Genomic DNA, 56009 nt, shown 5'->3' with positions numbered 1-56009 from the left:
GGAAGATCGTGCCAACGAACCCGGCTCGGGGAACGTCCTGGAATTCCGCCTCCCTGATCTCGGGGAAGGTCTCGCCGACGCCGAATTGGTCTCCTGGTCGGTCGGCGTCGGCGACGATGTAGCGCTCAACCAGACGATCGCCGAGGTGGAGACGGCGAAGGCGGTGGTGGCGCTGCCTTCGCCGTTCGCCGGACGGGTGGTGGAGCTGCTTGCGGCACCGGGCGAGACCGTGTTGGTCGGGGCGCCGCTGATCCGGGTGCAGAGCGATCAAGCGCCGGCGCAACCGCCGCAGGACAGCGCGGCTGATGAGACGAACAACGGGAGGACCGCGGTGCTCGTGGGCTACGGCCCGGAGGGGGAAACCGTTTCCCGGCGGCGCAGGTCTGCCGCCGCGGCGAATCCCACTCCGCCGCAGGGCGGTGACACGCCCGAGTCGATCCCCGAACAGCCTGCGGCGCAGCTGGTTTCGTCGAGCGACACGGAACAGTCCGACGGTAGGCCGCGACTGTCCGGGCGAGCTGCCGCGACACCCGCCGCGCGCAGGCTGGCGCGCGAGCTCGGCATCGATCTGTGGTTCGTCGCGGGTTCCGGGCCCGGCGGTGCGGTCACCGTGGACGACGTGCGCGGCGCGGTTCCGGTCTCGCAACCGCGCCAGACGGCGCCCCGGCCGGAGCCTGAAGTGGGCACCGAGCCGCACGTGGGGGTAAGCCGTCCACCGGCCCGGGAAGAGCGGGCGCCGATCAGTGGCGTACGCAAGCGCACCGCCGCGGCCATGCTGGCCAGTGCCCGCACCATTCCCCAGGCCAGTACCTTCGTCACCCTGGATTGCACCGCGTCGGTGGAGTTGCTCGATCATCTGCGCAGCACGAAACCCTTTGCCGGACTTACCCTCACGCCGCTCGCGCTGGTGGCGAAGTCGGCGCTCACCGCGCTCACCGAATTTCCCGGTATCAATACATTTTGGGACGAGGCGAATCAGGAGATCGTCACCAAGCACTACGTGAATCTCGGGATCGCGGTGGCGACCGATCGCGGCCTGCTGGTACCGAACATCAAAGAAGCGCAGTCACTGAGCCTGCGCGACCTGACCCGCGAGATCGGCTGGCTGGCCGAGACCGCCCGCTCCGGCGGCGCGAGCCTCACCGACCTGCGCGGCGGCACCTTCACCATCACCAACGTCGGTGTTTTCGGGGTCGACACCGGCGTACCGCTGGTGAATCCCGGGGAGGCGGCGATCCTGTGCCTGGGGTCGATCCGCAAGCGCCCGTGGGTATTCCGGGACGAACTCGCGGTCCGCTGGGTCACCACCCTGGGCATCAGTTTCGATCACCGGATGATCGACGGCGAACTCGCCTCCCGCTTCCTCTCGACGACCGCCGCCCTGCTGGAGGACCCGCTGACGCTGCTGAGTCGCATCTGAAATCAGGTGGTCAGTTGCGCTGCGGCGGTGCGGATCACGGCGGGGATCTCGACGGGTTTGCGGGTTTCGGCGTCCACGTAGACGTGCACGAAGGTGCCGGTGGCGGCGAGTTCGAGGTCGTCGTCGGCTTCGCGGAAGATGGCGAGATCGTAGGTGATGCTGGACCGGCCCAGCCGCGAGATGCGCAGGCCGACCTGGAGCCGGTCGGGGAAGCTGAGCGAGCCGACGTACTGGCAGGAGGTCTGCGCGACGACGCCGAGCGCGGGCAGCTCACGGATATCGGTACCGGTGGCGTGCATCAGCCACGCGTTCACCGCGGTGTCGAAGTACGAGTAGTAGGTCACGTTGTTCACGTGCCCGTAGTGGTCGTTGTCCGCCCACCGGGTCGGCATCGGCCAGAGCACCGGATACTGCTGCTGCGTCACCCGGCCGACACTAGCTCAGCCGGGTTCGCGCCCTGCCGGTGGTCGCGCGGGCTGACGCCGAAGTGGCGTTTGAACGCGGCGCTGAGGGCGAACGCGCTGCCGTAACCGACCTGACGAGCGATGGACTCGATGGTGGCGTCGGATTCGGCGAGCAGGTCCGCGGCCAGCGCCAGCCGCCACTCGGTGAGAAAGGACATCGGCGGCTCGCCGACCAGATCGGTGAAGCGCCGGGCCAGCGCGGCCCTGGACACCCCGACCGCCTCGGCCAGGCCGGCCACCGTCCAGCCGTGCGCCGGATTGTGCTGCAGCAGCCGCAGCGCCTTGCCCACGAGCGGGTCACTGTAGGCGTGATACCAGGCGGGCGCGTCGTTGCGGGCGAACCAGGCGCGCAGGGCCGCGATCAGCACCATGTCGAGCAGCCGATCGAGTACCGCCCCTTGTGCGGGTTCGTCTTTGACCGCCTCGTCGACCAGGATGTCGAGCAGCCGGGTGTCGAAGTCGCCGCGCTGCAACACGATCACCGCCGGCAGCGCGCGCAGCAGCCGCTGGCTGGCCGCGCCCGCCGACTCGTAGGTGCCGGTGATCATCATGGTCGCGCCGTCGGCGTCGGTGCCCCACTGCCGCACGCCGAGACTCAATGTCTCGCACAGTATTTCACCGTCAGCGGTCTTGGTTACGTTGCCGGGATGGATGTAGATCTGCGGCTCGGTGGCCGGATCGTCGGCGACCGTGTAGTGGTCGGGCCCACGGAAGATCGCGATATCGCCCTCGCACAGCTGACGAGGCGCGTTCTGGCCCAGCATGATCCAGGCGCCACCGCGCACCATCGACACCACGGTGAGCGGCGCCTCGTCCTGGATGTGCAGGGACCAGGGCGGCGCGAGCATCGAGCACATCAAGAACGCGCCTCTGGCACGGGGACCTTCGAGCAGACTGGCGAGCGCATCCACGCGATCAACCCTAGACGATCACGCATGATCATGAGCTGTTGAACTATGTTCCGTCTCGCCGCACGCGGATGTACTGGATCCATGACACACAGCACCGATTCCCGGCCCCGCATCCTCGTCACCGGCGGCACCGGCAAGACCGGCAGCCGGGTCGCCGCGCGACTCACCGCGGCGGGCCACCAGGTCCGGGTCGGCTCTCGCACCGCAGGCATTCCGTTCAGCTGGGCCGACCGCGGCACCTGGCCCGCGGCGTTGACCGGTGTGCACGCCGCCTACGTCGCCTTCCAGCCGGACCTCGCGGTACCGGGCGCCCCCGAGACATTGCGGGCGTTCGCCGCCGCGGCGAAGCGGTGCGGCGTGCGCACACTGGTGTTGCTGTCCGGGCGCGGGGAGCCGGAGGCGCTGGAATGCGAGGAGATCGTGCAGCAGTCCGGCCTCGAGTGGACCGTGCTGCGCTGTAGTTTCTTCGCCCAGAATTTCAGCGAAGGCGCGTTCACCGACGACATCCTGGCGGGCGAGGTCGCGTTGCCCAACGGCGACGTGCCGGAGCCGTTCGTGCACGCCGACGATATCGCCGAGGTCGCCACCGCGGCGCTCACCGAGGACGGGCACACCGGTGCGGTCTACGAGCTGACCGGACCGCGCGCCCTGTCCTTCGCCGCGGCGGTCGCGGAGATCGCCGAGGTGACGGGGCGCGAGATCGCCTTCGTTCCGGTGACGCGCACGGAATTCGTTGCGGCGCTGACTGATCACCAGGTGCCCGCGGATGTGGTGAGCCTGCTGGACTACCTGTTCGGCACGGTGCTGGACGGCCGCAACTCGGCCACCACCGACGGTGTGCGGCAGGCGCTGGGCCGGGAACCGAAGGACTTCACCGACTACGCGAAGGAGGCAGCCGCGACGGGCGTCTGGGATATCCAGCCGAACTGAGGCGGGGCCGCTGCGGCGGTGGGCGCGGGAGTCCGCGCCCGGCCTCGGCGCGAGCAGGCAGCGAAGATCATCGGTACCGTCGAAGGGGTGTTCAGTCCGACGATGGATCGCACGCTCCGCCTCGCCCGCGTCGCCGTGTTCACGGTGTTCGCGCTGAACGGATTCCTGCTGGCCATGTGGGTGGTGCACATTCCGGCGATCACGGACCGGACCGGTGTCGCGAAATCCACGCTCGGCATGTTCATCCTGTTGATGGCGGGCTCGGGCATCGTCGGCATGCGGATCGCCGGTCCGCTGGCGGATCGATTCGGCAGCCGGACGCTGGTGGGTACCGCCGCGGTGATCGCCTCGGCGGCGGTGCTCGGGCCCGGATCAGCCACTGGCCCGGTGACGTTGGCGATCGCCCTGTGCTGCTTCGGTTTCGGCAACGGCGCGCTGGACGTCTCGATGAACACCCAAGCGGTGCATGTGGAACGGGCCTACGGGCGGCCGATCATGTCGGCCTTCCACGCGCTGTTCTCCGGCGGCGGCCTGCTGGGTTCGCTGCTCGGCGCGGCGACCTTGCGCGCGGGCTGGGATCCGCGAATGACGTTGACACTGGCCGCGATCGGCGGTGTCGTGTTGACCGCAGCACTCGTACCGCACCTGCTCCGCGACAGCGAGACCGAGCCACGGACCGCGACTGCGGCCGCAGCCGAAGGGGTAACCGCCGACCGGGCATCCGGGCCGGGACATCGACGAAAGGTGCTGGCACTGGCCGCGATCGCCTTCGCGGTGCTGCTCGCAGAGGGCGTGGCGGGCGACTGGAGCACGCTGCAGATGCGCGAGCACCTCGGCGTCGACCAGGCCACGGCCGCCCTGGCGTTCGGCGCGTTCTCGGTCACCATGACCGGCGGCCGACTGGCCGCCGACCGGGTGAGCGGCGCATTCGGCCGGGTGGCGGTGGTCCGCTACGGCACCTTGCTCGCCGCGCTCGGCCTCACCGTCATCATGGTCTCGCCGTGGGTGCCGTTGTCCTTGCTCGGCTGGGCCATGGCGGGTCTCGGCCTGTCCGGCACAGTACCGCAGATCTTCACCGCCGCAGGCAATCTCGGCTCCGCGACGGCGGCCACCGATATGGCGCGGGTCTTCAGCCTGGGCTACCTGGGCTTGCTCGCGGGCCCCGCGGTCATCGGCTGGCTCAGCGCGGTCATTCCGCTGACCGCCGCCTTCCTGGTCCCGCTGGCGGCCATGGTGGTGTGCTGCGTCTACGCGGGGGCCGTGGCCGAGCCGCAGTAATTACTTGGGCTCCACCAGGCAGAGCGTCATCGGATCCGGTTTCGGATACACGATGGTGCTGTCCTCGGTGTATTTCGGGCCGCACGCGGACTTGTCCGCGCTGCCCCGCACGATACGGCCGATCTTGTAGTCGGCGGCGGAGCTGCAGGCGACCTTGGTGCTCGCCGCCAGCGTGCCGCTCTTGATGCAGTCGCCTTCCTTCACATTCAGGCGCAGGCACAGCGTGTAACCGTTGCGACCGGTCTCGTAGTAGCTGGCGTAGTCCTGGTTCTCACAGTTCTTGTTCGATCCGTCGATCCGCTGTGCCACCACGTAATTGGCTTCGGGATCGGCGCATTCCTTGATCGCGAACTCGGCCTTGTAGGTGGTGCCGGACAGTTTCGCGCACTCGCCGACCGCGACCTTCTTGCCGTCCGGTCGCCCGACGGTGGCGATGAGCGCGACCACGGCGATCACGCCGAGGATGACGACGGTGATGATGATCGCCTTGGCCTTGCCGCCCGAACGCGGCGGCGGCCCCGGCGGCGGGAAGGCGCCGGGCGGGAACCCGGGCTGTCCGCCGTGGGGCGGAAAGCCTTGCGGTGGAACGCCTTGCGGCGGCGGGAAGCCCTGCTGTGGCATGCCCGGTTGCGGCGGATATCCGGTGCCGGGCGGCGGATAGCCCGCCCCGTAACCCGGCTGTGCCGGCTGACCCGGATACCCCTGCGCCTGCGGGTAGCTCGGCTGGGCATAGCCCTGGCCGCCGGGTTGCCCCGGATATGGATAGTTCGGCGGTGTGGTCATGTTCCCCTCCCCAGGGTTTACGCGATCTCGGCCGCACTCGGCGGCCGAACGAACTCACAGAATCTAGCCGATCGATCCGACGGCCGTGCGCTGGGTGATTGCCGCTACGTCCTCAGAGGTAGAGGCCCGGGTTGACCGGATCCGCGGGCACCGACTGGATCTTGGTGTCCCCGTCGCGCAACGCGACCAGTTCCGCCAGCGTCGCGCCGTCGGGGCAGGAAGCCTCTCCCAGGGTTTCCGGACGCCGTTCCCGGGCCAGCCAGGCCGCCGATTCGGCGGGCGAGAGCCGGCCGACCTCGAGCTGCGCCAGGCAGCGACCGGGACGGGTCACCGCCGGGTGCAGCCGAGTCAGATCCTCGTTGGTGGTGATCGCCACGAGCACGTCCCGCCCTTGCCCGAGCATGCCGTCGGTCAGGTTCAACAGTCGCGAAAGCCCCTGTCCCGCAGTTTCTCTGGCCTCGCCGCGGATCAGTTCGTCACAGTCCTCGAGCACCAGCATGCGCCAGCGCTTGGTGTCCTCGTCGCCGTCGATGCCCGCCGCGACATCCATCAGATAGCCGGGCTTGGCGAACATCACCTCGGGGTCGAGCACGCAGTCGAACTGGCACCACGATCCCCAGGCGCGCGCGAGCGCACGCAGCGCGGTGGTCTTTCCGGTGCCCGGCGGGCCGTGCAGCAGCACGAGCCGCCCGCGCACGTCCGCGGCGGTCAGCGCCATCAGCCGGTCCAGCACGCCCGCCACGTCGGCGGCGTAGTTGCCACGGATCTCCGGCCAGGTCGGCGCGGTGATGGTGCGGCCACGCCGCTGCGGACCGTGGCTGTGCATATGCCAGAAGCCCATCTCGATGGTCTCGCCGACCTCCGGCTGCGCGGCCGCGTCGCGGATGGCCTCGGCGAGCACGGTCGTCGCGAGTTCGTCGGTGACGGCGGTGACCTCGACCATCGCCGAGCCGCCCGACCACCGGACCGCGCGCAGCGACCAACCCGCCCCGACCACCAGCGCAGCACCGCTGTCGTCGTCCTGGGTCGAGCGCACCACCCGGCCGTGCTCCGGCCGCAGCAGGGCGTCGGGCTTGATCCGCTCGAGATGCGCGGTGCGCGCACACGGCTGGTCACCGCGCAGAAACGGACTCACCGCCAGCGCATCGATCGCGTCGCGCGTCGAATAGGCGGAGTCGACGGCGACAGTCCACGGCAGCCGCTCGGCGAGATCGGCCGAGGGCTCACTCGGGTCGATCAACCGAAGGGGCTCATTACGTGCGGACACTCGCAGCATGATCAGCCCTGCGGACCGGACCTGTCCACTGGTTTAACGCCGAACGGCCTCCCGCGGGGCGCAGGAGGCCGTTCGAATGCGAATCCCTACAGCGCCTTCAGTTCCTCGGTGACCGCACCGACGGACTTCTTGGCGTCGCCGAACAGCATCGAGGTGTGGTCGGCGTAGAACAGCGGGTTGTCGATACCCGCGAAACCGGAGTTCATCGAGCGCTTGAGCACGATGACGCTCTTGGCCTGGTCGACGTTGAGGACGGGCATGCCGTAGATCGGGCTGCTGGCATCCTCGCGCGCCGCGGGGTTGGTGACATCGTTGGCGCCGATCACCAGGGCGACATCGGTGCGGGCGAATTCGCCGTTGATGTCGTCCATTTCCTTGAGCGCGTCGTAGGAGACCTCGGCCTCGGCCAGCAGCACGTTCATGTGACCGGGCATGCGGCCCGCGACCGGGTGGATGGCGTATTTGACCTCCACGCCCTTGGCTTCGAGCAGCGCCGCCATCTCCTTGACCGCATGCTGGGCCTGGGCGACGGCCATGCCGTAGCCCGGGACCACGATCACCTGATTGGCGTAGGCCATCTGGATCGCGGCGTCCGCGGCGGAGGTCGCCTTGGCCTGCTTGTTCTCGCCGTCGCCGCCGGCGCCGGGAGCCGTTCCGCCACCGCCGAATCCGCCCGCGACGATCGCCGGAATGGACCGGTTCATCGCCTTGGCCATCAGATTGGTGAGGATGGTGCCGGACGCGCCGACGATCATGCCCGCGACGATCATCGCGGTGTTGTTCAGCGCCAGACCCGCTGCGGCGGCCGACAATCCGGTCAGCGCGTTGAGCAGCGAGATGACCACCGGCATATCCGCGCCGCCGATCGGCAGCACCACCGCGAGGCCGAGCACACCGGCAAGCACCAGGACCGCGATCATCCACAGTTGGGACACACCATCATTGGTGGCGCCGACGCCGATCACGACGGCGGCCGCGATCGCGCCCAGGAGCAGCAGCAGATTCAACGGCTGTTGCAGCTTGCCGAGACCGATCGGACGACCGGGCAAGATCTCCTGGAGTTTGCCGAATGCGATCAGCGAGCCCCAGAACGAGACCGAACCGATGATCGCCGCGAACAGCGAACCGATGACGATGTGCACCGTCGGCTCTTCGTCGAAATGCGAAAAGCCTTGGCTGTTGATGAATTCCGACCACGCGATGAGCGCGACCGTGCCACCGCCGACGCCGTTGAACGCGGCGACCAGCTGCGGCATGGCGGTCATCTTGGTGAACTGCGCGGGCGGCACGCCGAGCGCGATGCCGACCACCAGTCCGGCGATGATCAGGATCCAATTGCTGGTGTGGCGCACCGAGATCAGGGTGGCGACCACGGCGATGAACATACCGACGGCGGCGATCAGGTTGCCGCGCACCGCGGTCTTCGGACCGGTCAGGCCCATCAGACCGTAGATGAACATGCCGAACGCGATGATGTAGAGGCCGTTGACCAGGTAGGTCACGTTGTCGAAGGTATGCATCACTTCTCCGCCTTCGCCGGCGCTGCCGCCTTCTTGCCCTTGAACATGCCCAGCATGCGGTCGGTCACCACGAAACCACCGATGACATTGAGGGTTCCGAAGACGACGGCGACGAACAGGATGATCTGGGTCAGGATCGAGGGGTCCTGCACGTTGCCCAGGGTGACCAGCGCGCCGAGCACGACGATGCCGTGAATAGCGTTGGTACCGGACATGAGTGGGGTGTGCAGGGTGTTGGGGACCTTCGAGATGACGGCGAACCCGACGAACCCGGAGAGCACCAGGATCGCGATGTTCGCGAGCAATTCGGTGTACATCAGGCTTCCCTCTCCCGGGTGACGCAGGAATCGGCGAGCACCTGATCCTCGAAGTCGGGTGCCAGCGCACCGTCCTTCAGCATCAGTTCCAGCAGTGCCGCAATGTTTTTCGAGTACAGCTCCGAGGCATGCTCGGGCATCGTCGCGGGCAGGTTCAACGGCGAGGCGATGGTGACCTGGTGCTTGACCACGGTCTCGCCCGGCTCGGTGAGCTCGCAGTTGCCGCCGGTCTCCCCGGCCAGGTCGACGATCACGCTGCCGGGCTTCATACCCTCGACGGCCGCCGCGGTCACCAAACGCGGTGCGGGACGGCCGGGTACGAGCGCGGTGGTGATCACCACGTCGAATCCCTTGATGGCGTCTTCCAAAGCCTGCTGCTGCTTGGCCTTTTCCTCGTCGGTGAGTTCGCGGGCGTAGCCGCCCTCACCGGCCGCGTCGATGCCGAGATCGAGCCACTGCGCACCGACCGAGCGCACTTGATCGGCAACCTCGGGCCGCACGTCGTACCCGGTGGTGCGCCCACCGAGGCGCTTGGCGGTGGCCAGCGCCTGCAGGCCCGCGACACCCACGCCGAGCACCAGCACCGTCGCGGGCTTGACGGTGCCCGCGGCGGTGGTGAGCATCGGGAAGAAGCGCGTCGACTCCGACGCCGCGAGCAGCACGGCCTTGTATCCCGCGACATTGGCCTGTGAGGACAGCGCGTCCATCACCTGCGCACGTGAGATCCGCGGAATCGCCTCGACCGCGAACGCTTGCACGCCACCGGCTTTCAGCTTGCCGATCTGGTTGTCCGCGTTGCGCGGGGCCAGGAAGCCGATCAGGGTCTGGCCGTCGGACAGCTTCGCCACCTCGGCGTCGCTGGGCGGGGCGACCTTCACGACCACCTCGGCGGACCAGGGGTCGCCGATGGTCGCGCCGGCCTCTTCGTAGGCGCTGTCGGGAATGAGCGCGCCGAGACCGGCACCGGACTCGACCACCACCTGCACCCCCTGCTTCAGCAGGGTCGGAATGATCTTCGGCACCAATGCGACACGTCGTTCGCCCGCGTTGGACTCGCGAACGACTCCGACACGCGCGCCGCGTGGCGACTGATCGCCTACGCTCTGCGTTGTCTCCACTATGTCAGTTCCTTCTTGTGCTGAGCTTGCAGGCAACAGATGGACGGCCGGACGATGTTACTTCAGAGTAAGGTCGCCCAAATCCTCGCAACTGTACCCGGCGTGTTGTGCGGACCGCTGAGACGCCCGTCACACGATCGCGCCGGATTCCGCCGATATGCCGGGTTACCGAGGTCATCGGAGTCACCTCCTGCGCGGTGGTTGTTCGGACAAGCGCCGGTTCTGATGGTGGTCGCCGCGGCTGGCCGCGACAAGACCGAACGTGCAGGTCCATTACTTACTCGAAGGTTCGGCACCAGGTCAGGCGGGGGAGCCAGGCCTGGGAAGTGACGTGCATCATGATCGATTCGCACGCCGGGGTGTTCCGGGCCGCTCGTACGCCGTAAGGTCCAGCCTGTGACCGACTGCGTCTTCTGCCGCATCGTGGCCGGCGTTGCCCCAGCGACAAAGGTGTACGAGGACGACTCGCTCTGCGCCTTTCTCGACATCCGGCCCATCGCCCGCGGCCACACGCTGGTGATCCCCAAACAGCACGCCACCGAACTGGAGGATCTGGACGCCGAACTCGGCGCCTACGTCTTCCGGGCCGGGCATCGGCTCGCGCTCGCGGTACGGCGCAGCCCGCTCGCCGCCGACGGCGCGAACCTGGTGCTCAACGACGGCACCGCGGCCTTTCAGACCGTTCCGCACGTCCATCTGCACGTGATCCCGCGCAGCCACGGCGACAAGCTGCGCTTCGCCGCCGGCTTCCTGCTGCGCAGGCCGCACGATCCGCAATCGACCGCGGCCGCCATCCAGGCCGGCATCGCGGCGCTGGAAAAAGACGAAGCATCGAGTCGGGAGCGGCCGGGCGCGGACCGGCCGGAAGAAGGAGCACACGAATGATCGACCCGACCCTGGACCGGGCCGTGCTGACCGAGTTGCTGTCCGAACAATGGGACGCCATCGCCGCGTTGGTCACCGGCCTCGACGAAAACCAGTGGCGGACATCGACGGCGCTGCCCGGCTGGACCGTGTTCGACGTGGTCGCGCACGTCGTCGGCACCGAATCGTGGTTACTCGGCGAGCGTCCGCCCGCACACGATCCGCTGACGCCCAAAGCCGACGTGCGCACGCTGCCGCACGTCCGCAACGAGACGGCGGTGCTGAACGAGATCTGGGTGGACCGGTTGCGGCCGCTGTCCGGCGAGCGGTTGCTGCAGATGTTCCACGACGTCACGCGACGACGCCGGGCGGCGCTGCACGCCCTCGGCGACGTGGATTGGCAGGCCCAGACCCAGTCGCCGATCGGGCTGGTCAGCTACGGCCGGTTCATGCGGGTGCGGCTGTTCGACTGCTGGATGCACGAACTCGATATCGCCGACGCGCTGGGCGTCGAGGTGGACGAGGGCGGGCAGCGCGGCGAATTCGCCTTCACCGAATTCCTCGGCAGCATCCCGCGAATCGTGGTCAAAAAGGGTGAAGCGCCGCAAGGTGCACGGATAACCTTCTCCCTCACCGGGCCGCTGGCGCGCTCGCTGCACATCCAGGTGGCGGACCGGGCGAACTACGTGGACGCGTTCGACAGCTCCCCGACCGTCGACATCCATTTGCCCGCAGCGGATTTCGTCCGGCTCGGCGGCGGACGGACCACCGCGGACCAGCACATGGACCGGATCACCATCAGCGGCGATCAAGAACTGGGGCAACGGCTCGTGCGGAATCTCGCGTTCACCATCTGATGCGCCTGTTCCTGTCCAGCTACCGCTTCGGCGCGCACTACGACCGGCTCGCCGCCCTCGTCGGCGCACCAGGCCGAGTCGCGTTGATTCCCAACGCCTGTGACGCCTGGCCCGAGCTGTGGGAGTCGGCGATCATCAGCGATATCGTCCCACTGCGCAGGCTCGGGTACGAACCGGAGACGGTCGATCTGCGCGATTTCGTCGGCCGCCCGGCGGAATTGGAGCGCACGCTGGCCATGTTCCCGATGCTGTGGGTGCGCGGCGGCAACACCTTCGTACTGCGCGCCCAATTCGCACGCAGCGGCGCCGATGTCGTGCTCCCCCGGCTACTGGCGGCCGACGCGCTCGTGTACGCGGGCTACAGCGCCGGCGCCTGCCTGCTGACCCCCGATCTGCACGGACTGGAATCCTCCGACGATCCGGCCGAGGTCCAGCCGACGTGCGGGATCGAACCGCTCTGGGACGGACTGGGTTTGGTGCAGCAGCGGATCGTGCCGCACATCGCCTCGCCAACCGATCCGCTCGGCCAGTGCGATCGGCTCGCCGAGTCCTATCGTACGGCGGGCATCCCACACTGGGCGCTCACCGACGACGACGCGATCGTGGTCGACGGCGATCGCACCGAGGTGCTGATCAGTCCAACGGCGTCATGAACGACCACAGCCGCTGTTCCAGGTCACGCGCGCTGTAGTCGCGGTAGCCGTAGGACTGGTCGGTGGGCTCGTAGAGGATCTCGGCGCCGGCCGCCTTGGCGTGCCGGAAATGCGCGTCCACGTCCTCGACGACGATCGACATGCCCTCGGTGCACGCGCCCAGGGTCGCCGGTGACTGCAACTTGAACTGGTCGGAGACGGCGTGCAGCCAGATCACGCCATCGCCCGCGGTGACTTCCGCGTGGTGCGCGGTCCCGTCCGCGCCGCGGCTGATCCGGCCCGGCTCCATGCCGAACACGGTGGTCAGATACTCGTGGGCGGCGGCGATATCGCGATAGACGAGCGTCGGGATGCGTCGTTGAATCTTGCTGTCGAGCATGGCCATGTCCTCCAAAGTGTCCAGCAGTTCCCGTGTTTCGAGGCTGCGCTGGTCGGTGAGCGTGGCGACCATCGTGACGAGGCGTTGACGCAGGCGGTGGCCGACGGCCAGCTTGCGGTCGAGGTCGGCGAGGTGGCGGACCATCACGCCGGTCAGATCCCAGGCGGGATCGTCCAGGGCCGCCGCCACCTCGTCCAAGCGCAGGCCGAGGGTGCGCAACAGACCGATGCGATAGAGCCGTTGCACGTCGCCGGTGGAGTACAGCCGGTGCCCGGCACCGCTGCGACCGGACGGCGAGAGCAGGCCGATCTCGTCGTAGTAGTGCAAGGTGCGCACGGTCAACCCGGTGACCGTCGCCAGCTCACCGACCTTGACGTAACCGTTCGTCGCCACGGTGACGACGTTAGGACCTCACGTCGCGTGAGGTGCAAGTTCGGCTTTCGCGTCGCGGCGGAACACGACCCAGCGCATCGCGCTGTACATGTAGACCGCTTCGCAGCCGCCCGCGAGCAACCGCGCCAGGTGGTAGTCGACGCCGAGCGCGGTGAGTCCGCTGCCGACGCCGAGGATGAACGCGGCGTAATTGATCGCCACGACCACGACGTAGATCCCGGCCTGCTTGCCGACCGGCGCGTGCGAATGGAAGTTGAAGGTGCGATTGAGCACGAAACTCAGCCCGAACGCACACACGTACGCGACCGAGACCGACAACCAGACCGGCAGACCCAGCCCACCGTGGAAGAGGGTGAGCAGGGCCAGATCCACACCGAAGGTGAAGCTGTTGATCAGCGCGAAGCCGAGGAAGGTCGGCGCGACAAGACGATTCAGTCCCCACGGCAGCCGCGCGACGACCGCCTCGCACCATCGGGTGAAGCGGTCGGCAATGTTGTCGGTGGTCTGCGCCGGCTCGTGCACGCTGCCAGGGTGCCAGCGGCAGGTGACCACCAGATGATCATCCGGCAACGCCGCGTCGATCCGCCGGGGCGGGCCGTGGCGTGCCCCGGCGGACTAGCGTGGGGTTGTGGACGTTAGTGACCTGATCGACGGACTGCCCGAGGGTGCGGTCGTCACCGACCCTGATCTGCTGGCGAGCTACCGACAGGACTGGGCGCGCGATCCGGCGGCCGGCACGCCGGTCGCGGTGGTCCGCGCGACGAGCACCGAGGATGTCGCGACGGCGCTGCGCTGGGCACACGAACGGCGCGTGCCCGTCGTGCCGCGCGGTGCCGGGTCGGGGCTGTCCGGCGGCGCCACGGCGGTCGACGGCGGACTGGTGCTGAGCACCGAGCGGATGCGGGCGATCACCGTCGACCCGGTCACCCGGACCGCGGTCGTGCAGCCGGGGCTGCTGAACGCAGAGGTGAAGCGCGCCGTCGCCGCGCACGGCCTCTGGTATCCGCCCGACCCGTCCTCGTTCGAGATCTGCTCGATCGGCGGTAACGCCGCCACCAACGCGGGTGGGCTGTGCTGCGTGAAGTACGGCGTGACAACCGATTACGTGCTGGGCATGGAAGTGGTGCTCGCCGACGGAACGGTGCTGCGGCTCGGCGGGCCCAGGCTCAAGGATTCGGCCGGACTGTCGCTGACCAAACTGTTCGTCGGCAGCGAGGGCACGCTCGGCGTCATCACCGAGCTGACGCTGCGACTGCTGCCCGCCCAGCCGCCGCAGAGCACGGTCGTCGCCTCGTTCGCCACCCTGACCGCCGCCGTCGACGCGATTCTCGCCATCACCGGCGAATTACGGCCCGCCATGCTGGAATTCATGGATTCGGTCTCGATCAACGCGGTCGAGGACGAGCTGCGGATGGGCCTGGATCGCAAGGCCGCCGCACTGCTCGTCGCGCGCTCGGACGCGCCCGGCGAATTCGCCGGTCGGGAAGCCGAGATCATGCTGGCCGCGTGCGAAAAGGCCGGTGCGACCGAGGCTTTCCACACCGCCGACGCCGAGGAAGGGGAAGCCTTCACCGCGGCGAGGCGGTTCGCGATTCCCGCGGTGGAGAAGCTGGGCGCGCTGCTGCTGGAGGACGTCGGCGTCCCGCTGCCCCGGCTCGGCGACCTGGTGACCGGTGTCGCCGAGATCGCCGCGCGCAACGACGTGACCATCTCGGTGATCGCGCACGCCGGCGACGGCAATACCCACCCGCTGATCGTGCACGACCCCGCCGACGCCGCCATGACCGAGCGCGCGCACCGCGCCTTCGGCGAGATCATGGATCTGGCCATCGCGCTCGGCGGCACCATCACCGGCGAGCACGGCGTCGGCCGTTTGAAGAAGGCGTGGCTACCGGACCAACTCGGCGCCGACGTGATGGCGTTGACCCAGCGCATCAAGGACGCGCTCGACCCGCACGGCATCCTCAATCCGGGCGCGATTCTCTAACCCATGGAACATTCCCGGCCGCGAAGGAGTTTCACCGGATCATGACCACCAGGCTCGAGCACAACGTCGCCGACACCCGTTTCGAGATCTACCTCGACGACACCCTCGCCGGCTACGCCGACTACGCCGAGCGGGAAGAAACGAAGGTTCGCGACTTCCACCACACCATGACCTTCCCCGAGTTCCGCGGCCGCGGCGTCGCCGCCCAGGTGGTCGAATTCGCGCTGCGGGATTCGCGCACCAACGGTTACACCGTCGTCCCCACCTGCTGGTACGTCGAGAAGTACATCGCCGAACACCGCGAATACGCCGATCTCGTCGGCTGAGCGCAGCGGCAGGCAGCCGGCCGCCTGCGCTACTGGCCCTGCGAACACCGCGCGAGGCTGTGCGCCAAGAGTTCGAAGGCTGTTTCGGCGCGGGTGACCGCGATCGGGTAGATGTCCTCGGTGCGCTGGCCCGCGCGGACGGCTCGGGCGTTGTAGGACGTGAGAATGCGCTGGGCACTGAACACCTGCGCCGCGATCAGGTGCGCGGTGAACTCGTCGCCCGGCTCGCCGGACGCGAGCAGCGCTGCGGCGAGGTCGCGTTCCTGATCGATCATGTAGCCGGACAGGTGCGCCATCAGGGCGGGCGTCGAATACAGCAGATGGTGGAACGTGACGGCGGCCCGGGTGTCGTTGAGACCGGTGAGCGGGTCGCGGTCCGCGAGGCGGTCGAGGAAGTCCTGGCGCAGGGCCGCCAAGGGCGATGTGCCGTCCGGGCGCCCCCGGACGACCTGCGCGGACCCGCGGCCACCGTCCATGAATCGGTGCAGGACCAGGTCTTCCTTGGTCGGGAAGTAGGCGAACAGAGTGGGCTTGGAGACCTCGGCGGCAGCGGCGATCTCGGCGACCGACGCGCCGTCGAAGCCTGATGTCTCGAACAGCGCGAAAGCGGCGTCCAAGATCGCCTGACGCGTCCGGAGCTTCTTGCGTTCGCGCAGCCCTGGTGCCTCCATGCGGCCAGCGTAGAGAAAATTACCTTGGTCTACAAATTAACTCGGTTGTATTGTTTACCTGGTTAAATTTCTGAACCGAGGTGGGGAGCCGATGCATCACGATCCTGTCGAGCCCGAAATCCGTGCCGAACGCGACTACCTGACCTCGTGCCGCGCCGCGCTGACCCGCATGCGCGACGCCGCGGTCACGGCATTGGCGGACGGTCTGGGGCAAGGCGACGTGTTCGACAAATTCCAGAACTTCGCCGCGCGCGAGTTCCACAAGAAGCAGATCGAGGAGCTGTCCGGCTTCGACGACGTCCCACTGTTCTTCGGGCGCTTGGACTTTCCGCCGGGTGAACTCTACGACAAGGTCCGCGAGGTCGGCGCGCCCTCGTCCGCGCCGGACAGCGACCGCGTCTACATCGGACGCCGCGGTATCGCCGACGAACGCGGTGAGCTGAAGGTCATCGACTGGCGGGCACCGCTGTCCCGGGCCTTCTACGAGGCCGATCCGCAGGACGCGATGCGAGTGCGGGTGCGCCGCCGGTTCGGCTTCGATCACACCGGCACCCTCACCGCCTTCGAGGACGAGGCGCTCGACGGCCACGGCGACGATCGCGACGGCCGGCTGCTCGCCGCGGAAATCGAGCGGCCGCGCAAGGGCCCGATGCGCGATATCGTCGCCACCATCCAACCCGAACAGATGCGGCTCGTCCGGGCTCCGCTGGAACGCACGCTCTGCATCCAGGGCGCGCCCGGGACCGGCAAGACCGCCGTCGGCCTGCACCGGCTGGCGTATCTGCTGTTCACCGAGCGGGAACGGTTGCAGCGGGAGGGCGGCGTCGCCGTCATCGGCCCCAACCGCGCCTTCCTCGACTACGTCCGCAATGTGCTGCCCGCCCTGGGCGAGGTGGCCGTGCTGCAGACCACCGTCGAGGAACTCACCGGATCGAATGACACTGCGCACGTGGACGATCCGCAGACCGAGCGGATCAAGGGGGACGCCAGGATGGCCGAGGTCATTCGGCGTCTGCTGTGGTCGCGCGTGCGGCCACTAGAGGAGACGGTGCCGGTCAAGCACCTGCAACGGACCTGGCACCTGTATTCCGACGAGATCGCCGAAGAACTCGACGAGGTACGCGCGCGCGGAACCGACTACCGCACGGGGATCGAGTTACTCGGCCGGCGACTGGCCTTGCTCGTGCTGCGCCGAATGGAACAGGCGGGGCACAGCACCACCGACGCGACGCTGCGCCAGCTCTGCCGGAACAAGGCGATCGTGCGCGCCGTGCAGCGCATGTGGCCGGAAACCGATTCCGCCCGAATCGTTTTCGATCTCCTCACCGATCGGGATCAGTTGGCCCAGCTCGCGGACGGCCTGCTCTCGCCCACCGAGCAGAGTGCGGTCCGGTCCACCGTGCGGCCCCGCACCGTGCGCCAAATGCGATGGTCCAGAGCGGATTTCGTGCTGATCGATGAAGCTGCGAGCATGATCGAACGGCCCGCGAAACTCGGCCACATCGTGGTCGACGAGGCCCAGGACCTCAGTGCCATGCAACTGCGGGCGATCGCCCGCCGCGCGACCGGATCCTGCACGGTGCTCGGCGATCTCGCGCAAGCCACCAGTCCCTCGGCCGTCACGGACTGGGCCGAGGTCCTCGGCCATCTCGACCGAACCGACGGTGTGGTCGAGGAATTGACGCGCGGCTATCGCGTACCGGCCCAGGTCATCGACTACGCGGCCCGCCTACTGCCGTATATCGCCCCGGACCTGCGCGGACCGTCCTCGTTCCGGCAGTCCGCCGACGCTCTGCGCGTTCTGAGCACGTCCCCGGCGGAACTGCACGGCGCTGCCGTGACAGCCTGCGCCAGAGCACTTTCCGAGGAAGGATCGATCGCCCTCATCGCCGCCGACCGTGATATCCCGGAACTCCATCGCCGTCTGACCGACGCGGAACTCCCGCACACCCTGCTCGGCACCGACGAGGCGGGCATCGCCGCCCGCCTGAACCTCGTCCCCGTCACCTTGGCGAAAGGCCTCGAATTCGACACCGTAGTGGTCGTCGAGCCCGCCGCCATCGTCGACGCGGAACCCCGTGGCCTGCACCGCCTCTACGTCGCCCTCACCCGAGCCGTGAGCACCCTCACCGTCCTGCACGCCGCTCCCCTGCCGACCCCGCTACTCCGCGAACCCGCCATGAGCGCCTGACGAAAAACGGTGGCACCGAAAACCGGTGCCACCGTTGACTTCTCGCCCGTGGGGATCAGCGCAGCAGGGCGCGGCTCATGACGACGCGCTGGATCTGGTTGGTGCCCTCGTAGATCTGGGTGATCTTGGCGTCGCGCATCATGCGCTCGACCGGGAAGTCGGTGGTGTAGCCGGCGCCGCCGAAGAGCTGGACGGCGTTGGTGGTGACCTCCATGGCCACGTCGGAGGCGAAGCACTTGGCGGCGGCGGAGATGAAGCCGAGGTTCTTCTCGCCGCGCTCGGCGCGGGCGGCGGAGGTGTAGACCATGAGGCGGGCGGCCTCGATCTTCATCGCCATGTCGGCGAGCATGAACTCGGTGTTCTGGAAGCTGGCGATGGTCTTGCCGAACTGCTTGCGGTCCTTGGTGTAGGCGATCGCGGCGTCCAGCGCGCCCTGGGCGATGCCGACGGCCTGCGCGCCGATGGTCGGGCGGGTGTGGTCGAGGGTCTGCAGCGCGGTCTTGAAACCGGTGCCCGGCTCGCCGACGATCCGGTCACCCGGCACCCGGCAGTTCTCGAAATACAGTTCGGCCGTGGGCGATCCCTTGATGCCGAGCTTGTGCTCGAGCGGGCCGACGACGAAACCTTCGTCGTCCTTGTGCACCAGGAAGGCCGAAATACCGTTGGCGCCCTTGTCCGCATCGGTCACCGCCATGACGGTGTACCAGGAAGACTTGCCGCCGTTGGTGATCCAACACTTGGAGCCGTTGAGGATCCAGTCCTCGCCCTCCTGCTTGGCCCGGGTGCGCATGCTCGCGGCGTCCGAACCGGCCTCACGCTCGGACAGCGCGTAGGAGGCCATCTCACCGTTGACAATATCGGGCAGCACCTGCTGCTTGAGTTCCTCGGAGCCGTTGAGGATCAGGCCCATGGTGCCGAGCTTGTTGACCGCGGGAATGAGCGAGGAGGAACCGCAGACGCGCGCGACCTCTTCGATCACGATGCAGGTGGCGACGGAATCCGCGCCCTGGCCGCCGTAGGCCTCGGGCACGTGCACCGCGTTGAAGCCCGCCGCGTTCAGCGCGGACAGCGCCTCCTCGGGGAAGCGGGAGTTACCGTCGACGTCCTTGGCGTGCGGAGCGATCTCCTTCTCCGCCAGCCCGCGGATGGCCGCACGCAGTTCGTCGTGGAAGTCCTCGAGCTGGAACAGGTTGAAATCGGGGTTTCCCGCCATGGGGCTCACTCCTGGTCGTCGGTACACGCCGGCACTGCCCGAGCATTGCCGCACTTCGGCACTCGGTGCCACATCTTGGCCCAGTGTACGCCCACATGCCACTGCAACGTGCGACTATCTCCTGGCACTCAGTGTCAGGTTGGTCGCACTGGACCTGAATCAAAGACTACCGAGCTTGCGCGCCACCAGATCGGCGACCTGCCGGGGCGGGGTGTCGCGCGGAAACACCGCGACCACCAGTTCGTCGGCCGCCGCCCGCCTGCCGTCGCCGCGCGGAATCGCCGCGAGTTCCACCCGCAGGTCCGCGGCACCGGCGTCGGATTCGCCGCGCACCATCCGGCGCAGCAGGTAGTTGTGGGTCGCGGTGACCGCGGCCGTGTACTGCACCCGGGCCAGGTCGGGCACCTCCGGCAGGCGTTCCCGCAGATAGTCGGTGAACAGCCGCTCGTACCGGAAGACCGTCACGATCTCCCGTTCCCGCAGCGCGGGGACCCGGCGCACCACCTGATACCGCCGCGCCGCGATCTCGCGCCACTGGGTGAACCGCACGAAGACCTGGACCACGGCCTCGCACACGATCTCCCACGGATCTCCCGGCGTGGCCGCCAGGAATTCGGCCGCCCGCGCCAGCTGCGACTCGTGATCGGCGAAGATCACATCCTCTTTCGAGCGGAACTGCCGGAAGAACGTGCGCCGCGAGATCCCCGCCGCCTCCGCGATCTCGTCGACCGTCGTCGCCTCATACCCCTTCTCGGCGAACAACCGCAACGCCTGATCGACCACCGCCAGCCGAAACTCCGCGTTGTCCTCCCCCCGCACCCGCCCCTCACCAGTAGTCACCAACCAACCGTAGCGAGCCGCGGGCCCCGGCGAGCGCCGCGACCTTCGCGGATCGCTCAGCCGAGGAGTTTGGTGCGCAGCGCCTCGTCTTTGTCGAGGACCATTTGTTCCAGGGCGGCTTGGAACTGTTCCATGCGGGTGCGCAGGGCGGGGTCGTGGGCGGCGAGGATGCGGACGGCGAGCAGGCCCGCGTTGCGGGCGCCGCCGATGGAGACGGTGGCGACCGGGACGCCAGCGGGCATCTGGACGATGGAGAGCAGCGAGTCCATGCCGTCGAGGTGCTTCAGCGGGACGGGGACGCCGATGACGGGCAGCGCGGTCGCGGAGGCGACCATGCCGGGCAGATGGGCGGCGCCGCCCGCACCGGCGATGATGACCTGGAGGCCGCGGCCCGCGGCCTCGCGCGCGTAGTCGAGCATCCGCTGCGGGGTGCGGTGCGCCGAGACGACACCGACCTCGAACCGGATCCCGAACTCCGCCAGCGCTTCCGCGGCGGCCTCCATGGTCGGCCAGTCGGAGTCGCTGCCCATGATCAGGCCTACCTGCGGAGTGGTCATGCGTGCGCCTCGCTCACTGGTGGGGATCCCATCCATCCGTCCATACCGCGCGCGACATCCACTGCGCCGCGCGTTCGGCCTTCTCCCGCACCTCGGCGACGTCGTCACCGAGGATGTTGATGTGCCCGATCTTGCGATCCGGGCGTTCGCCCTTGCCGTACAGGTGCACCTTCGCGTCGGGCATCCGCGCGAACAGGTGGTGCAGCCGCTCGTCCATGGTCATCGCGGGCGCCTCGGCCGCGCCGAGAATATTGGCCATCACGGTGACCGGGGCCAGCGGGCTGGTGTCGCCGAGCGGATAGTCCAGCACCGCGCGCAGATGCTGCTCGAACTGACCGGTGCGCGCGCCGTCCATCCCCCAGTGCCCGGAGTTGTGCGGCCGCATCGCCAGCTCGTTGATCAGCAGCTCGCCGTCGTGGGTTTCGAAGAGCTCGACCGCCATCGCCCCGACCACACCGAGTTCCTTGGCCAGGTGCAGTGCCAGCATCTCCGCCTGCGCCGCCAGGTCGTCGTCGAGGTCCGGCGCGGGCGCGATCACCACGGCGCACTGGCCGTTGCGCTGCACGGTCTCGACTACCGGCCAGGTCGCGGCCTGTCCGAACGGCGAGCGCGCGACCATCGCCGACAGCTCCCGCTTCAGCTCGACTTTCGCCTCGGCGAGCAACTGCACGCCGTGCGCGAGCTGCTCGGTGACGATCGTGGTGGCCTCGGCCGCGGTCGCGGGCATCCAGACACCGCGGCCGTCATAACCACCACGCACCGCCTTGAGCACGACGGCCCATCCGTGCTCGTCCCCGAACCGCACCGCGTCCTCGACCGAACCGACCGGCGTGAACGCGGGCACGGGCAGGCCGAGCTCGGACAGCTTCAGCCGCATGGCGAGCTTGTCCTGCGCGAACACCAGTGCCTGCGGCGGCGGCTGCACGTTCACGCCCTCGGCGACCAGCGCCGCCAGGTGTTCGGTGGGCACATGCTCGTGATCGAAGGTCAGCGCGTGCGAGCCGACCGCGGCCTTGCGCAACGCGGCCAGGTCGGTGTGACTGCCGAGCACGACCTCGGGGCTGACCTGGGCGGCCGGGTCGTCGGGGCGTTCGGCGAGCACCCGTAGCCGCTGGCCGAGCGCGATGGCGGCCTGGTGCGTCATGCGCGCCAGCTGACCACCGCCGATCATGGTGACGGTGGGCATACCCGAGGATTCGAAGGAACGTACTGCGTCCACGTCGGACAATATTGTCATGTCCGGCGCGAATGACCCCGACCGGTACACTCGGCCCCGTGTCATTCGTCGACGACGTGGTCCGCGTCCTCCCCAGGCCTCTCGCGAGGATCGCGTTCCGGCATCGGGAACTGATCAAGTTCGCGATCGTCGGCGCGACCACGTTCGTGATCGACAGCGGCATCTTCTACGTCCTGAAGTGGACCGTACTGTCGGAGAAACCGGTCACCGCCAAGATCATCTCCGGCGTCATCGCCGTCATCGCGTCCTACATCCTCAACCGGGAATGGTCCTTCCGGAACCGGGGCGGGCGCGAACGACACCATGAGGCGCTGCTGTTCTTCGGCGTCAGCGGCGTCGGCGTGGTGCTGGCCTTCATCCCGCTGTGGATCTCCAGCTACGTCTTCGACCTGCGCCAGCCCGACGTGAGCTTCACCGTCGAGAACATCGCCGACTTCATCAGCGCCTTCATCATCGGCAACCTGCTGCAGATGGCGTTCCGCTTCTGGGCGATGCGCCGCTGGGTCTTCCCCGACGAGATGAACGAGATCGCCGCCGAATTCGACGAGATCGTCGAAGAGCAGTTCGGCCGTAACTGAGGCCCCTGACTCACCGCGGTTCCGGCACCACCGAGTTCTGCGTCCGGTACGCGGCCGAATTCAGGAACACCGCGAACAGCGCGGGCCTGCGCCGCTGCAATTCCAGCCGCCCGCCGTCGGCCTCGACCAAGGCCCGCGCCAGCGCCAGCCCCACACCGGTCGAGCCGCCCGCGGAGAAGCCGCGATCGAAGATGTGCGGCGCGAGTTCGTCCCGAATGCCGTCGCCCTCGTCGGCGACCTCCACACAGACCAGCGGATCGCGGTCGATACCGGGCCGCACCGTGCGCACCGACACCGTGCAGGTGCCGCCCCCGTGCATGAGCGCGTTGTCGACGAGCACCGCGACCGCCTCGCGCAGCCGGGAGCCCGTGATCGGCGCGCGCAGCGACTCGTCGCCGATGAGCGTCAGCGTGCGACCGGCCTCGGAGAACGGATGCGTCCATTCGGCGACCACGCCGCGCAGCTCCTCCATCACCGGCACCGGGTCGAGGTCGGCGGCGTCCTCGTCCCGAGACGCGCGGACCAGGTCGTCGATCGCGTCGGTCAGCCGATCGACCTGTGCCATGGCCTCCTCGGCCTCGTGCACCACCTCGGGATCGGCGTGCGCGGAGAGCTCGTCGAGCCGCAGCCGGACCGCGGTGAGCCGGCTGCGCAGCTGGTGGGAGACGTCGGCGACCAGCGCGTGCTCGCGCTGCAGACGCCCGGCGATCTCCACGGTCGCCGAGTCGAGCACATCGGAGACCCGGTCCAGTTCGGAGATGCCGTGCCGGCGCGGGTCCGGGCGGAAGTCGCCCATGGCCAGTCTGGCGGCCCTGGCGGCCACGTCACGCAACGGATCGGCCACCCGCCGTGCGGTGACCACCGCGACCGACACCGCGGCGCCCAGCGAGGCGAGCACGGCCAGCGCCACCACCGCGACGGCCTGCTGCTGCCTGGCGTGCATCGGCGCGGAGGGCACCTCCAGCCGCAGCGAGCCGCGCTGGCCCATGGACAGCGATTCGACCAGCGGGTCCTGTACTTCGTCCACGCCGATGTCCACCCGCGACGCGTTGTCCTGCGGGGCCGGATAGACGATGGTGAGCTTCGCGTCCGCGGGCAGCACCGGTTCCATCGCGCGCGTGTCCAGTTCCCCGAGCACCATGCCGTCGCCGTGCTCCTGCACGATGATGGCCGCGGCGATCCGTTCCAATTTGCTCTGCAGATCGTCGCGGGTGATGTCCTCGACCCAGAGCCAGGCCGTGTAGACGAGCGGCACGCCGAGCACCACCGTGGTGAGCATCAGCACGGTGAGCATGGACCGCAGGATTCTGCGCCGCACGTCAGTCGGTGTTCAGCCGGAAGCCGACACCGCGGACGGTGACGATGCGCCGCTCGGCCATCGGGCCCTCGTCGCCGATCTTGCGCCGCAGCCAGGACATGTGCATGTCCAGCGTCTTGGAGCCGCGCAGCTCGGCGTCGCCCCAGACCTCGCGCAGGATGGTCTCGCGCGGCACCACCTGTCCGGCCCGGTCGATCAGCACTTTCAGCAACTCGTATTCCTTGTTGGCCAAACCGATCTCGGCGCCGTTCACCAGCACCCGGCGCGCGGCGGGCTCCAGCCGGATGCCGCCGACCTCCACGGTGTCGTCGCCGATTCCGCTGCGGCGCAACAGGGCTCGCACCCGCGCCAGCAGTTCGGCGAGCCGGAACGGCTTGCCGACGTAGTCGTCGGCGCCCGCGTCGAGGCCGACCACGAAATCGACCTCGTCGGTGCGAGCGGTGAGCATCAGCACGGCGATGTCCGCGCCGCTGGCCCGGACCTGACGGCACACCTCCAGCCCGTCCATGCCCGGCAGGCCGAGGTCGAGGATCAGCAGATCGTGATGCCCTTCCAGGGCTCGTTCGAGCACGGCCGGACCGAAGCGCTCGACGGTCACCGAGTACCCCTCGCGCCCCAGGGCGCGCGACAACGGCGCGGCGATCGCCTCGTCGTCTTCAGCTAGCAGTACGGCCGTCATATGCCCAGGTTAACGCGAACGCTCATCGATAGTCGCCGCGCTCGCGCGAGTACGCGTCGCGACCGTTGTCACCCTGCTCGACCTCGAAGACCTGGTGGTACAGCAGCGCGTGCACCTTCTGCACCGCCGGGATGTCGTCGAACTCGAGCGGCTCCGAGGACGACGATTCGATGATGAGCGTGCCGGTGCCGAGCATCCGGTCGAAGATCCCGTGCCGGAACTGCACGCTGGAGATGCGGCTCATCGGAATGTCGATGCCGGTGTGCGTCAGCACGCCCTGGCGCACCAGCACGCGCCGGTCGGTGATGATGAAATGCGTCGACTTCCAGCCGAGAATTGGTGCGACACAACGCCATACGACGATGATCAGCCAGATCGCGAGCACCGCGATCAGCAGCGCGGTACGCGCGGTTCCCTCGGGCGCTTTGCGCGAGGCCAGGCCCCCCGCGAACCCGGCGAGTGCGGTGGCGACGATCAGCGTCACGATCGGCCAGAACAGCATCTTCCAGTGCGGATGACGATGCAGAATCAGCTGCTCTTCCGGCGCAAGCACATCCTCCGGATAACCCATGGTCGAACAGTACCGCGTGCAGATGCCGAAATGCCTGACACCGCACCGCGTCGTGCTGCACAATCGCCGGCCGGCGCGTACCGGCACCGCGATGTCCTACACCGAGATTCGAGTGCGGGGACAGGCGACTCAGTAGTCGGCGCGCAGATGCGTGACATCGCCCGCGGAGACCGGCCGATCACCGATCAGCAGGCGGCCCGCGTCATCGATATCGGTGGCGACGCCGGTCAGCGTCTGACCGCCGGGCAGTTCGGCGCGCACCTGCTTGCCCAGCGTCGCGCACCGTTCGCGGTAGGCGGCGGCCAGGTCGGCGGTCTTCCAGCCCGCGTCCCGCCACGCGGTGAAGCGGCGCGCGAACTCGGTCAGCATCGCCTGCACGAGCTGCGTCCGATCGGTATCGCCCGCACCGGCCAGCAACAGCGAAATGGCATGCGGCACCGGCAGTTCGGCCTCGGTGAGACTCACGTTGAGCCCCATGCCGATCACCACGGCCGGCACCTCGCCGCTCACCGCGACCTCGGCCAGGATGCCCGCCACTTTGCGGCCATCGATCAGCACATCGTTGGGCCATTTGAGGTTCGCGTGCACACCGGCGGTCGCGCGCAGTGCGTCCACCACGGCGATGCCGGTGAGCAACGGCAGCCAGCCGAGGACCGCGGGCTCGATCCCGGGTAGCCGCACCAGCAGCGACATCGAGATCTGTGCCCGCGCCGGGCTGATCCAGGTGCGTGCGTGTCTGCCGCGCCCTTGCTCCTGCTGCTCTGCGAGGAGTACCGCGCGATCGGCGTCTGGTTCGCCTGCGCGCGCGATCAGGTCCGCGTTGGTGGACCCGGTCGACTCCACCACCTCGATGTGGTGGAAGAACGACAGCTCGGGCGACTCGATGAGACTGCGCCGCAACTGCTCTGCATCCAAAGGGGGCCTGTCCACACGGGCAGGCTACTCGGGGCGCGAGGTCGTGCCCGACACCCGCCGGGCACTGGTGGGCCTATCCGACCAGGTCGTAACCGCAGCTCGGCGCCCGGACTGCTCGCTCAGCGGGCGCGTCCTCCCCCTGCTCGACCTCGATGCGGAAGTCCGGATCGACGATCGTCGGCTCCGGCTCGGTCACCGGCCACCTGGTGAAAGCCGCCGCGGCGGCGTGTTCGGCTACGGTCGTGCTCCATCCCCACATTCTGTGCTCCTCCCCTGAGCTGCCTGGGCGGTGTAACTGTCTGCCTGGGCGTGTGTTCTCCCATCCCGGCTCCCCGTCGGAGCGCGAAAACTTGACCACTCCAGGGTATCCGGGCGCCCGGTCGCGGCGATACTCATTTTCTGCCGAATGGAAACGCCACCGACGACCTGGAACTTTCCCCGCACAACGTTGATCTAGCTGCACGTTTTTACCGGTCGGTAGCCCCTACTCGGTTAGAGAGAAGGACTGCCACTCGTTACACTCCGGAGCCATGACGAGTGTCCAGCAGCAGTCCGCGCAAGACCCGGCGGGCGCCCCCGACATCCACACCACCGCCGGGAAGCTGGCTGATCTGCGGAATCGGCTGGAAGAGGCCAAGCACCCGATGGGTGAGGCCGCGGTCGACAAGGTGCACGCCAAGGGCAAGATGACCGCCCGCGAGCGCATCCTCGCGCTGCTCGACGAGGGTTCCTTCGTCGAGCTCGACGCGCTGGCCCGCCACCGCAGCGTCAACTTCGGACTGGAGCAGAACCGCCCGCTCGGCGACGGCGTCGTCACCGGTTACGGCACCATCGACGGCCGCGACGTGTGCATCTTCAGCCAGGACGTCACCGTGTTCGGCGGCAGCCTCGGCGAGGTCTACGGCGAGAAGATCGTCAAGGTGATGGACCTGGCGCTCAAGACCGGCCGCCCGTTGATCGGCATCAACGAGGGCGCCGGCGCGCGCATCCAGGAGGGCGTCGTCTCGCTGGGCCTCTACGGCGAGATCTTCCACCGCAACGTGCAGGCCTCCGGCGTGATCCCGCAGATCTCGCTGATCATGGGCCCGGCCGCGGGTGGCCACGTGTACTCCCCCGCGCTGACCGACTTCGTGGTGATGGTCGACGGCACCAGCCAGATGTTCGTCACCGGACCCGACGTCATCAAGACGGTCACCGGCGAGGACGTCAGCATGGAGGACCTGGGTGGCGCGCACACCCACATGACGAAATCCGGTGTCGCGCACTACGTCGCCTCCGGCGAGCAGGACGCCCTCGACTACGTCAAGGATCTGCTGTCCTACCTGCCGAGCAACAACCGCGCCGAGGCGCCGCGCTTCCCGGCGTCGGATCCGATCGACGGCGCGATCGAGGACTCGCTCACCGACGAGGACCTCGAGCTGGACTCGATCATCCCGGACTCGCCGAACCAGCCGTACGACATGCACGAGGTGATCCGTCGCCTGCTCGACGACGACGAGTTCCTCGAGGTGCAGGCCGAGCGCGCGATGAACATCATCGTCGGCTTCGGCCGGATCGACGGCCGCAGCGTCGGCATCGTCGCCAACCAGCCGACCCAGTTCGCCGGCTGCCTGGATATCGACGCCTCGGAGAAGGCCGCGCGCTTCGTGCGCACCTGCGACGCGTTCAACATCCCGATCCTCACGCTGGTCGACGTGCCCGGCTTCCTGCCGGGCACCGGCCAGGAGTACAACGGCATCATCCGGCGCGGCGCGAAGTTGTTGTACGCGTACGGCGAAGCCACTGTGGGAAAAATCACGGTCATCACCCGCAAGGCCTACGGCGGCGCCTACGACGTCATGGGTTCCAAGCACATGGGCGCCGACGTGAACCTGGCCTGGCCCACCGCGCAGATCGCGGTGATGGGCGCGTCCGGGGCGGTCGGTTTCGTCTACCGCAAGAAGCTGCAAGACGCCGCCAACAGCGGCGATGACGTCGACGCGCTGCGGCTCGAGCTGCAGAACGAGTACGAGGACACCTTGGTGAACCCCTACGTCGCCGCCGAACGCGGTTACGTGGACGCGGTCATCCCGCCCTCGCACACCCGCGGTCAGATCGTGTCGGCACTGCGGCTGCTCGAGCGCAAGATGGTCAGCCTGCCGCCGAAAAAACACGGCAACATCCCGTTGTGATCAAGCGATACCCTCGGTACGCCGCGCACACTGGTGAGAGCGACGCAATGAGTGGATCCGAAAATGATCGCGTCATCGACCGCTAGTTTCGAACAAGGAACACGCCTGATCAGGCAAAGAGAGGATCTGGCACTGTGACGACCGTGGCAGAAGAAGATGTGTTGACCGCCGCCGAACTCGACCTCTCCGTCGGCGCGCTGCCCGACCAGGCCGAGTCGGCCGAGGGCACGGCGGCCGCCGCCGACACCGCCGCGACCGGAGAGCCGTTCTTCCGCGTGCTGAAGGGCAACCCCAGCGACGAGGAGATCGCCGCGCTGGTCTGCGTGCTGTCCGCGGCCGCCGAGGACGCCGCCGTGGGTCCGAGCGGCCCGACCGACATGTGGGGCCGCCCCACCTTCATGCACCGGGGCACCTCGCCGTTCTCGCCCTACGCCTTCCCGCAGCTGTCGCACCTGCGCGGGTGACCGCCTTCGTTCTCGCTTCCGCGTCCCCGGCCCGCCGGGAAGTGCTCCGCTCGGCGGGCATCGACCCGGTCGTGCGGGTATCGGCGGTGGACGAGGACGCTGTCGCGGCCGCACTGCCCGCAGGCACCGCACCGCGGGTCGTGGTCGTCGAACTGGCCAGGGCGAAAGCCTTGGCGGTGGCCGCGACCATTCCCGAACTGAGCGCCGATTGTGTTGTCGTCGGCTGTGATTCGATGCTGCTGGTGGACGGCGAGCTGCAGGGCAAGCCGCACACCGCCGCGGTCGCCCGAGCCCGCTGGGGCGAAATGGCCGGGCGCAGCGCCGATCTGGTGACCGGACACTGCGTACTGCGGCTGCGGAACGGCGAGTGCACCGCCGAGGCCCTCGACTGCAGTTCCACCACAGTGCATTTCGGCAAGCCCGAACCCGACGAACTCGACGCCTACATCGCGACCGGCGAACCGCTGCAGGTCGCGGGCGCGTTCACCCTGGACGGCCTGGGCGGCTGGTTCATCGATCGGATCGAGGGCGATCCGTCCAGCGTGATCGGTATCGGCCTACCACTGCTGCGCCGACTGCTTGGCGATGTTGGGGTCGCCGTTACGCAGCTGTGGGGCGATCCGGCCCGCTGACGGCGGCGCGATCACCGGTTCCACCGACGCGGCCGCGTCGCCGACCGCGGCCACCGCGGCGACCTCACGATTGTCCGGCTCGCGGCGCGCGTCCTGTTCCCGCCGCGCCAGCAGTTCCAACCGGACCACGCAGAGTTCCGGCTCGACGAACGGGTGCAGGCGCACGTTCACCTCGCCGCGCGCGCCGTTGCGATCCAGGACCTCTTTGATCAGCCCGAGGTGCACGCCGCACACCACCTCCGAGTGCGTGCGCGCGAGCTCGCGCAGCGGGCACGCGGTGAGGCGGACCAGCACCTGCTCGGCGGTGTCGTTGTTCGGATCGCGTTCGGGAGCGAAGCCCAGCTCCGAAAGCAGCGTCATGGTGACGTCTTTCGCGTCCTCCAGCGATTCCACCCGATGATCGCCGACGTCCAGCTTCGCGCCCCAGGCCCGGCCGGCCGCGATGGCCGCCTCCGAGCGCCTGCGCGGATCGGGACCGAGCTGATCGGCGAGCACCTGTGCGAGATCCTGGTAACCAACCGATCGCTGTACCGCGCTGTAACCGATCCGCGGACGCCCGCGACCACGCGGCGGTTGCTGGAATTGGCGCACCAGGGATTCCCGGGTGAGCACGTCTAGATGAAACCGAACCGTGGTGACGTGTTGTCCGGTGATTCTGGCCAGTTCCTGGGCGTCGAGAGGCTCGCTGGCGCCACGTAGGATCGCGAGCAGTCGCCGCCGCGGCCAAGAATCGGACATAGCTCACCCCTCCTCCCGGGAGACTTTATCGGATGCAGGTGCGATTTATTCGCTCATTCAGCCGATTTGTGATCTGAAACGAAAGCAACTATCGCCTCACACTTACCATCGCTGTGAGACCTGAACCGCCGTAACCGCCGTCTACCTCGCGCTAAGGACCCACAACGTGCCCGCTGCTCCGGACCCTCATCCCTCATTCGGTGCTTACCCAGATCCTCACCGACTAGTAACCACAGAGTGGCTGTCGGCAAACATCGGCACGTCCGGACTCAAGATCGTCGAGTCCAACGAGGACATATTGCTGTACGACATCGGGCATGTACCCGGTGCCATCAAGATCGACTGGCGCGGCGATCTCAACGACCCGGTCACCCGCGACTACATCGACGGCGCCCGATTCACCGAGTTGATGCGCGCCAAGGGAATCGAGCGAGACGATACCGTGGTGATCTACGGCGACCGGGGCAACGCGCAGGCGGCGCACACATTGTGGGTCTTCACTTTGTTCGGGCACGAGGATGTGCGATTGCTGGACGGCGGCCGCGACGCCTGGATTTCCGAGGAACGCGACACCACCTTCGACACTCCCTATCTTTCCGTCAGCGACTATCCGGACGTGGTCCGCGACGACAGCAGCGCGCGGGCCTTCCGCGAGGACGTGCTCGCCCACTTCGGCCGACCACTGCTCGACGTGCGCTCACCGGAGGAATACTCCGGCGAACTTGTCCAGCCGCCGATCAATCCGGAGGATGCGGCACTGCGCGGCGGGCACATCCCGACCGCGACCAACATTCCATGGACCGAGGCATTCGGCAACGACGGCCGCTTCCGTTCCCGCGCCGAACTGGACGCGGTGTACGGCGAGCTGGCGGGCGCGGACGACGTGATCGTCTACAGCCGGGTCGGCGAACGTTCCAGCCACACCTGGTTCGTGCTGCGGTATCTGCTCGGCATCGAGGCGGTGCGCAACTACGACGGTTCGTGGACCGAGTGGGGCAACTCGGTGCGCATGCCGATCGCCAAGGGGGCTGAACCCGGTGCGGCTCCGGCAGCCGCGGGCCGGCGCGCTCGCGCCAGGTAGCGCATGCTCGGCGTTCTCGCCGGATAGGCGGTGTGTGATACCCGACCTACTGTCCAGTAGGACTGGCCGAGTTCGGCGTCTGTTGGCAGACTGCCTACACTCGCCCGAGACGTAGTTCTGTCGACCTCGGGGCGACCAAAAGAGATTGCACACAGGAGGCTCAGTGCCCAGCCACGCCAGCGCACGGATCACGAAGGTACTCGTAGCTAACCGAGGCGAGATCGCCGTGCGCGTGATCCGGGCAGCCAAGGACGCAGGCATCGGCAGCGTCGCGGTCTACGCGGAGCCCGACGCGGACGCTCCCTTCGTGCAGCTCGCCGACGAAGCCTTCGCCCTCGGCGGCCAGACCTCGGCCGAGTCGTACCTCGTGTTCGACAAGATCCTCGACGCGGCCGCCCGGTCCGGCGCCGACGCGATCCACCCCGGCTACGGATTCCTTTCCGAGAACGCCGACTTCGCCCAGGCCGTCCTCGACGCCGGGCTGATCTGGATCGGCCCGTCCCCGCAGTCCATCCGCGACCTCGGCGACAAGGTCACCGCCCGGCACATCGCCGAGCGCGCCAAGGCCCCGATGGCCGCGGGCACCAAGGACCCGGTGAAGAACGCCGACGAGGTCGTCGAGTTCGCCAAGCAGTACGGCGTGCCGGTCGCGATCAAGGCCGCCTTCGGTGGCGGCGGACGCGGCATGAAGGTCGCGCACACCATCGAGGAGATCCCCGAGCTCTTCGAGTCGGCCACTCGCGAGGCGATCGCGGCGTTCGGCCGCGGCGAATGCTTCGTCGAGCAGTACCTGGACAAGGCCCGCCACGTCGAGGCGCAGGTGATCGCCGACCAGCACGGCAACGTGGTGGTCGCGGGCACCCGCGACTGCTCGCTGCAGCGCCGGTTCCAGAAGCTGGTCGAAGAGGCCCCCGCGCCGTTCCTGTCCGACGACGTGCGCGCGAAGATCCACGCCTCGGCCAAGGCCATCTGCCGGGAAGCCGGCTACTACGGCGCGGGCACGGTCGAGTACCTGGTGCAGGGCGAGACGGTGTCCTTCCTCGAGGTCAACACCCGTCTGCAGGTCGAGCACCCGGTCACCGAGGAGACCGCCGGCATCGACCTGGTGCGCCAGCAGTTCCGCATCGCCAACGGCGAAGAGCTGACCATCAAGGAAGACCCGACCCCGCGCGGGCACTCCTTCGAGTTCCGGATCAACGGTGAGGACGCCGGCCGCGGCTTCCTGCCGGCCCCCGGCCCGGTCTCGGTGTACCGCGAGCCCACCGGCCCCGGCGTGCGCGTGGACTCCGGCGTGGTCGAGGGCAGCGTGATCGGCGGACAGTTCGACTCCATGCTGGCCAAGCTGATCGTCACCGGCGAGAACCGCACCCAGGCCCTCGAACGGGCCCGGCGCGCGCTGGCCGAGTACCAGGTCGAGGGACTGGCCACGGTCATCCCGTTCCACCGCGCGATCGTCGAGGATCCGGCCTTCATCGGTGACGGCGAGAAGTTCGACGTCTACACCAAGTGGATCGAAACCGAGTGGACCAACACCGTGGAGCCGTACACCGGCGCCGCCCCGGTCGAAGAGGACGAGGCCCTGCCCCGGCAGAAGGTGGTCGTCGAGGTCGGCGGGCGTCGCGTCGAGGTGTCGCTGCCCGGTCAGTTCAGCCTCGGTGGCGGTGCCGCCGCCGCGGGCAACGGCGCCGGCGTCGTGCGCAAGAAGCCCAAGCCGCGCAAGCGTGGCGGCGCGGGCGGCGGCGCGGCCTCCGGTGACGCGGTCACCGCGCCGATGCAGGGCACCGTGGTGAAGGTCGCCGTCGAAGAGGGCCAGACCGTCGAGGCGGGCGACCTGATCGTGGTGCTCGAGGCCATGAAGATGGAGAACCCGGTCAACGCGCACAAGGCGGGCGTGGTCACCGGGCTCGCGGTCGAGGCGGGCGCCGCGATCACCCAGGGCACCGTGCTGGCCGAGATCAAGTAAGACGTTCCGAACACTGAGCGAGATCGAGTAGTGCTCGCGTAAACGTAGGGCGAACACCGCTTCGAGCGGGCGCTGGGCGCTGCCGCCCGCGCCCGCTCTGTCGTATCGTGGTCCGGTGACCAGTACGAGCGTCTCCGTTGTCGCGGAGCTGATCCGCGCGCGGCGCACCGCGGGCAGCCGTGCCGACGGCAATCGCCTGGTGCTCGTCATCGAGGGTGGCGGCAGTCGCGGCGTGTATTCCAGCGGCATGGTGTCGGCGCTCGAGGAACTCGGTCTCGCCACCGTGTTCGACGCGGTGTACGGCACGTCGGCGGGCGCGATCAACGCCGCGTGGCTGCTCTGCGGGCGCGCCGTGGCGGGGATGCGTTCCTGGACCGACCCGGACATCATGCGCCGTGCCATCGATCCGGCCCGGATGCTGCGCGGCCGACCGGCTTTCGATCTGCGCTACCTGGTGCATCAGGTCTACGACGGCATCGAGCCGATGGACTTCCCGGCAATCCTGGCCAACCCCACCACTTTTCATCCCATCGCCACCGACATCCGGACCGGACGGGCGGTGGACCTGCACCCGCACATCGTCGACAAGCGCACGCTGATGGGCGCGATCCGCGCCTCCGCGGGACTGCCCCTCCTGGCCGGGCCGCCGGTACGGCTCGGCGGCGCACAGTATTTCGACGGCGGCCTCACCGAAACGGTCCCGATCCGCACCGCCGTCCGCGCCGGCGCCACGCACGCGCTGGTGCTGCGCACCCGCCGGATCGACGAGCAGCGCCCACCCGCCTCGCTGCTGCACCGCGTGGTCGGCGGCGGCTACCTGCGCGCCGTCGCCCCCGGTGCCTACCGCGCCTGGATCCAGCGTCCGCAACAGCAGGCGATCGAGGATCGCGCGCTCACCGAACGCGGCGAGGCGGTCCTGCAGATTCACCCGCCACTCGGCTCCCCCGACGTCGACAGCGCCGCCCGCGACGTAGGACTGCTCGCCAAGGCCCTCGAAATCGGCCGCAACGCCGTCCACGCAGTCTTCGCCGACACCGTGCGCGTCGCCTGAGCCCACACCCGTTTCCGACCTCACGCACGCGCTGTGGCACGTGCGCTGTGACCTGGCAGAGCGGGCGCGGGAGGACAGAAGCGCTAGCTGAGGCGGACGGCGACGCCGTTGGAGAGGACGAAGTCGTGTAGTTCCAGGTGGGCCGGAGTGGATTCGGTCGGGACGTCGAAGACCAGTTGGGTGGTCGCGGACTGGCCGGGGGCCAGCTCGAACGAGTAGTTGTAGCTGTGCTGGGCGGCCTGCCACATGGTCGCGGTCGCGTTGTGGTCGAACGCGGTGCCCGCCGCGTCGAACAGGCGCTGGCCGAACGGCAGGAACCACTTCGCCTCGTCGGAGATGTTGCGGATCGCGAGCGTGACCACCACGAACGTACCGGCGGCCTGCTGCAGGCCGACCCGCCGCACGCCGGTATCGACATCGCTGACGACGAACTCGAACTTGCCGTCGCGCACCGCAGTTCCGGCTACGGCGGGCCCTGCCGGGCCGGGCTGTTCCGGCGGCGGTCCGGGGTTCTCCTCCGCCACGGCGGTCGGTGGCGGCGGCGCGGCCGTACTGCCGCCCGAATCCGCACTCCGATTGCCCGCCGCCAGCAACGCGAGGCACCCGGCCGCCAGCATGAACGGCGTCAGGAAGACGATGACCAAGGCGCCGACGACCTTCGAGACGAAACCGCGCTTGCGACGGCGCGGGCGGGCCGCAGGACGCCGCCGAGCCTGCGCGTACTTCGGCGGTTCGGCCGGAGCCGGAAAGACTTTGCGCCCGTAACCGACGGGATACCGCGACGGGACGACCGGCTGCTGCGAATCCTGCGGAACATATTGGGAAACAACAGGTCTCGGCTTGGACCGGACGAGTCCCAACTTCGCCGCGAGCGACCGGGGCGGCGTGGGACGATGCGGTACGACGGCCCCCGGCGCGCTGGTACCGAAACCCGCCTTGCCCGCCGGCGAACGCGGTGCAGGCAGCCGACTCCCGGGCTGCGAATACCCCTGCGCCGGCGCCGATACGACCGGCTCAGCAAGCCGGGTCGCCACCAACGTCGGCGTCGGCCCAGGCTCCGGCATCACCTTGGTCGGCGAAAGCCGCTTCGCCCCAACACTTCCCGCCGCAGAACCACTTCCCGCCGAGCGGCCGTCAAAAGAAGACGCGGCCGCGCCGATGGGCGGCAACGCTCTGGTCGGCGAAAGCCGTTTCACCCCATCCGCACCCACAGACGCGCCACTCACGGCTGATCCCGCATCGGCGGAAACGGCGGACACTCCGGCGGCAGGCATCACGCGCGTCGGCGAAAGGCGCTGCCCACGAGCGGGTCCCGGAGGCAAGCCAGCGGATCCGGGCGAACCGTTCGGGTCTAGGTGGGGTGAGCCGTCGCTCGGCAGCACCTTGGTGGGGGTCGGTGGCCGCACGGATTTCGTGGGCGGCGGGGGTAGCAAAGGGCGGCGGATGCCGATGGCCGCACTGGCCGCAGCCGCGAAATCCCCTGCACTCGGGTAGCGATCGGCGGGATTCTTGGCCATGCCGCGGGTGATGACGGCGTCGAGGGCGGCCGAGACGGCGGTGTTGCGGGCGCCCGCGCGGGGCGGATCGGTCATCAGGTGGGCGTGCATCTGCTGGGCGGGGTCGGTGTCACCGTAGGGCCGGGCACCGGTCAGGCATTCGTAGAGGACGCAGGCCAGCGAGTACACGTCGGAACGAGCATCCGCCGTGCCGGTGAACCGTTCCGGCGCCATGTAGGCCAGGGTGCCGATCGCCAACCCGGTGGTGGTGACCGCGGTCTGCCCGATGCCGTGCGCGATACCGAAGTCGATCAGATAGGCGAACCCGCTCGCGTGCACGACGATGTTCGACGGTTTGACATCCCGGTGCACCAGCCCGGCCCGGTGTGCCGCATCCAACGCGGCGGCGACCTGACCGACGATGCCGACGGACGTGGCCGGCCCCAACGCCCCGGCCGCGATCATGGTCGCCAGATCGGCGCCCTCGACGAACTCCATGTCGATGAAGAGCCTGCCGTCGATCTCCCCGAAGCGGTGGATACGCGGGATGCGCGGGTCACGCAGCCTCGACACCACTTCCGCTTCGCGCTCGAAACGCTTGCGGTAGCTCGCGTCGGCCGCGAGTTCGGTCGGCAACAGTTTCAGCGCGACCCAGCGCGCACCGGCATCGTCGTATGCCAGCCAGACCTGGCCCATGCCGCCCCGGCCGAGCAATCGATCCAGCCGGTAGCCCCCGAATCGCACCTCCCCCATCGCGAACCTCCAGTCACCGTCGACTTGTCCAGGCTCGGCCCGCCGGCCCCGATTACCTGCGGCTACACCGGAAAACACCTGCTCCGACCGCAGATACCAAAGGACCCAACCTCCTTCGCAGCGTAACCCCGCCCCGGCACCCCGGCCAGTGTGTCGTGAACGACACCCGCCGTGGTGACCGCCCCCGCATGACCCCGGGGACACCGGGGACAGCCGCGGATGCCGCGGCCTTCGATTCTCGCCGATCGTCGGCCGCTACTTGTCCTTGCCTGGTTTTCCGCGGCCGTGCCCGTTGCCGTTGTCGTGGCCGGAGCCACTGTGCTCGCTCTTACCGTTGTTGCCGTCCTCGACCCCGGCGGGTCCACCACGCCCCGGCTTAGCGGTATCCGGTTTCGGCGGTTCCGCACGGGGCGGTTCGGCGCTGGGCTCCGACGGCATCCAACTCGCGGCGCTCCCGACGGTGGGCACACAGCGCAGCAGCACGCCGTCCGCCCCGACACCACGCGCGGCGACGGCGGGATCACACGGCTGCCACGCGACCGGAACACCGGCGATCGGCGCGGCCGGAACCGATACCGCCGGAACAGGCGTGGGCACCGTCTCGACCGGCGAAGAAACCACACCGGAGGGCGTCAGCGGAGCCGAAGCCCTTGCGGACGAACCTTTTTCCCGATCGAGCGACTGCCCCAACCAGAGCACCAGCCCAACGGTGACCAGCAGGCCGACCAGCACGGCAGCGGCGATACGCGAATTCGCCTCCCGCCGTATCGGACTCGGCTGCGGCGCGGCCGCGGGCCGGGCACCGGCCGTCCGCTCCGGCCGGGTACTCGGCAGCGTCGCCGCCGACTCGGACGCCCGAAACGGCTGGCCCGGTGCGCTTGTCGTCGGCAGCACCACGGCCGCGGTCTCCACCGTCGGCACATCGAGCCCGGTGACCGCGGCATAGGCGGCGGCCGCCAGCTCACCCGCGTTCGCGCAGCGCTGCTCCGGCACCTTCGCCATGCCGCGGGCGATCACCGCATCGAGCGCGGCGGGAACCGCGGGATTCCAATCCGCGGCGAGCGGCGGTTCGGTCATCAGATGGGCGAGCAACGACTGTGCGGCGTCGGCGTTGCCGAACGGCCTTCGCGCGGTGAGACATTCGTAGAGCACGCAGGCCAGCGAATACTGGTCGGACCGCGCGTCCCCCGCTCCGGAGAAACGCTCCGGCGCCATATAGGCCAGCGTGCCGACCACATGGCTGCTCGTCGTCAGCGCGGGCTGGTCGATCCGATACGCAGTGCCGAAGTCGATCAGATGAACGTGGTCGTCCGGTCCGAGCATGATGTTGGACGGCTTGACATCTCGATGCACCAGCCCGGCCCGGTGTACGTCGTCCAGTGCCTGCGCGACCTGCATCACGATCCGCACCGCCCGCGCGGGCTCCAGCGGCCCTTCCTGCTGGAGCAGCGCCGCCAGGTCGACGCCCGCGATGAACTCCATGGCGAGGTAGAGCCGCCCGTCGTGTTCACCGAACGCGTGAATCGACGCCAGGTGCGGTCCGCGCACCTGCGCCGCCAGCCGCGCTTCCCTGGTGAATCGCTGCCGGTAGGCCGGCTCGGCGGCGTAGGCGGTCGAGAGCACCTTCAGCGCGACGGACCGTCCGGTGGTGTCGTCGTGAGCGAGCCACACCTGTCCGGTACCACCGCTGCCGAGCAAACGATCGAGGCGATAGTGACCGAACCACGTCGCACCCATATATGAAACCTCCCGCTAGCCTTTCCTCATGGAGGAGCTACCCGAAATCCGTATCGGCACCGCAGAGCGCGAGGATGCGATGCGGCGACTGTCCGATCATTTCGCGGCAGGGCGGCTCAGCGTCGCGGAATTCGACGAGCGCAGCGCGATCGTCGCGGCCGCCGTCACCCGCGGCGACCTGACGCAGGTGTTCACCGATCTGCCGGAGCCGCTCGCCAAAGCGGCTGCCGTGCCTGCGAAACCGGAGTCCGGGTTCCTCTCGGAGTGGCCCGAGCGGGTGATGGCCGTGATCCCGATTCTGGCCGTCGTACTGTTCTTCCTCACCGGCAGCTGGCTCTGGTTTCTGGCGATTCCGCTGGTCGGTGCGCTGCTGTTCGGTGGCAGGCACGGCGGCCACGGCGGCCACGGCGGTAGGCGGGAGCGCCGCAGCCGGCGCGATCCCGGAATTGACTGACTGACGCCGATTTTTCGGGTCATGACCGGCCCGAGCCGGTCGCCGTAGCGTCGAGGCCGTGACCCGATCCGCCCGACTGCGCCGCTGGTTGCTGTATCCGCTCGCGGGCGCGGTGGCGCTGCTCCTGCTGTCCATCGCGGCGGGTTACGCACACTACCGGCTCACGCTGTACAAGGCCGCGCCACGCCAGACCGGCAAGTTGGCACTGACCGGCGCCACCGTGCTCGTCGGCGCGGACCTGACACCGCACCCCAACGCGACCATCCTGATCGAGCACGGCCTGATCACGGCGATCGGCCCGGACGTGGCGATACCTCGGGACGCCGCACACCGGGATCTCACCGGCCGCACCGTGCTGCCCGGCCTGATCGATTCCCACGTGCACCTCAACGCGCCGGAGCTGGCCCGCGGCGAGCGCGCCGGCCTGCTGGACATGCCGGGCATCGTCGCCGACTGGTACCGCTATCACCCCGACAAGCGGCGAAACTTCCTGCGCAACGGCGTGACCACGGTCCGCAGCATGGGCGACGAGAACGAATGGGTGCACACCCTGCGGCGCCGGATCGCGGAAGACGACCTGGCGGGACCGCGCCTGCTGATCGCGGGACCGATCTTCACCACACCCGGCGGTCATCCGGTCACCACCCTCGGCGTCGAGCCGAATTCGGACGCGGTACGGCTCCCGGACAGTCCCGCGCGGGCGCGCGAGATGGTCCGTGCGCTGGTCACCGGCGCGGACCGGGTCGATCTGATCAAGGTGGTGCAGGAGCGCGGCAACCCGGAACGCAAAGTGCTGGAACCGATCCGGCCCGATATCCTCGCGGCGATCGTCGACGAGGCGCACCGCCATGACACGAAGGTCTTCGCGCACTGGGGAACTCGTGCCGACCTCGACGATCTGCTCGCGGCGGGCGTCGACGGGCTCGACCATCTGGAGCCCCGCGGCGTGCTGACCGGCTGGCCCGCGGGCTTTCCGGAAATCCTGGTGCGCCGCGGTATCACACTCGCGCCGACCCTCGCGGTGACCGACCCGGTCTTCGACGAGCCGACCAAAGCGGCGATTCGGCTGCGGGTCAAGGAGTTCCGCGACGCGGGCGGGCGGATCATCGCCGGTTCCGACGCCGGGATGCCCGGCGTCTATGCCGGGCCGGGGCTGATCCGCGAACTCGAGTTGCTCGTCGCCGCAGGCTTGTCCCCGCGCGAAGCGCTCCTCGCGGCCACTGTGACACCCGCCGCCGCCCTGCACGCCGACACCATCGGGGTGCTGGCACCTGGCCGCGCCGCCGACCTGCTCGTCGTCACCGGCGACCCGCTGACCGACATCACCGCGCTGCGCGCCGTCGACACGGTATTCCGGGACGGCCGCATCGTGCACGAAGCCGACCGATAGCCTCGACGTATCGCGCGGCGCCCGAGCGGACGCCGCCGCACATCGTCGAGGAGCGCGGACACGGATGGAACCGATCGAGATCAACGCGGGCACTTGGTATCTGCGCGCGCTACGTGCCGACGACCGCATCGACGATCGGCCCGCCCTGGCCCAGGGCGGCATCACCGACCCCGGCTACGTCGCCCTGCGCTTCGCGGGCTGGGTCGAGGAATCCCATTTCTCCTGGGCCGTCTGCGAACCGACCACCGCCGAACTGGTCGCCGAGGTCGGCGCGACCCCGGCGCCGGACGGCACCGCGAAACTCACCGGCTGGGCTCGTCCCGGCCATGAGCAGGCGCTCGATGCCGGGCTGAGCGCGGTGCAGCGGTTCGTCGAGGGCGCGCTCGGCTTACGCCCGCACACCGGCTGAGGGTGTTCGCACACCTCGCCGAGTCGTCACACTCCCAACCCGCCGTGGCGACGCACGGACCGGATTCCGGCGAGGTGTGCGAAGTGTGTCAGCCGAGCCGGTCGAGTACCCGGTCCAGCGCGTCGACCGCCTCGTCCAGTTCGGCCGCGGAGACGGTCAGCGGCGGACGGAAGCGAATGCCACGCTCGCCGGTGCCCAGGATCAGCACCCGCTCCTGCTCGCGCAGCGCGGTGAGCACCTCGTCCCGCAGCGCCACCGAGGACACGGTGACCGCGCACATCAGGCCACGACCGCGCGGCTCGCTGATGCTCGCATGCCGCTCGGCCAGCGACTCCAGCCGATCCAGCAGGTGCGCGCCGAGCGCCTTGGACCGATCGACCAGCGAATCCTGTTCCAGCACTTCGAGAATCCGGCGCACCCGCACCATATCGGTGAGGTTGCCGCCCCAGGTGGAGTTGATCCGCGAGTTCACCACGAACACGTTGTCGGGCACCTCGTCGACGCGCCCGCCCGCCATCACACCGCACACCTGGGTCTTCTTGCCGAAGGCGACGACATCGGGCTGCACGCCCAGTTGCTGGTAGGCCCAGGTGGTTCCGGTCATGCCGACGCCGGTCTGCACCTCGTCCAGCACGAACAGCGCGTCGTTCTCGTGACAGAGCTGCTGCATCGCCTGCAGGAACTGCGGCCGCAGGTGCCGGTCGCCGCCCTCGCCCTGGATCGGCTCGGCGATGAAACACGCGATGTCGTGCGGGTTTTCGGCGAAGGCGCGGCGCGCCTGGTCCAGTGCGCGCGCTTCCACCTCGGCGATATCGTGCGCGTCGCTCAGGTACGGCGACTCGATGCGCGGCCAGTCGAACTTGGGGAACCGCGCGACCTTCACCGGATCGGTGTTGGTCAGCGACATGGTGTATCCGGTGCGGCCGTGGAACGCGCCGGTCAGGTGCAGCACCTTGGTGCCGAGCTCCGATGGGCGGCCGTGCATCTCGTTGTGCCGGCTCTTCCAGTCGAACGCGATCTTGAGCGCGTTCTCCACGGCGAGGCCGCCGCCGTCGATGAAGAACAGGTGCGGCAGCCGGGGATCGCCCAGCACGCGCACGAAGGTCTCCACGAAGCGGGCCATCTCGACGGTGTAGATATCGGAGTTGCTCGGTTTGTTGATCGCGGCGGTCGCGATCTCCGCGCGGAACTCGTCGTCCTCGGCCAGCGCGGGGTGATTCATACCCAGGGCGTTGGACGCGAAGAAGCCGAACATGTCTAGGTAGGAGCTGCCGTCACGTTCGTCGACGAGCCGGCAGCCGCGGGACTTCTGTAGGTCGAGGACTAGTTCGAAGCCATCGGCGAGGATGCTGGCCGACAAGATCTCATGCACTCGGGCGGCGGGGGTGACCGCCGGGCGGGTGCGTTCCAGTTCGATGGTCACACCACCGAGGGTACGAAAATTTACGGAATCTGTACAGGAAAGCGGATTAATTACACGTAACGGCTACCTGTCATAGAATGTCTGCAGGATGATGGTGCTTCGAGTCCTGACGTTGGCGGTCGCCCTGATCTCCTGCAGCAGCTGCTCGAGGTGCCGCGGCGAGGCCACCCTGACCAACAGCATGTAGCTCTCGTCGCCTGCCACCGAGTGGCACGCCTCGATCCCGGGGATGTGCTGCAACACTGCCGGGGCATCATCCGGCTGCGACGGGTCGAGAGGAGTGATCGCGACGAATGCCGACAACAGCTGGCCGAGCGCCTCGGGGTCGACGTGCGCCGTGTATCCGCGGATCACGCCGCGTGCTTCCAGCCTGCGCACCCGCGACTGCACGGCGGAAACCGACAGGCTCGCCTTCTCGGCCAGATTCGACAACGTGGCGCGTCCATCGGCCATCAATTCCCGAATCAGCAGGCGATCTATGTCGTCCAGTACTGGTCTTGCCGGTGTATCCGCCATCAGCGAAGGGTAAACCAGGCGACCCGGCTCGTGGCAGAAACCTCACCCCGATCCTCCCAAGACATGGGACAGATATGCCGCAATGCGGCCGAAAGGTACGGCGGAGCAACAGATGACAGATGTTCAGAGCGCCCACGATTCGCGCACGCGCGAGACCGCACCCGGCGATCAGACCACTCGCGAACTCGCGCAGCGCGCCGCGGCGGTGCTGCGCGGCCTCGGCGTCGAATCCCCCGAACCCGGCGACCTGCCCGCTCGCAGTCCGATCACCGGCGAGCGTCTGCTCACCCTGCGGGCCAGTTCACTGGACGAGGTCGACAGCGCGATCGAACGGGCCGCCACGGCTTTCGGCGCCTGGCGCACGGTGCCTGCCCCGGTCCGGGCCGCACTGGTGCGCAGGCTCGGTGAACTGCTGACCACGCACAAGAGCGAACTGGCCGAGCTCGTCACGCTGGAGGCGGGCAAGATCGGCGCCGAGGCCGCGGGTGAAGTGCAGGAGATGATCGATGTCTGCGAGTTCGCCATCGGTCTGTCCCGGCAGCTGTACGGGCAGACGATGCCGTCGGAGCGCCCGGGTCACCGGCTGATGGAGACCTGGCATCCGCTCGGCGTGGTCGGGGTCATCTCGGCGTTCAACTTCCCGGTCGCGGTCTGGGCCTGGAACACCGCGATCGCGCTGGTCTGCGGCGACACGGTGGTGTGGAAACCCTCGGAGACCACCCCGCTCACCGCGCTGGCCTGCCACACCCTGCTGCGTCGCGCCGCGGCCGAGGTGGGCGCGGATCCCGAAGTGCACCAACTGGTTCAGGGCGCGGCCGAGGTCGGCGCCCGCCTCGTCGACGACGAGCGGGTCGCGCTGGTGAGCGCCACCGGTTCGGTGCGGATGGGCAAGATCGTCGCGCCGCGGGTGGCCGAGCGGTTCGGCCGCTGCCTGCTGGAACTGGGCGGCAACAACGGCGCGATCGTCACGCCCTCGGCGGATCTGGAGCTCGCGGCGCGCGGCATCGTGTTCGCGGCGGCGGGCACCGCAGGGCAGCGGTGCACCACGCTGCGCAGGCTGATCGTGCATGCCGACGTGGTCGGCCCGCTGCTCGAGCGCATCGAGAGCGCCTACCAGCAACTGCGCGTGGGCAATCCGCTGGAGGACGGCGTTCTGGTCGGCCCGCTGATCGACGGCCGGGCCTATGCCGGGATGCGCGCGGCGCTGGACAAGGCGCTGGCCGACGGCGGCGAATTGATCTGCGGCGGTGACCGAGTCGACGGCTTCGGCGAGGACGCGTACTACGTGCGCCCGGCGATCGTGCGGATGCCCGCGCAGACCGCGGTGGTGCGCGAGGAGACCTTCGCGCCGATCCTGTACGTGCTGACCTATCACGATTTCGACAGCGCGATCGCCCTGCACAACGCGGTGCCGCAGGGACTTTCGTCGGCGGTGTTCACCGCCGACCAGCGCGAGGCCGAGCGCTTCCTCGCCGCGGACGGCTCGGACTGCGGTATCGCCAACGTCAACATCGGCACCTCCGGCGCCGAGATCGGCGGCGCGTTCGGCGGCGAGAAGCAGACCGGCGGCGGGCGGGAGTCCGGCTCGGATTCCTGGAAGGCGTACATGCGCCGAGCCACCAACACGATCAACTACTCCGCCGAACTGCCGCTGGCGCAAGGGATCAAGTTCGGCTGATCGGCGATTACCCGCCGAATACCCTGACGCGCCAGGGCAACGCCGCGGCCGGGTGGTCGGCACCGACCATCCGGCTTCGGCCGTTTCCGCGCTCCGGCAAGCTCATTCGAGCACGACCGGCAGGGACTGCACGCCGCGGAAGGTGCTGCTCGGCCGCCAGCGCACCGCCTCGGCGAGGCGCATGTCCGGGTATCTGGCCAGAATCTTCTCGAACGCGAGCCGTGCCTCCAGCCGGGCCAGCGGCGCGCCGACGCAGTAGTGGATGCCGTGCCCGAACGCCAGGTGCCCGCCCTTGGCGGCCTGCCCGATCCGGATGCGGTCCGGGTGCGTGAACCGGCCGGGATCGTGATTGGCCGCGAGCAGTGACACCGAGATCAGCTCGTCGGCCGGAATGTCGATGCCCGCCAACGTGATCGGCTCCGCGGTGTACCGCAGCGTGGACACGTGGACCGGACCCTCGTAGCGGAGAAACTCTTCGATCGCCGCTGGAATCCGCTCGGGCTCCGCCGTGAGTTCGGTGTACAACGCCCGATCCCGCAGCAGCGCGAGCAAGCCGTTGCCGATCAGGTTCACCGTCGTCTCGTGACCGGCCACCAGGATCAGGAACAGCATGGCGATGAGTTCCTGATCGCTGAGCTTGTCACCCTCGTGATTGGCCAGGATCAGCTGCGACAGCAGATCCTCGCCGAGGTTCTCGGTGCGTTCGGCGATCAACCCGATCAAGTAGGTGGCCAGTTCGACGCTGGCCGCGGCGCGCTGGGCGGCGGTGGCGTAGAACGGCGAGTCGGCGGCGTCGGGATCCTCGACGTTCTCCGCCGAGGTCGCGGTCATCGTGGTCGACAGCTCGCGGAACCGGTTCCGATCGGCCTCGGGCACGCCGAACAGTTCGCAGATGACCGTGATCGGGATCGGCAGCGCGTAGCCCTCGATCAGGTCGACCTCGGGCGCTCCGGCCATCCGGTCGAGCAGTTCGTCGGCCAAAGTCTCGATCCGCGGGTGCAATTGATCGACCGTGCGCGCGGTGAAGGCCTTGCTGACCAGCCTGCGGAGCCGGGTGTGGTCCGGCGGGTCCGAGCTGAGCATGTGTTTCCACAGGTCGGTGCTCACCGCGGTCATCCCGTCGTGCTCGCCGCGCAAACGGGTGGTGATCGGCGCGATGCTCGCCGCGTCCTTGCGCACCCGGTCGTCGGCGAGCACCGCACGTCCGAGCTGGTAGTCGACCACCAGCCAGGTGGACAGTCCGTTGGGCAGCAGCACGTGATGGACCGGTCCCTGCGCGCGCAGTTCGTCGTAGACGGGGTAGGGGTTGTACAAGAACTCGGTGCCGAGTCTGATCAGTGGTTTGGTCATGAGAACTTCCTGTGGGTCGTACGGCTGCTGCCGTCACCGCTGGTGACGTGCAGGGGTTTCAGATCCCAGCTCTCCGCTACCAGCCGAGCCAGGAAGACCAATTCCTCGTCCGAGTGCGCCATTTCGGGCTTGAGGCTCTCCAGCACCCACTGGATCTTCCCGTCGAACTGGGAGAACCAGGTCGCGAGGGCGATCGGCTGCCGGTCGGCGCGCGGTGCGTCGATGCCCTGGAACACCCCGCGCATCATGAACATCGACGGGTTCGCGCCGTGGCGCATCGCGGTCGGCACGAACGAGTCGACCACGCCCATGTTGGAGCACATGCCGACGGTGATGGGCGCGGTGTCGGCCAGGCGCTCGACCACGCCCTCCGGCAGCACGTCGATGAGTTCGGCGGGCATGTTCCGCGGGCGCGAGATCGCACCGGAACCCACATCGTGGGCGTTGGCGAACGCGGCCTTGCTCGCCACCCGCAGCGGCGCGAGATCGCCACGGTCCAGCCACTCCGGGTCCACCACGATCGGCACGCGGGCAAAGGAATTCGAGTCGGCCTGGTCCTGCTCGCGCAGAATCCGCACCGCCGTCAGCAACACCAGCGCGCCGTCCGGACCCACCAGCGCGCAGTGCCGCAGCAGATCGGCGACCATCGCGAGGTAGAGCGTGTTGGGTGAGCCGCCGCGCTGGGCTGCGCGCGCATTCCATTGCGCCGCATCGAAAGTGACGACGACCGAACCCTCCCGCCAACCCAGCGGCTCGCCCGCCGGGGCGGGTTCGCGCGCCGTCAACGCCCGCCGCACCGCCGCACGATGGCGCGGATCGCGGGCCATCCGACGCGCTTCCGCCGTGACACCGCGCGCGACGGCGACACTGCGGCGCAAGCCGTCCAGCAGATCGCCGCGGTGATCGATGACCGCGCCGAGCGATGCCGTCGTGGCGAGTTCGGGATGTACCAGCCCGGCGATCGCCATCAACCCCGCGTGCCCGTCGGCGATGGCGTGCGAGGCGATGACCGACCACACCATGCCGCCGGACCGGGTGGGCACCGCCGACATCCGCCAGCCGTAACCGTTTTCGGGGTCCAGCGGGTATTGCGCCTGGGTGTTCGCCCAGGCCAGCATGTCGCACTCGTCGATCGCCGCATGATCGAGGCTCAGCGGTAGTGCGGCGTCGGCCGGCACCCAGCGCCAGCGCGCGAACGGCACCGCGGGCCGATGCACCCGCCGCATGGACGGGCCCGCGCACAGGATCTCGTACATCGAGCGCAGTTGGTCGTCGGTGAGCCGGTTCGCCAGCACCACGACGGTCTGGCTGATCACCGGCACCCCGTGACCGTGATGGAACCGCAGGAACGCCTTGTCGGTGAGTCCGACGTAGACCGGCGACATCAGGACGCCGCCTTCGCGGTCAGCGCGGCACCGAACTCCGGTTCGGCCAGCCGCAGCATCCGCTCCTGCGCCACCATCGCGACCAACTGGCCGTCCCGGCTGAAGATCCGGCCCTGTGTGAAGGCCCGGCCGCCCTCGGCCGAAGGCGAGATCTCGTCGTAGAGCAGCCAATCGTCGACCCGGCACGGCCGCAGGAACCAGATCGAATAATCCAGCGCGGCGGTCTGGATGGCGATGCCCGGGTACGGCGCGACCGCCGCGCCGAGCAGGGTCATATCGCTGGCATAGGTCAGCGCGCAGCTGTGCGTCACCGTGCAGTCCGGCAGCTCGCCGGTGTACCGCAGCCAAACCTGCTGGCGCGCAGCATGTGTCGGACCGTCCGGCACCCGCCGGATATCCCAGCCGGCCCATTCGTTGCCCGCGTCGTCCGCGCCGATCCGCGCCAGCGCTTCCGGGACGGGCGCGTCCGGACACGGGTCGGCGTGTCGCACCCCGCGATCCCCGACGTGATACGAGGCGACCATCAGGAAGGTCTCCTTGCCGTGCTGCACCGCCCGGATCCGGCGCACCGCGAACGAGCGCCCATGCTTGACCGTGTCGACCAGGTAGTCGATCGGGACCTCCGGCGTGGTCGGCCGGACGAAGTATCCGTGGATCGAATGCACCATGAACTCGGCGGGCATCCCGGACGAGCCCGCCGCCAAGGCCCGGGCCGCCACCTCCCCGCCGAAAGTTCGCCGCAGTGCGGTGCGGTGCGGCCGCTTGCCGCGGAAGAAGTTCGGGTCGATTTGCTCTACGGCCATCGCGTCGAGTAGTTCAACCATGACGCCACCGTTCCCTTCGATTTCTGGATACCGACGAAGCTCATATCCGACCGTTTTCGCCGTGCCGATGGCCCGCCTTGCAACGCCCGTACCGAATACAGTGAACCTGCGGCTAATGCTATTCAAGGCGGTGTAGTCCACCTCACAAGACATTACGGATTCTTTACAGAAAAACACTGCTGACCGGTTAGGAGAGTGCTCAAAACATCCCTTCCTGCTTGGGATTATGCACAGTGGCTATCCGAGGTATTGTCGCATTTTTCGCACTCGGGACCATTCCCGTAGACGGCGAAACGGAAATCTACAATCGCACGAAACGGTCAAAGAATACATTTATATAAGAGACCTCTGTGAAACCGGCACCCGAAAATTTCACGCCGGTGATCGACATACAGTTACCGCCGTGCAACGACGTGCACACACTGCAATTTCGGCGCGCGCCAGCGATTACCCTTCCAGGCCGCCGGATCCCCGCAGCGGGATCTCTTTCCAGCACAGGACGAGCACGAAGGCGAGCACGGCGAGGCCCGCGGACACCAGGTACACCGTCGACATGGCGTCCGCGAAACCGGTCTTCAGCGGCGCCGCCAACACCGGATTCAGCCGCTGGATGAGCGAACTGTCGTCGAGGATCCGTTGCACCGCCGCCGGGTCGTGCCGGACCAGGCCCTGCGCGAACGCGACCTCGGCCGGATCGCCACTGTGCAGGCCGGCCGCGACGGCCCGCTGATAGCCCGGATCGGTGGCCGCCGTCGCGACGGCCGCGTCCACGCGCGCGGGCAGCAAGCCGAACAGCGTCGACAGCAGAGCCGCGACCCCCAGCGTGCCGCCGACCTGGCGGAAGAACGTCGCGGCCGCGCTCGACACGCCCATGTCCGTGGGAGCGGCGGCGTTCTGGATCGCCAAAGTGATGGGCTGCAACAGATTTCCGAGCCCGACCCCGGTGATCGCCATGAAGATCATGGTGCGCCAGAGCGGCGTTTCCGGCGTCAGATAGTGGAACAGGAACAGACCGGCCGCGACAGCCGCGGTTCCGGCAAGCGGGAACACGCGATAGCGGCCGGTCCGGCTGATCAGCCGGTTGGACACGGCCGAGCCCACCAGGAGCCCGACCACCATCGGCAGCAGCTGCAGACCAGCCGCGACCGGACTGGCGCCACGCACCACCTGGAGATACTGCGGCACAAGGATGATGCCGCCGAACAGCGCCGCCCCGACCACGAGCGCGATCACGACACCCAGCGCGAAGGTGCGATTTCGGAACAGCCGCAACGGAATCAACGCGGCGTCACCCATCCTGGCCTCGATGGCGACGAACGCGACCAGCCCGGCTGCACCCACCAGATAGCAGATCACCGCGCTGGTGCCGGTCCAGCCCCAGCTCCGTCCCTGTTCCGCGACGATCAGGATGGGCGTGATGCCGACCGCGAACGCGGCCGTGCCCAACCAGTCGACCGCGACCCGGCCCCGGTCCGCCCGCGGAATCCTGACCACGCGGTACACCACCACCAGCGCGATCAAGCCCACCGGAACATTGATCAAAAAGACCCAGCGCCAGCCCGTTACGCCCAGAATGCGGTGCTGTCCGGCGAAGAGACCGCCGAGCACCGGGCCGATCACGCTCGCCAGGGCCCAGGTCGCCAAGAAGTGACCCTGATACTTCGCCCGGTCCCGCGGGCTCACGATATCCCCGAGCACCGCCGAGGCCAGCGACATCAGCCCGCCCGCGCCGACCCCCTGGATCGCCCGGAACACCGCCAGCTCGTACATCGATTGCGCCACGGTGCACAGCAGCGATCCGCCCACGAAGATCACGATCGCGGCGAGCAGAAAAGGCCTGCGGCCGTACATATCCGACAATTTTCCGTACAACGGCGTGGTCAACGTCGCGGTGATCAGGTACGCGGTGGTGACCCACGCCTGCAACGAATACCCGGACAGATCGTCGGCGATGGTCCGCACCGCCGTCGCCGTGATGGTCTGATCCAGCGCCGCCATGAACATCCCCAGCACCAGGCCACTCAGGATGATCAACACCTGCCGATGGGTGAATCCGCCCGGATTGCCCGAAGGAGCCGCCACCGGTTCGGTCCGCCGCGTCCGTTTCCCGGTATGCCCGATAGGCAGCGCCATGAGCGCCTCCTGAAATCAGAAGAGAGAATGCATGATCGGTTGTCAGCGGTCACTCTCGTCCCCGGACCGCGGCGATGATCCGCCCAGAAGCTACGCATTGCGAAACAGTCACGATAAACCTGACACGACGTCTCAGGTAACCCGGTGTGTCGGCTATCTCACCGACAGTCGATTAGTGATGTGCAGCACATCTCTGAGCCTGCACTGCGCCGCCACTCACCGCAATCAGACACCCTGACCAGGCGTTTTCGCATCCGCCCCCAAGGTGTGTAAGGTTGGGGACACCCGACGCGGGGTGGAGCAGCTCGGTAGCTCGCTGGGCTCATAACCCAGAGGTCGCAGGTTCAAATCCTGTCCCCGCTACCAGGGAAAAGGCTCCCGGATCACATGGTCCGGGAGCCTTTTCCATGCCGTTTGTGAACACTTTTGTGAACATTAGCCGAGGTCAGGAGTTCGGGGGCTGCGGTGCGCGAGCAGGTGATTCGCGCCCTGTAGTGCGGCTTCGCGGTCCATGCCCGGAGTCACGTGGTTGTAGGTGGCCAGGGTGAACGCGACCGAGGCGTGCCCGATCCGTTCGGAGATCACCTCGACCCGGACACCGCCCTGCAAGGCCCCGGTGACGTAGGAGTGGCGCAGGTCGTAGAACCGGATTTCGGGCAGCCCAGCCGCCGCGCCGAGTCGCTTGAACCGTTCCCGGATCGAGTCGGGGTGCACGTCCCGTCCGTCGTGCCAGGTGAACACGCGATCGGTGGCGGCGTGGTCGTTGCCGAACGATGCCCGTTCGCTGTCCTGGAGGCGTTTCCAGGCCCGCAGTTCGGCCACGGTGTCGGGGTCCAGGGAGATCAGCCGGTCGGCGTTCTCGGTCTTGCCGTCCTCCTTGCTGACCGCGCGACCGTCGACCACGACGAGGGTGTCTTGCGGGGAGAGGGTTCCGGCGTCGAGATCGACGGTGGGCCAACGTAACCCGCACAGCTCAGCGCGACGCATGCCGGTGGTGATCTCGAGCATGAACAGGGCGGCGAACCGGTCGGCGTGGATGTGATCCATGAACGCCGAGAGCTGCACCGGATTCCACACCGGACGCTTGCGACGTCGCAGCTTGGGCGGCTTGATCCCGGTTGCCGGATTGTCGGCGATGTACTTCCACGCCTTCGCGTCCGCCAGGGCGCGGTGCAGCATGATGTGGATGTTGCGGACCGTCTTCGGGGCCAGGCCCGGAGGTTGTTCGACCGGAACCCGTCCGGACTTGTAGCGGCGCACTGCCGAACGGGCGGCGTGAATTGTGGTGCCGCAGGCTTCGGAAACCTCACGAGGAGTGACGGTCTCGCCACGTTGGGTCCGCTGCGACCAGTACCGGAACATCGGGGTGTTGGTGTCGGCCTTGATTCGGCCGGCCGCGAGCAGCTCCCCGTAGAACCCGAGCAGCCGCGGGGCCGAGAGCTTCTGAAGCGCGTCGTTGCCGATCAGCTTGTCGGAGTCCATCCGCCCGACCGTTGCCGGAATAACGTAGGTCTTGGCGAAGAACTGCCAGTTCGCGAACGTCGTCGCATCCACCGAGAGCTTGATCAGCGGCAGCCACTCGGTCAGGAACTCGGCCAACGTCTTGTTCGACGGCTTGACCCACCGACCTGCCTCTACCTCCCGGATCGCGTCGCGGCACGCCTTGTCCGCCTCACGCTTGGTCGGGAACCCGCTGCCAGTGGCCCACTCGTACTTCCCGGTCACCGGGTCCTTGCTGCCCGGAATGCGGAATCGGTAGGACCAGGTCGAACCACGCTGGTAGACATGGCCTTTCATGCCGCACCCGCCAGCTCACGCAGCTTGGCCGTGATCACGTAGACCCGTCCACCCATCCGCCGCACCGGAAGATCACCGGAGTCGACCAGCCGATAGGTCGCCGAACGGGACAGGCCCATCAGCTTGGCCGCCCACGGCACCGGCAGGAACAACGGCATCGTGTCCCAATCCAGCGGCCCCGCCGTCTGTGGTGTCTCCATGACTTCCTCCCTACGCCACTTCCGGCGAATCCTGCTGCGGGTCAACATGTTCCGGCGGCGATGCGGCTTGCTCGGCCGCCGCGAGTTGGGCACGGGTGTATTCGGCCTGCCAACTGAGCTTCTGCGACACCAACGCCATGATCAGGTGCTCACGCGGAGGCACGTTCGGGTCACCCGGTTCTGCTGGCGTGATCACCAGCCCGTCGAGCTGAGGGCGCGGTATACCGGCCTGTTCGAGCATCTGCCGGACGAACTCGGTCCGGTCGGCCTTGTGGTCGGCGAGGTCCTTTCCGGTCCACTTGCGCGACACCAGGACCCGGCGACCACGCAGGCCCAGGGTGGAGCGGCGGTGCGCCTTGCCCTTGCACACACCCGGAATGGTCTTGGCCTTCGCGCCCTTGGGGACGATGCCGTAGCGGAACCACACCCCACACGTCGGCGAGCACGGGGTAAGCGCCAGCTCCGCGTGCAACCGGTCGTAGTGGTCAGCCGCGGCTTGGGACTGGGGTTCGATCACGTCACCGATGGACTTGGTCAGGTACTTGGTCAGGTAACCGATATGGCGCTTGGCTTCCTCGGTGCCGCCCAGGATGCCCTTGGCGTCGATCTGGGCACCGAAGCGGATCACGTGCGCAGGCTCGAGCTCGTCTACGGCGTCCATGGCGTCGAGGGCTTCGGCCCATGTGGTGACCGGCACCCGCTCACCGGTCTCGGGGTCGATGGCGTCGGGGTCGACGAAACGGCCGGCCGCGTAGTCCCAGAACGGCATCCGATCCATGGAGTACACCTGCTGGTCGAAGTGCGGCCACCACACCTGGTGATAGGTCGCCGCGGCTACTTGCCGGATCAGCGCCTTCGGGTCGGTGCCCCGCACACCCATGTGCACGTGTGGCGCTCCCCGCCGTTGCGGTTCGACCGTGGCGAAGTACTGGATATCGCGCCCGGAAGCTCGCCGGTAGTTCTGCACGAACCGGTCGTAGAGGGCCGCGAAGTGGATGATGTCGCGGGCCGCCTGGCGGTAGTCGTAAGTGCTCGGGTCGACCGGTGCCCCATCGGAGCCGACACGGCCGTAGGAGGGCAGCGTGAGGGTCAGGAACATCGAGGGCCGGTACTTGCCCGCATACACCCGCCCGACCGTGGTCTTGTCGACCTTCTTGCGCGGCAGGTCCGGTTGCTCCTGGCGACGACGAGTCGAACGCTTACGAGCAAGCCGCGGCTTGGCCTCCAGCGGCGGGAACCCACCCCGGATACCCGAGGCCCGCAGCTCTTCGTCCAGCTCCTCCACCACCTCACGAATCGCGTCCATGGCTTCCTGGTCGTCTTCGTCCTTGGCGGTGGCGTATTCCTCGGCCAACGCCGTGCGAGCCCGCAGCAAGTCACGCTGCTGCTCGGTCGGTTCGTTCTTGGCGATCACTGGTTCCTCCTCGATGTGCCAGCCCTCATGTGCCTGTTGCTGACGTAGTCGCAACGCCCTCTCCGCGCACGCAGGGCACACGCACGCCAGCGTCGACTTACACGGCGTGCCAACGTATTTCGTGCTGCCATCGGCAGCGGTGGACATCATCGGCAACGGGCGTCGGCACACCCCGACCTTCTCCGCCGACGCCTGCGCCAACTCGACCAAGTTCAACCGCGCCCACCGATCCGCCGCCGTCTCCCGCTCGGGGCCAACGGGATTCATAGTCTCGGCCCCTGCCTCCGGTGTCCCCGTCATGCGGCTACCAGCCGATCCAAGTCGATGGGTTCGCGCCCTTCGGTGGTCGCGCACACCCATTCCGCCGACGGGAAGCGCACCAACTGAGCGGCTCGGTCCGACGCCACGTAGAGCGCGACATCACGGCCCCAGTCGTAGCCACGGCTCAGCAGACCCATCCGACGCCAGCGGGCACACATCTCGCCGAAGTCGATACCGGCAGCCTCGGTGAACTCCAGGAACCGAATACCGACATCACTGCCCACGTCGACCAGCCACGCCAGCAACCAGCGCTCACGCACCGGCAACGCGTCCAAGTCGAGCAGCAGCAACCTTGCCTCGTCCTCGTGCCTCATCAGAACCACTGCTCCGGGTCGTTGATGTCGAAGACCTCGGAAATCGTGCCGTTCTGCTCGATCACAGGCCCTCCCTGCGCCGAGGTCCCAACCCAGCGGACCGGTGCACCACCCGCATGGGGCCACGCTTCGAACACCGCCGCCTTCGACTCCGGACGCAGTTCGATGACCTCAGCCACCGGCCGGGAGGCGGATTCCACCACGCCACCGAAGCAGTTGCAGCGCGTCACGGCCGTCTCCGGGTCGATGTGACCGTTCACGTACTCACTGCCACCGCACCGCTCGCACACCTCCCACACCGAACCCGCATGCGTCGCGATGCACCGAGCCGAATTGCACTCCCGCTCAAGGCAATACATGCACCAACCCGCGAAGTTCAATCGCGGCGGGCGAAGCGCTTCCGTTCCGATGAGTTCGTGGACCTGCATGTCGACCTCCGACTAATTAGTCTCCATTGGACTTGACTCAACCGTAGTCCCGATAGGACTAATTAGTCAAGCAGTAGCTAGTCCTAAGTTGTCTGATTAGTCTGCGAAGGGGATCATGGAGGGACGACCTGCCCGATTCGCCGGACAGCACGAAGGGACATCATGGCCACCAAGGACGTCATCGCTCACTACCGAAACCGCAAGGGACTTACCCAGGAGCAACTGGGCAAGGCGGTCGGAGTGACCGGTCGGCAAATCACCCGCTACGAAGCCGGGGAGCAGGAACCGACCCTACGCGTCGCAGCGAACATCGCTGACATCCTTGGCGTTTCGCTAACCGAGCTTGCTGGGCGGATCAACACCGGCCCCGACCTGAGCGGCGAGTGGTGGGCATCCTGGCAAACCTGGAAAGACGACATCGAACGGATCGACACCCACCCCCTTCATGTCGTCCAGGATGGTGACTATCTGATCTTGGATGGAGAACGCGCCCAAGGTGAGAACGCGATCGAGATCGGCGATTACGCCTGGGTCGGCGAGCTTCGATTCCACCGCATCACCGGCGGCTTGCTTGGGTGGTACGAATCCAACGACGAGGGCGTCCGCACAGCCGGATCGTATTACTTCGCCCTGCACCCGCAAGGACAGCACGCAATCGGTATCTGGGCAGGGCTCGACTACGACGGAATCGTCGTTCGCGGTTGGGGTGCCCTTGCGCGGACCCAGGCCGTCGCCGAACAACAGCTACTGGCAGTCAAAGACATGACAGGGAACCTCCGCACATGGCCCAAGACGACCTGATCACGATTCGCCTGACAACCACTGGCCTGCCCGCGAAGTGGATGGTCACGTTCAGTCGACGGCTTGTCGCCGACAAGCTTGCCGCCAACGCGACCATCCATCAGCGGCCCCACCCCGACAGCGGCACAGACGTTCTCGTCACGCTGCACACGCAGCAACGTCACCTTCCGCGAATCTCCGCGCGAGCAACATGCGCCGACACCATTGCCACGTTCCCCCTGGAATGCGACGAGGCATATCGGGCATGGATTCTTGCCGTCACCGCCGCCTGACGCAGTTGCTGCCGAATTTGGCTATATAGGATCAAGAGCGGCAGCGGCCCTGCGGGCCGCCGCCGCCACGCCGGGGCCGCACGACGGCGACGGGGCTCCGCTTCGCTCCGCCCCAGACCGGAGCGTCTGGCGCGTCGGCGGCAGCCCTCCAGGCCGGGCCGAACTGGATGCCTGATAGCTCACCTCTTCAAGCCCTTCGAACCGGTTGGGGCTGCCTCCTCATTGCCCGATTGTCTGATTCCGGTCGAACGAGTCAAGGGCGCTTCGCGTCGCTGCGCGATGCCTGCGGCACCCTTGACACGCCCGCCCTCCATTCAGGATGGCAGCTATGAGGAGGCATGGGCGAAGAACAGTCGGGCGGATAGACAACCTATCCGCAGGTCACGGGCCGCATCCTTGTGAACAAATTTGTGAACACACATGCCACGACAGCCCGGAATCCGCTGGGACGACACGGGAAACCGGACATGGCAAATCGACCGCTGACCAGGCGCTTCGAGTGAACAACCAGCTAAGTTAGCTAGCTCATAACCCAGAGGTCGCAGGTTCAAATCCTGTCCCCGCTACT

General features: G+C 68.1%; 54 protein-coding genes, 1 tRNA gene and 1 pseudogene (1 of these 56 running past the window's edge). 23 read left to right on the top strand and 33 right to left on the bottom strand.

All coding sequences use genetic code 11. From position 1 onward, the window contains the following. On the top strand, nt 1–1420 hold the 3' portion of the coding sequence (locus NBRGI_RS18355; protein ID WP_051727866.1) for a dihydrolipoamide acetyltransferase family protein. Its footprint begins 2 nt before the window's first position; 1420 of the gene's 1422 nt are visible here — the last part of the coding sequence; only part of the start codon is in view: it crosses the left edge, with 1 base visible at nt 1; the stop codon is at nt 1418–1420. A gap of 2 nt (nt 1421–1422) precedes the next feature. Here the strand turns inward: NBRGI_RS18355 and NBRGI_RS18350 are convergent, their stop codons facing one another. After that, nucleotides 1423–1812, bottom strand: a complete 390-nt coding sequence (locus tag NBRGI_RS18350; RefSeq protein WP_051727865.1) for an acyl-CoA thioesterase — start codon at nt 1810–1812, stop codon at nt 1423–1425. 29 nt (nt 1813–1841) lie between these two features. Further along, the gene (locus NBRGI_RS18345) at nt 1842–2795 is read right to left on the bottom strand and encodes an AraC family transcriptional regulator (RefSeq protein ID WP_029897882.1); all 954 of its coding nucleotides are present in this window, start codon (nt 2793–2795) and stop codon (nt 1842–1844) included. 81 nt (nt 2796–2876) lie between these two features. Here NBRGI_RS18345 and NBRGI_RS18340 point away from each other — a divergent pair, with 81 nt between their 5' ends. Further along, on the top strand, nt 2877–3725 hold the full coding sequence (locus tag NBRGI_RS18340) for an SDR family oxidoreductase (RefSeq protein WP_029897880.1): 849 nt from the start codon (nt 2877–2879) through the stop codon (nt 3723–3725). 18 nt (nt 3726–3743) lie between these two features. Next, nucleotides 3744–5003, top strand: a complete 1260-nt coding sequence (locus NBRGI_RS18335) for an MFS transporter (protein WP_081878132.1) — start codon at nt 3744–3746, stop codon at nt 5001–5003. Here the strand turns inward: NBRGI_RS18335 and NBRGI_RS45270 are convergent, their stop codons facing one another. The 5 genes from NBRGI_RS45270 to NBRGI_RS18310 form a co-directional block, all read right to left on the bottom strand. Continuing rightward, entirely contained in the window at nt 5004–5786 is a 783-nt protein-coding gene (locus NBRGI_RS45270) for an LppU/SCO3897 family protein (protein WP_029897876.1), read from the bottom strand. Nucleotides 5787–5898: 112 nt separating this feature from the next. Further along, nucleotides 5899–7062, bottom strand: coding sequence for a DUF5925 domain-containing protein (locus tag NBRGI_RS18325; RefSeq protein WP_029897875.1), 1164 nt, complete (start codon nt 7060–7062; stop codon nt 5899–5901). A gap of 86 nt (nt 7063–7148) precedes the next feature. Further along, nucleotides 7149–8582 carry an NAD(P)(+) transhydrogenase (Re/Si-specific) subunit beta gene (locus tag NBRGI_RS18320; protein ID WP_200882188.1) on the bottom strand — a complete coding sequence of 478 codons (1434 nt, stop codon included), beginning with the start codon at nt 8580–8582 and terminating at the stop codon, nt 7149–7151. Further along, entirely contained in the window at nt 8582–8899 is a 318-nt protein-coding gene (locus tag NBRGI_RS18315; RefSeq protein WP_029897870.1) for an NAD(P) transhydrogenase subunit alpha, read from the bottom strand. Before NBRGI_RS18315 ends, NBRGI_RS18320 begins: the two co-directional genes overlap by 1 nt. Then, entirely contained in the window at nt 8899–10017 is a 1119-nt protein-coding gene (locus NBRGI_RS18310) for a Re/Si-specific NAD(P)(+) transhydrogenase subunit alpha (protein ID WP_014982002.1), read from the bottom strand. The genes NBRGI_RS18315 and NBRGI_RS18310 overlap by 1 nt, the downstream gene beginning before the upstream one ends. Nucleotides 10018–10413: 396 nt before the next feature. Between NBRGI_RS18310 and NBRGI_RS43935 the strand changes: the two genes are divergently transcribed. From NBRGI_RS43935 to NBRGI_RS18295, 3 genes are read left to right on the top strand one after another with little or no spacing between them, the layout of a single operon-like run. Next, a complete protein-coding gene (locus tag NBRGI_RS43935) occupies nt 10414–10902 on the top strand; it encodes an HIT family protein (RefSeq protein ID WP_014982001.1) in 489 nt (162 codons plus the stop codon). Further along, a complete protein-coding gene (locus NBRGI_RS18300; RefSeq protein WP_029897868.1) occupies nt 10899–11738 on the top strand; it encodes a maleylpyruvate isomerase family mycothiol-dependent enzyme in 840 nt (279 codons plus the stop codon). Before NBRGI_RS43935 ends, NBRGI_RS18300 begins: the two co-directional genes overlap by 4 nt. Continuing rightward, nucleotides 11738–12391, top strand: a complete 654-nt coding sequence (locus tag NBRGI_RS18295; protein ID WP_029897866.1) for a Type 1 glutamine amidotransferase-like domain-containing protein — start codon at nt 11738–11740, stop codon at nt 12389–12391. Before NBRGI_RS18300 ends, NBRGI_RS18295 begins: the two co-directional genes overlap by 1 nt. On the opposite strand, the gene NBRGI_RS43930 is transcribed toward NBRGI_RS18295, so the two are convergent. Both NBRGI_RS43930 and NBRGI_RS18285 read right to left on the bottom strand, forming a co-directional pair. Continuing rightward, entirely contained in the window at nt 12372–13163 is a 792-nt protein-coding gene (locus NBRGI_RS43930) for a MerR family transcriptional regulator (RefSeq protein WP_036559724.1), read from the bottom strand. The genes NBRGI_RS18295 and NBRGI_RS43930 overlap by 20 nt on opposite strands. A gap of 18 nt (nt 13164–13181) precedes the next feature. Then, complete coding sequence (locus NBRGI_RS18285) at nt 13182–13685, bottom strand: GtrA family protein (protein ID WP_051727864.1); 504 nt, start codon at nt 13683–13685, stop codon at nt 13182–13184. A 106-nt stretch (nt 13686–13791) separates the two neighbouring features. On the opposite strand from NBRGI_RS18285, the gene NBRGI_RS18280 reads away from it, so the two are divergent. Both NBRGI_RS18280 and NBRGI_RS18275 read left to right on the top strand, forming a co-directional pair. Then, on the top strand, nt 13792–15150 hold the full coding sequence (locus NBRGI_RS18280) for an FAD-binding oxidoreductase (protein ID WP_029897859.1): 1359 nt from the start codon (nt 13792–13794) through the stop codon (nt 15148–15150). A gap of 41 nt (nt 15151–15191) precedes the next feature. Then, nucleotides 15192–15476: a GNAT family N-acetyltransferase gene (locus tag NBRGI_RS18275; protein ID WP_029897857.1), complete on the top strand. Its 285-nt coding sequence runs from the start codon at nt 15192–15194 to the stop codon at nt 15474–15476. Between the two features lie 29 nt (nt 15477–15505). Here NBRGI_RS18275 and NBRGI_RS18270 read toward each other — a convergent pair whose 3' ends face one another. Further along, on the bottom strand, nt 15506–16147 hold the full coding sequence (locus NBRGI_RS18270; RefSeq protein ID WP_029897855.1) for a TetR/AcrR family transcriptional regulator: 642 nt from the start codon (nt 16145–16147) through the stop codon (nt 15506–15508). A gap of 91 nt (nt 16148–16238) precedes the next feature. Between NBRGI_RS18270 and NBRGI_RS18265 the strand changes: the two genes are divergently transcribed. Next, a complete protein-coding gene (locus tag NBRGI_RS18265) occupies nt 16239–18338 on the top strand; it encodes a HelD family protein (RefSeq protein WP_029897852.1) in 2100 nt (699 codons plus the stop codon). Between the two features lie 55 nt (nt 18339–18393). Here the strand turns inward: NBRGI_RS18265 and NBRGI_RS18260 are convergent, their stop codons facing one another. The 4 genes from NBRGI_RS18260 to NBRGI_RS18245 form a co-directional block, all read right to left on the bottom strand. Then, nucleotides 18394–19551 carry an acyl-CoA dehydrogenase gene (locus NBRGI_RS18260; RefSeq protein ID WP_029897851.1) on the bottom strand — a complete coding sequence of 386 codons (1158 nt, stop codon included), beginning with the start codon at nt 19549–19551 and terminating at the stop codon, nt 18394–18396. A gap of 159 nt (nt 19552–19710) precedes the next feature. Further along, the gene (locus tag NBRGI_RS18255; RefSeq protein ID WP_029897849.1) at nt 19711–20391 is read right to left on the bottom strand and encodes a TetR family transcriptional regulator; all 681 of its coding nucleotides are present in this window, start codon (nt 20389–20391) and stop codon (nt 19711–19713) included. A 56-nt stretch (nt 20392–20447) separates the two neighbouring features. After that, a complete protein-coding gene (gene purE / locus NBRGI_RS18250; protein WP_029897847.1) occupies nt 20448–20948 on the bottom strand; it encodes a 5-(carboxyamino)imidazole ribonucleotide mutase in 501 nt (166 codons plus the stop codon). A 13-nt stretch (nt 20949–20961) separates the two neighbouring features. Continuing rightward, on the bottom strand, nt 20962–22185 hold the full coding sequence (locus tag NBRGI_RS18245) for a 5-(carboxyamino)imidazole ribonucleotide synthase (protein WP_036559722.1): 1224 nt from the start codon (nt 22183–22185) through the stop codon (nt 20962–20964). Nucleotides 22186–22223: 38 nt separating this feature from the next. Here NBRGI_RS18245 and NBRGI_RS18240 point away from each other — a divergent pair. Next, nucleotides 22224–22714, top strand: a pseudogene (locus NBRGI_RS18240) (GtrA family protein); the annotation flags it as partial. A 59-nt stretch (nt 22715–22773) separates the two neighbouring features. Here the strand turns inward: NBRGI_RS18240 and NBRGI_RS18235 are convergent. The 5 genes from NBRGI_RS18235 to NBRGI_RS18210 form a co-directional block, all read right to left on the bottom strand. After that, a complete protein-coding gene (locus NBRGI_RS18235; protein ID WP_029897841.1) occupies nt 22774–24081 on the bottom strand; it encodes a sensor histidine kinase in 1308 nt (435 codons plus the stop codon). 1 nt (nt 24082) lies between these two features. Continuing rightward, complete coding sequence (locus NBRGI_RS18230; protein ID WP_014981983.1) at nt 24083–24760, bottom strand: response regulator transcription factor; 678 nt, start codon at nt 24758–24760, stop codon at nt 24083–24085. A 22-nt stretch (nt 24761–24782) separates the two neighbouring features. Then, nucleotides 24783–25331 carry a PH domain-containing protein gene (locus tag NBRGI_RS18225; protein ID WP_029897838.1) on the bottom strand — a complete coding sequence of 183 codons (549 nt, stop codon included), beginning with the start codon at nt 25329–25331 and terminating at the stop codon, nt 24783–24785. A 129-nt stretch (nt 25332–25460) separates the two neighbouring features. Next, on the bottom strand, nt 25461–26261 hold the full coding sequence (locus NBRGI_RS18215) for a biotin--[acetyl-CoA-carboxylase] ligase (RefSeq protein ID WP_029897837.1): 801 nt from the start codon (nt 26259–26261) through the stop codon (nt 25461–25463). A gap of 58 nt (nt 26262–26319) precedes the next feature. Beyond that, on the bottom strand, nt 26320–26505 hold the full coding sequence (locus tag NBRGI_RS18210) for a hypothetical protein (RefSeq protein ID WP_029897835.1): 186 nt from the start codon (nt 26503–26505) through the stop codon (nt 26320–26322). A 271-nt stretch (nt 26506–26776) separates the two neighbouring features. Between NBRGI_RS18210 and NBRGI_RS18205 the strand changes: the two genes are divergently transcribed. The 3 genes from NBRGI_RS18205 (at nt 26777) to NBRGI_RS18195 (ending at nt 29513) form a co-directional block, all read left to right on the top strand. Then, nucleotides 26777–28417 carry an acyl-CoA carboxylase subunit beta gene (locus NBRGI_RS18205; protein ID WP_029897833.1) on the top strand — a complete coding sequence of 547 codons (1641 nt, stop codon included), beginning with the start codon at nt 26777–26779 and terminating at the stop codon, nt 28415–28417. A gap of 134 nt (nt 28418–28551) precedes the next feature. Continuing rightward, entirely contained in the window at nt 28552–28881 is a 330-nt protein-coding gene (locus NBRGI_RS18200; protein ID WP_029897831.1) for an acyl-CoA carboxylase subunit epsilon, read from the top strand. Next, a complete protein-coding gene (locus NBRGI_RS18195; protein WP_029897829.1) occupies nt 28878–29513 on the top strand; it encodes a nucleoside triphosphate pyrophosphatase in 636 nt (211 codons plus the stop codon). The genes NBRGI_RS18200 and NBRGI_RS18195 overlap by 4 nt, the downstream gene beginning before the upstream one ends. On the opposite strand, the gene NBRGI_RS18190 is transcribed toward NBRGI_RS18195, so the two are convergent. Next, nucleotides 29439–30251: a helix-turn-helix transcriptional regulator gene (locus tag NBRGI_RS18190; protein ID WP_029897827.1), complete on the bottom strand. Its 813-nt coding sequence runs from the start codon at nt 30249–30251 to the stop codon at nt 29439–29441. The two genes, NBRGI_RS18195 and NBRGI_RS18190, sit on opposite strands and share 75 nt — an antisense overlap. Before the next feature lie 166 nt (nt 30252–30417). On the opposite strand from NBRGI_RS18190, the gene NBRGI_RS18185 reads away from it, so the two are divergent. The 3 genes from NBRGI_RS18185 to NBRGI_RS18175 all read left to right on the top strand — a co-directional run bounded on the left by NBRGI_RS18185 (nt 30418) and on the right by NBRGI_RS18175 (nt 34346). Beyond that, complete coding sequence (locus NBRGI_RS18185) at nt 30418–31332, top strand: sulfurtransferase (protein ID WP_029897825.1); 915 nt, start codon at nt 30418–30420, stop codon at nt 31330–31332. Nucleotides 31333–31495: 163 nt separating this feature from the next. Next, on the top strand, nt 31496–33295 hold the full coding sequence (locus NBRGI_RS18180; protein ID WP_029897823.1) for an acetyl/propionyl/methylcrotonyl-CoA carboxylase subunit alpha: 1800 nt from the start codon (nt 31496–31498) through the stop codon (nt 33293–33295). A gap of 115 nt (nt 33296–33410) precedes the next feature. Then, nucleotides 33411–34346 (top strand): patatin-like phospholipase family protein, encoded by a 936-nt coding sequence (locus NBRGI_RS18175; RefSeq protein ID WP_029897821.1) that lies wholly within the window; start codon nt 33411–33413, stop codon nt 34344–34346. A gap of 83 nt (nt 34347–34429) precedes the next feature. On the opposite strand, the gene NBRGI_RS45265 is transcribed toward NBRGI_RS18175, so the two are convergent. Together NBRGI_RS45265 and NBRGI_RS18165 are read right to left on the bottom strand one after the other, a co-directional pair. Then, entirely contained in the window at nt 34430–36595 is a 2166-nt protein-coding gene (locus tag NBRGI_RS45265; protein ID WP_051727861.1) for a serine/threonine-protein kinase, read from the bottom strand. Nucleotides 36596–36850: 255 nt separating this feature from the next. Further along, nucleotides 36851–38332 carry a serine/threonine-protein kinase gene (locus NBRGI_RS18165; RefSeq protein ID WP_051727860.1) on the bottom strand — a complete coding sequence of 494 codons (1482 nt, stop codon included), beginning with the start codon at nt 38330–38332 and terminating at the stop codon, nt 36851–36853. A gap of 28 nt (nt 38333–38360) precedes the next feature. Between NBRGI_RS18165 and NBRGI_RS18160 the strand changes: the two genes are divergently transcribed. The 3 genes from NBRGI_RS18160 (at nt 38361) to NBRGI_RS18150 (ending at nt 40585) form a co-directional block, all read left to right on the top strand. Continuing rightward, nucleotides 38361–38786 carry a DUF1707 SHOCT-like domain-containing protein gene (locus NBRGI_RS18160; protein ID WP_029897815.1) on the top strand — a complete coding sequence of 142 codons (426 nt, stop codon included), beginning with the start codon at nt 38361–38363 and terminating at the stop codon, nt 38784–38786. 58 nt (nt 38787–38844) lie between these two features. Then, nucleotides 38845–40176: an amidohydrolase family protein gene (locus NBRGI_RS18155; protein ID WP_029897813.1), complete on the top strand. Its 1332-nt coding sequence runs from the start codon at nt 38845–38847 to the stop codon at nt 40174–40176. Nucleotides 40177–40240: 64 nt separating this feature from the next. Further along, nucleotides 40241–40585 carry a hypothetical protein gene (locus tag NBRGI_RS18150; RefSeq protein WP_029897811.1) on the top strand — a complete coding sequence of 115 codons (345 nt, stop codon included), beginning with the start codon at nt 40241–40243 and terminating at the stop codon, nt 40583–40585. A gap of 88 nt (nt 40586–40673) precedes the next feature. On the opposite strand, the gene lat is transcribed toward NBRGI_RS18150, so the two are convergent. Both lat and NBRGI_RS18140 read right to left on the bottom strand, forming a co-directional pair. Then, on the bottom strand, nt 40674–42008 hold the full coding sequence (lat, locus tag NBRGI_RS18145; RefSeq protein WP_051727859.1) for an L-lysine 6-transaminase: 1335 nt from the start codon (nt 42006–42008) through the stop codon (nt 40674–40676). A gap of 63 nt (nt 42009–42071) precedes the next feature. Next, complete coding sequence (locus NBRGI_RS18140) at nt 42072–42524, bottom strand: Lrp/AsnC family transcriptional regulator (RefSeq protein ID WP_014981966.1); 453 nt, start codon at nt 42522–42524, stop codon at nt 42072–42074. 112 nt (nt 42525–42636) lie between these two features. Between NBRGI_RS18140 and amaB the strand changes: the two genes are divergently transcribed. Continuing rightward, nucleotides 42637–44202, top strand: a complete 1566-nt coding sequence (gene amaB, locus NBRGI_RS18135) for an L-piperidine-6-carboxylate dehydrogenase (RefSeq protein ID WP_228835938.1) — start codon at nt 42637–42639, stop codon at nt 44200–44202. A gap of 102 nt (nt 44203–44304) precedes the next feature. Here the strand turns inward: amaB and NBRGI_RS18130 are convergent, their stop codons facing one another. From NBRGI_RS18130 to NBRGI_RS18115, 4 genes are all read right to left on the bottom strand, one after another. Continuing rightward, on the bottom strand, nt 44305–45552 hold the full coding sequence (locus tag NBRGI_RS18130) for a cytochrome P450 family protein (protein WP_029897805.1): 1248 nt from the start codon (nt 45550–45552) through the stop codon (nt 44305–44307). Next, a complete protein-coding gene (locus NBRGI_RS18125) occupies nt 45549–46937 on the bottom strand; it encodes a hypothetical protein (RefSeq protein WP_029897803.1) in 1389 nt (462 codons plus the stop codon). The genes NBRGI_RS18130 and NBRGI_RS18125 overlap by 4 nt, the downstream gene beginning before the upstream one ends. Next, entirely contained in the window at nt 46937–47761 is an 825-nt protein-coding gene (locus NBRGI_RS18120; protein ID WP_029897801.1) for an acyl-CoA thioesterase, read from the bottom strand. The genes NBRGI_RS18125 and NBRGI_RS18120 overlap by 1 nt, the downstream gene beginning before the upstream one ends. Nucleotides 47762–48208: 447 nt before the next feature. Continuing rightward, a complete protein-coding gene (locus NBRGI_RS18115) occupies nt 48209–49894 on the bottom strand; it encodes an MDR family MFS transporter (protein ID WP_051727858.1) in 1686 nt (561 codons plus the stop codon). 289 nt (nt 49895–50183) lie between these two features. On the opposite strand from NBRGI_RS18115, the gene NBRGI_RS18110 reads away from it, so the two are divergent. Further along, nucleotides 50184–50260: transfer RNA gene (locus NBRGI_RS18110), tRNA-Met, on the top strand. Nucleotides 50261–50329: 69 nt separating this feature from the next. Here NBRGI_RS18110 and NBRGI_RS18105 read toward each other — a convergent pair. From NBRGI_RS18105 to NBRGI_RS18085, 5 genes are read right to left on the bottom strand one after another with little or no spacing between them, the layout of a single operon-like run. Then, nucleotides 50330–51691 carry a site-specific integrase gene (locus NBRGI_RS18105; protein ID WP_051727857.1) on the bottom strand — a complete coding sequence of 454 codons (1362 nt, stop codon included), beginning with the start codon at nt 51689–51691 and terminating at the stop codon, nt 50330–50332. Beyond that, a complete protein-coding gene (locus NBRGI_RS43925) occupies nt 51688–51891 on the bottom strand; it encodes a helix-turn-helix domain-containing protein (protein ID WP_036559715.1) in 204 nt (67 codons plus the stop codon). Before NBRGI_RS43925 ends, NBRGI_RS18105 begins: the two co-directional genes overlap by 4 nt. Nucleotides 51892–51901: 10 nt before the next feature. Beyond that, nucleotides 51902–53572, bottom strand: a complete 1671-nt coding sequence (locus tag NBRGI_RS18095) for a replication initiator (protein ID WP_370627785.1) — start codon at nt 53570–53572, stop codon at nt 51902–51904. A gap of 29 nt (nt 53573–53601) precedes the next feature. Beyond that, nucleotides 53602–53940, bottom strand: a complete 339-nt coding sequence (locus NBRGI_RS18090) for a hypothetical protein (RefSeq protein WP_029897794.1) — start codon at nt 53938–53940, stop codon at nt 53602–53604. Beyond that, complete coding sequence (locus NBRGI_RS18085) at nt 53940–54368, bottom strand: hypothetical protein (protein WP_029897791.1); 429 nt, start codon at nt 54366–54368, stop codon at nt 53940–53942. The genes NBRGI_RS18090 and NBRGI_RS18085 overlap by 1 nt, the downstream gene beginning before the upstream one ends. A gap of 162 nt (nt 54369–54530) precedes the next feature. On the opposite strand from NBRGI_RS18085, the gene NBRGI_RS18080 reads away from it, so the two are divergent. Continuing rightward, complete coding sequence (locus NBRGI_RS18080; RefSeq protein ID WP_029897789.1) at nt 54531–55169, top strand: helix-turn-helix transcriptional regulator; 639 nt, start codon at nt 54531–54533, stop codon at nt 55167–55169. After that, nucleotides 55151–55441, top strand: coding sequence for a hypothetical protein (locus NBRGI_RS18075; RefSeq protein ID WP_029897787.1), 291 nt, complete (start codon nt 55151–55153; stop codon nt 55439–55441). The genes NBRGI_RS18080 and NBRGI_RS18075 overlap by 19 nt, the downstream gene beginning before the upstream one ends. The last annotated feature ends 568 nt before the right edge of the window (nt 55442–56009 follow it).

It is taken from the genome of Nocardia brasiliensis IFM 10847 (genome assembly GCF_000710915.1).
GTDB lineage: Bacteria > Actinomycetota > Actinomycetes > Mycobacteriales > Mycobacteriaceae > Nocardia > Nocardia brasiliensis_A.
This window is presented reverse-complemented; position numbering and strand designations above follow the sequence as displayed.

What these genes read in the sequence shown, in the direction of transcription:
- NBRGI_RS43925 (WP_036559715.1), bottom strand. Translation starts at nt 51,891, where the DNA reads ATGGAGACACCACAGACGGCGGGGCCGCTGGATTGGGACACGATGCCG.
- NBRGI_RS18120 (WP_029897801.1), bottom strand. Translation starts at nt 47,761, where the DNA reads ATGGTTGAACTACTCGACGCGATGGCCGTAGAGCAAATCGACCCGAAC.
- NBRGI_RS18115 (WP_051727858.1), bottom strand. Translation starts at nt 49,894, where the DNA reads ATGGCGCTGCCTATCGGGCATACCGGGAAACGGACGCGGCGGACCGAA.
- NBRGI_RS18190 (WP_029897827.1), bottom strand. Translation starts at nt 30,251, where the DNA reads ATGTCCGATTCTTGGCCGCGGCGGCGACTGCTCGCGATCCTACGTGGC.
- NBRGI_RS45265 (WP_051727861.1), bottom strand. Translation starts at nt 36,595, where the DNA reads ATGGGGGAGGTGCGATTCGGGGGCTACCGGCTGGATCGATTGCTCGGC.
- NBRGI_RS18340 (WP_029897880.1), top strand. Translation starts at nt 2,877, where the DNA reads ATGACACACAGCACCGATTCCCGGCCCCGCATCCTCGTCACCGGCGGC.
- NBRGI_RS18325 (WP_029897875.1), bottom strand. Translation starts at nt 7,062, where the DNA reads ATGCTGCGAGTGTCCGCACGTAATGAGCCCCTTCGGTTGATCGACCCG.
- NBRGI_RS45270 (WP_029897876.1), bottom strand. Translation starts at nt 5,786, where the DNA reads ATGACCACACCGCCGAACTATCCATATCCGGGGCAACCCGGCGGCCAG.
- NBRGI_RS18210 (WP_029897835.1), bottom strand. Translation starts at nt 26,505, where the DNA reads ATGTGGGGATGGAGCACGACCGTAGCCGAACACGCCGCCGCGGCGGCT.
- NBRGI_RS18105 (WP_051727857.1), bottom strand. Translation starts at nt 51,691, where the DNA reads ATGAAAGGCCATGTCTACCAGCGTGGTTCGACCTGGTCCTACCGATTC.
- NBRGI_RS18080 (WP_029897789.1), top strand. Translation starts at nt 54,531, where the DNA reads ATGGCCACCAAGGACGTCATCGCTCACTACCGAAACCGCAAGGGACTT.
- NBRGI_RS18090 (WP_029897794.1), bottom strand. Translation starts at nt 53,940, where the DNA reads ATGAGGCACGAGGACGAGGCAAGGTTGCTGCTGCTCGACTTGGACGCG.
- amaB (WP_228835938.1), top strand. Translation starts at nt 42,637, where the DNA reads ATGACAGATGTTCAGAGCGCCCACGATTCGCGCACGCGCGAGACCGCA.
- NBRGI_RS18075 (WP_029897787.1), top strand. Translation starts at nt 55,151, where the DNA reads ATGGCCCAAGACGACCTGATCACGATTCGCCTGACAACCACTGGCCTG.
- NBRGI_RS18275 (WP_029897857.1), top strand. Translation starts at nt 15,192, where the DNA reads ATGACCACCAGGCTCGAGCACAACGTCGCCGACACCCGTTTCGAGATC.
- NBRGI_RS18140 (WP_014981966.1), bottom strand. Translation starts at nt 42,524, where the DNA reads ATGGCGGATACACCGGCAAGACCAGTACTGGACGACATAGATCGCCTG.
- NBRGI_RS18315 (WP_029897870.1), bottom strand. Translation starts at nt 8,899, where the DNA reads ATGTACACCGAATTGCTCGCGAACATCGCGATCCTGGTGCTCTCCGGG.
- NBRGI_RS18125 (WP_029897803.1), bottom strand. Translation starts at nt 46,937, where the DNA reads ATGTCGCCGGTCTACGTCGGACTCACCGACAAGGCGTTCCTGCGGTTC.
- NBRGI_RS18230 (WP_014981983.1), bottom strand. Translation starts at nt 24,760, where the DNA reads ATGACGGCCGTACTGCTAGCTGAAGACGACGAGGCGATCGCCGCGCCG.
- NBRGI_RS18265 (WP_029897852.1), top strand. Translation starts at nt 16,239, where the DNA reads ATGCATCACGATCCTGTCGAGCCCGAAATCCGTGCCGAACGCGACTAC.
- NBRGI_RS18270 (WP_029897855.1), bottom strand. Translation starts at nt 16,147, where the DNA reads ATGGAGGCACCAGGGCTGCGCGAACGCAAGAAGCTCCGGACGCGTCAG.
- NBRGI_RS18225 (WP_029897838.1), bottom strand. Translation starts at nt 25,331, where the DNA reads ATGGGTTATCCGGAGGATGTGCTTGCGCCGGAAGAGCAGCTGATTCTG.
- NBRGI_RS18085 (WP_029897791.1), bottom strand. Translation starts at nt 54,368, where the DNA reads ATGCAGGTCCACGAACTCATCGGAACGGAAGCGCTTCGCCCGCCGCGA.
- NBRGI_RS18300 (WP_029897868.1), top strand. Translation starts at nt 10,899, where the DNA reads ATGATCGACCCGACCCTGGACCGGGCCGTGCTGACCGAGTTGCTGTCC.
- NBRGI_RS18295 (WP_029897866.1), top strand. Translation starts at nt 11,738, where the DNA reads ATGCGCCTGTTCCTGTCCAGCTACCGCTTCGGCGCGCACTACGACCGG.
- NBRGI_RS18130 (WP_029897805.1), bottom strand. Translation starts at nt 45,552, where the DNA reads ATGACCAAACCACTGATCAGACTCGGCACCGAGTTCTTGTACAACCCC.
- purE (WP_029897847.1), bottom strand. Translation starts at nt 20,948, where the DNA reads ATGACCACTCCGCAGGTAGGCCTGATCATGGGCAGCGACTCCGACTGG.
- NBRGI_RS18205 (WP_029897833.1), top strand. Translation starts at nt 26,777, where the DNA reads ATGACGAGTGTCCAGCAGCAGTCCGCGCAAGACCCGGCGGGCGCCCCC.
- NBRGI_RS18320 (WP_200882188.1), bottom strand. Translation starts at nt 8,582, where the DNA reads ATGCATACCTTCGACAACGTGACCTACCTGGTCAACGGCCTCTACATC.
- NBRGI_RS18165 (WP_051727860.1), bottom strand. Translation starts at nt 38,332, where the DNA reads ATGGGTGCGACGTGGTTCGGTCACTATCGCCTCGATCGTTTGCTCGGC.
- NBRGI_RS18245 (WP_036559722.1), bottom strand. Translation starts at nt 22,185, where the DNA reads ATGACAATATTGTCCGACGTGGACGCAGTACGTTCCTTCGAATCCTCG.
- NBRGI_RS18095 (WP_370627785.1), bottom strand. Translation starts at nt 53,572, where the DNA reads ATGAATCCCGTTGGCCCCGAGCGGGAGACGGCGGCGGATCGGTGGGCG.
- NBRGI_RS18350 (WP_051727865.1), bottom strand. Translation starts at nt 1,812, where the DNA reads ATGCCGACCCGGTGGGCGGACAACGACCACTACGGGCACGTGAACAAC.
- NBRGI_RS18160 (WP_029897815.1), top strand. Translation starts at nt 38,361, where the DNA reads ATGGAGGAGCTACCCGAAATCCGTATCGGCACCGCAGAGCGCGAGGAT.
- NBRGI_RS18150 (WP_029897811.1), top strand. Translation starts at nt 40,241, where the DNA reads ATGGAACCGATCGAGATCAACGCGGGCACTTGGTATCTGCGCGCGCTA.
- NBRGI_RS18260 (WP_029897851.1), bottom strand. Translation starts at nt 19,551, where the DNA reads ATGGCGGGAAACCCCGATTTCAACCTGTTCCAGCTCGAGGACTTCCAC.